This window comes from Pseudomonas sp. NPDC088414 (assembly GCF_044753325.1).
Lineage (GTDB): Bacteria > Pseudomonadota > Gammaproteobacteria > Pseudomonadales > Pseudomonadaceae > Aquipseudomonas.
On record NZ_JBIVMY010000008.1, the window covers coordinates 1 to 56,919 of the forward strand.

Annotated in this window: 49 protein-coding genes and 3 pseudogenes; 16 read left to right on the forward strand and 36 right to left on the reverse strand. The window is 60.9% G+C overall.

Annotated elements, in window-relative coordinates; translation table 11 throughout:
* Positions 1–402: RNA pyrophosphohydrolase (locus ACIP8I_RS10170; protein WP_400760717.1), on the reverse strand; the 402-nt coding region annotated here is incomplete at its 3' end.
* A gap of 143 nt (positions 403–545) precedes the next feature.
* Here ACIP8I_RS10170 and ACIP8I_RS10175 point away from each other — a divergent pair.
* Positions 546–1,202, forward strand: coding sequence for an HAD family hydrolase (locus ACIP8I_RS10175; RefSeq protein ID WP_400760719.1), 657 nt, complete (start codon positions 546–548; stop codon positions 1,200–1,202).
* A 111-nt stretch (positions 1,203–1,313) separates the two neighbouring features.
* Here ACIP8I_RS10175 and ACIP8I_RS10180 read toward each other — a convergent pair whose 3' ends face one another.
* Both ACIP8I_RS10180 and ilvA read right to left on the reverse strand, forming a co-directional pair.
* The gene (locus tag ACIP8I_RS10180; protein WP_400760721.1) at positions 1,314–1,739 is read right to left on the reverse strand and encodes a DUF2269 domain-containing protein; all 426 of its coding nucleotides are present in this window, start codon (positions 1,737–1,739) and stop codon (positions 1,314–1,316) included.
* A 39-nt stretch (positions 1,740–1,778) separates the two neighbouring features.
* The gene (gene ilvA, locus ACIP8I_RS10185) at positions 1,779–3,293 is read right to left on the reverse strand and encodes a threonine ammonia-lyase, biosynthetic (protein WP_400760723.1); all 1,515 of its coding nucleotides are present in this window, start codon (positions 3,291–3,293) and stop codon (positions 1,779–1,781) included.
* 301 nt (positions 3,294–3,594) lie between these two features.
* On the opposite strand from ilvA, the gene rpiA reads away from it, so the two are divergent.
* Positions 3,595–4,269: a ribose-5-phosphate isomerase RpiA gene (rpiA, locus tag ACIP8I_RS10190; protein ID WP_007965573.1), complete on the forward strand. Its 675-nt coding sequence runs from the start codon at positions 3,595–3,597 to the stop codon at positions 4,267–4,269.
* Positions 4,270–4,415: 146 nt separating this feature from the next.
* On the opposite strand, the gene ACIP8I_RS10195 is transcribed toward rpiA, so the two are convergent.
* The 4 genes and pseudogenes from ACIP8I_RS10195 to ACIP8I_RS10210 form a co-directional block, all read right to left on the reverse strand.
* The gene (locus ACIP8I_RS10195; protein WP_400760725.1) at positions 4,416–5,333 is read right to left on the reverse strand and encodes an SdiA-regulated domain-containing protein; all 918 of its coding nucleotides are present in this window, start codon (positions 5,331–5,333) and stop codon (positions 4,416–4,418) included.
* Positions 5,334–5,530: 197 nt separating this feature from the next.
* Entirely contained in the window at positions 5,531–6,454 is a 924-nt protein-coding gene (locus tag ACIP8I_RS10200; protein WP_400760727.1) for an SdiA-regulated domain-containing protein, read from the reverse strand.
* 300 nt (positions 6,455–6,754) lie between these two features.
* Entirely contained in the window at positions 6,755–7,420 is a 666-nt protein-coding gene (locus tag ACIP8I_RS10205) for a fumarylacetoacetate hydrolase family protein (RefSeq protein ID WP_027610530.1), read from the reverse strand.
* Between the two features lie 39 nt (positions 7,421–7,459).
* Positions 7,460–8,853, reverse strand: a pseudogene (locus tag ACIP8I_RS10210) (FAD-binding oxidoreductase).
* A gap of 206 nt (positions 8,854–9,059) precedes the next feature.
* Between ACIP8I_RS10210 and serA the strand changes: the two are divergent.
* Positions 9,060–10,289: a phosphoglycerate dehydrogenase gene (gene serA, locus ACIP8I_RS10215; RefSeq protein WP_003229219.1), complete on the forward strand. Its 1,230-nt coding sequence runs from the start codon at positions 9,060–9,062 to the stop codon at positions 10,287–10,289.
* Positions 10,290–10,351: 62 nt separating this feature from the next.
* Here the strand turns inward: serA and ACIP8I_RS10220 are convergent, their stop codons facing one another.
* Positions 10,352–10,777 carry a DUF4399 domain-containing protein gene (locus tag ACIP8I_RS10220; protein WP_204894086.1) on the reverse strand — a complete coding sequence of 142 codons (426 nt, stop codon included), beginning with the start codon at positions 10,775–10,777 and terminating at the stop codon, positions 10,352–10,354.
* Positions 10,778–10,912: 135 nt separating this feature from the next.
* Here ACIP8I_RS10220 and ACIP8I_RS10225 point away from each other — a divergent pair, with 135 nt between their 5' ends.
* Entirely contained in the window at positions 10,913–11,479 is a 567-nt protein-coding gene (locus tag ACIP8I_RS10225) for a transporter substrate-binding domain-containing protein (RefSeq protein WP_400760731.1), read from the forward strand.
* Positions 11,480–11,598: 119 nt separating this feature from the next.
* On the opposite strand, the gene ACIP8I_RS10230 is transcribed toward ACIP8I_RS10225, so the two are convergent.
* A complete protein-coding gene (locus ACIP8I_RS10230) occupies positions 11,599–12,084 on the reverse strand; it encodes a DUF523 domain-containing protein (protein WP_400760733.1) in 486 nt (161 codons plus the stop codon).
* 1 nt (position 12,085) lies between these two features.
* The gene (locus tag ACIP8I_RS10235) at positions 12,086–12,718 is read right to left on the reverse strand and encodes a 2OG-Fe(II) oxygenase (RefSeq protein WP_400760735.1); all 633 of its coding nucleotides are present in this window, start codon (positions 12,716–12,718) and stop codon (positions 12,086–12,088) included.
* A gap of 108 nt (positions 12,719–12,826) precedes the next feature.
* Between ACIP8I_RS10235 and ACIP8I_RS10240 the strand changes: the two genes are divergently transcribed.
* Positions 12,827–13,579: a DUF2059 domain-containing protein gene (locus ACIP8I_RS10240; RefSeq protein ID WP_097088904.1), complete on the forward strand. Its 753-nt coding sequence runs from the start codon at positions 12,827–12,829 to the stop codon at positions 13,577–13,579.
* Between the two features lie 103 nt (positions 13,580–13,682).
* Here the strand turns inward: ACIP8I_RS10240 and ACIP8I_RS10245 are convergent, their stop codons facing one another.
* The gene (locus ACIP8I_RS10245; protein WP_400760737.1) at positions 13,683–14,630 is read right to left on the reverse strand and encodes an alpha/beta hydrolase; all 948 of its coding nucleotides are present in this window, start codon (positions 14,628–14,630) and stop codon (positions 13,683–13,685) included.
* 99 nt (positions 14,631–14,729) lie between these two features.
* On the opposite strand from ACIP8I_RS10245, the gene ACIP8I_RS10250 reads away from it, so the two are divergent.
* The gene (locus ACIP8I_RS10250) at positions 14,730–15,308 is read left to right on the forward strand and encodes a DUF6436 domain-containing protein (RefSeq protein ID WP_135296792.1); all 579 of its coding nucleotides are present in this window, start codon (positions 14,730–14,732) and stop codon (positions 15,306–15,308) included.
* A 102-nt stretch (positions 15,309–15,410) separates the two neighbouring features.
* Positions 15,411–17,822 (forward strand): penicillin acylase family protein, encoded by a 2,412-nt coding sequence (locus ACIP8I_RS10255; protein WP_400760740.1) that lies wholly within the window; start codon positions 15,411–15,413, stop codon positions 17,820–17,822.
* Between the two features lie 140 nt (positions 17,823–17,962).
* Here the strand turns inward: ACIP8I_RS10255 and ACIP8I_RS10260 are convergent, their stop codons facing one another.
* Positions 17,963–18,928, reverse strand: coding sequence for a GlxA family transcriptional regulator (locus ACIP8I_RS10260; protein ID WP_400760743.1), 966 nt, complete (start codon positions 18,926–18,928; stop codon positions 17,963–17,965).
* Positions 18,929–19,232: 304 nt separating this feature from the next.
* On the opposite strand from ACIP8I_RS10260, the gene ACIP8I_RS10265 reads away from it, so the two are divergent.
* Positions 19,233–19,874 carry an HD domain-containing protein gene (locus ACIP8I_RS10265; RefSeq protein ID WP_400760746.1) on the forward strand — a complete coding sequence of 214 codons (642 nt, stop codon included), beginning with the start codon at positions 19,233–19,235 and terminating at the stop codon, positions 19,872–19,874.
* A 92-nt stretch (positions 19,875–19,966) separates the two neighbouring features.
* On the opposite strand, the gene ACIP8I_RS10270 is transcribed toward ACIP8I_RS10265, so the two are convergent.
* The 8 genes and pseudogenes from ACIP8I_RS10270 to ACIP8I_RS10305 all read right to left on the reverse strand — a co-directional run bounded on the left by ACIP8I_RS10270 (position 19,967) and on the right by ACIP8I_RS10305 (position 28,777).
* Positions 19,967–20,857: an ABC transporter permease subunit gene (locus ACIP8I_RS10270; protein ID WP_007968003.1), complete on the reverse strand. Its 891-nt coding sequence runs from the start codon at positions 20,855–20,857 to the stop codon at positions 19,967–19,969.
* Positions 20,854–21,735, reverse strand: coding sequence for an ABC transporter permease subunit (locus ACIP8I_RS10275; RefSeq protein WP_171061891.1), 882 nt, complete (start codon positions 21,733–21,735; stop codon positions 20,854–20,856). The genes ACIP8I_RS10270 and ACIP8I_RS10275 overlap by 4 nt, the downstream gene beginning before the upstream one ends.
* Before the next feature lie 35 nt (positions 21,736–21,770).
* Positions 21,771–22,912, reverse strand: a pseudogene (locus ACIP8I_RS10280) (ABC transporter ATP-binding protein).
* A gap of 67 nt (positions 22,913–22,979) precedes the next feature.
* The gene (locus tag ACIP8I_RS10285; protein ID WP_400760749.1) at positions 22,980–24,077 is read right to left on the reverse strand and encodes a polyamine ABC transporter substrate-binding protein; all 1,098 of its coding nucleotides are present in this window, start codon (positions 24,075–24,077) and stop codon (positions 22,980–22,982) included.
* Between the two features lie 187 nt (positions 24,078–24,264).
* Positions 24,265–25,374 carry a polyamine ABC transporter substrate-binding protein gene (locus ACIP8I_RS10290; protein WP_007967997.1) on the reverse strand — a complete coding sequence of 370 codons (1,110 nt, stop codon included), beginning with the start codon at positions 25,372–25,374 and terminating at the stop codon, positions 24,265–24,267.
* 171 nt (positions 25,375–25,545) lie between these two features.
* Positions 25,546–26,910, reverse strand: coding sequence for an aspartate aminotransferase family protein (locus ACIP8I_RS10295; RefSeq protein ID WP_166495276.1), 1,365 nt, complete (start codon positions 26,908–26,910; stop codon positions 25,546–25,548).
* A gap of 56 nt (positions 26,911–26,966) precedes the next feature.
* Positions 26,967–28,325, reverse strand: a complete 1,359-nt coding sequence (locus tag ACIP8I_RS10300) for a glutamine synthetase family protein (RefSeq protein ID WP_400760753.1) — start codon at positions 28,323–28,325, stop codon at positions 26,967–26,969.
* 95 nt (positions 28,326–28,420) lie between these two features.
* A complete protein-coding gene (locus tag ACIP8I_RS10305) occupies positions 28,421–28,777 on the reverse strand; it encodes a glutamine amidotransferase (RefSeq protein WP_400760755.1) in 357 nt (118 codons plus the stop codon).
* A 278-nt stretch (positions 28,778–29,055) separates the two neighbouring features.
* Here ACIP8I_RS10305 and ACIP8I_RS10310 point away from each other — a divergent pair.
* Together ACIP8I_RS10310 and ACIP8I_RS10315 are read left to right on the forward strand one after the other, a co-directional pair.
* Positions 29,056–30,425, forward strand: a pseudogene (locus ACIP8I_RS10310) (glutamine synthetase family protein).
* Positions 30,426–30,684: 259 nt separating this feature from the next.
* Positions 30,685–31,323 (forward strand): TetR/AcrR family transcriptional regulator, encoded by a 639-nt coding sequence (locus ACIP8I_RS10315; protein WP_400760758.1) that lies wholly within the window; start codon positions 30,685–30,687, stop codon positions 31,321–31,323.
* 183 nt (positions 31,324–31,506) lie between these two features.
* Here ACIP8I_RS10315 and ACIP8I_RS10320 read toward each other — a convergent pair whose 3' ends face one another.
* The 8 genes from ACIP8I_RS10320 to ACIP8I_RS10355 form a co-directional block, all read right to left on the reverse strand.
* Entirely contained in the window at positions 31,507–31,722 is a 216-nt protein-coding gene (locus ACIP8I_RS10320; RefSeq protein WP_007967989.1) for a molybdopterin-binding protein, read from the reverse strand.
* Between the two features lie 32 nt (positions 31,723–31,754).
* Complete coding sequence (gene ssuB / locus ACIP8I_RS10325) at positions 31,755–32,561, reverse strand: aliphatic sulfonates ABC transporter ATP-binding protein (RefSeq protein ID WP_400760761.1); 807 nt, start codon at positions 32,559–32,561, stop codon at positions 31,755–31,757.
* Positions 32,558–33,340 (reverse strand): aliphatic sulfonate ABC transporter permease SsuC, encoded by a 783-nt coding sequence (ssuC, locus tag ACIP8I_RS10330; protein WP_027610511.1) that lies wholly within the window; start codon positions 33,338–33,340, stop codon positions 32,558–32,560. Before ssuC ends, ssuB begins: the two co-directional genes overlap by 4 nt.
* Before the next feature lie 8 nt (positions 33,341–33,348).
* On the reverse strand, positions 33,349–34,497 hold the full coding sequence (ssuD, locus tag ACIP8I_RS10335; protein WP_003229262.1) for an FMNH2-dependent alkanesulfonate monooxygenase: 1,149 nt from the start codon (positions 34,495–34,497) through the stop codon (positions 33,349–33,351).
* Between the two features lie 25 nt (positions 34,498–34,522).
* Positions 34,523–35,503 carry a sulfonate ABC transporter substrate-binding protein gene (locus tag ACIP8I_RS10340; protein ID WP_400760766.1) on the reverse strand — a complete coding sequence of 327 codons (981 nt, stop codon included), beginning with the start codon at positions 35,501–35,503 and terminating at the stop codon, positions 34,523–34,525.
* Between the two features lie 90 nt (positions 35,504–35,593).
* Positions 35,594–36,187, reverse strand: a complete 594-nt coding sequence (gene ssuE, locus ACIP8I_RS10345) for an NADPH-dependent FMN reductase (protein ID WP_108590094.1) — start codon at positions 36,185–36,187, stop codon at positions 35,594–35,596.
* 281 nt (positions 36,188–36,468) lie between these two features.
* Positions 36,469–37,107, reverse strand: a complete 639-nt coding sequence (locus ACIP8I_RS10350) for a peroxiredoxin (protein ID WP_202369124.1) — start codon at positions 37,105–37,107, stop codon at positions 36,469–36,471.
* 295 nt (positions 37,108–37,402) lie between these two features.
* A complete protein-coding gene (locus tag ACIP8I_RS10355) occupies positions 37,403–38,728 on the reverse strand; it encodes an OprD family porin (protein ID WP_367086127.1) in 1,326 nt (441 codons plus the stop codon).
* A 364-nt stretch (positions 38,729–39,092) separates the two neighbouring features.
* On the opposite strand from ACIP8I_RS10355, the gene tauA reads away from it, so the two are divergent.
* Positions 39,093–40,088 carry a taurine ABC transporter substrate-binding protein gene (gene tauA, locus ACIP8I_RS10360; RefSeq protein WP_400760770.1) on the forward strand — a complete coding sequence of 332 codons (996 nt, stop codon included), beginning with the start codon at positions 39,093–39,095 and terminating at the stop codon, positions 40,086–40,088.
* A 124-nt stretch (positions 40,089–40,212) separates the two neighbouring features.
* On the opposite strand, the gene argA is transcribed toward tauA, so the two are convergent.
* Positions 40,213–41,511: an amino-acid N-acetyltransferase gene (gene argA / locus ACIP8I_RS10365; protein ID WP_400760772.1), complete on the reverse strand. Its 1,299-nt coding sequence runs from the start codon at positions 41,509–41,511 to the stop codon at positions 40,213–40,215.
* A 267-nt stretch (positions 41,512–41,778) separates the two neighbouring features.
* Positions 41,779–42,933: an acetylornithine deacetylase gene (gene argE / locus ACIP8I_RS10370; RefSeq protein WP_400760774.1), complete on the reverse strand. Its 1,155-nt coding sequence runs from the start codon at positions 42,931–42,933 to the stop codon at positions 41,779–41,781.
* Between the two features lie 156 nt (positions 42,934–43,089).
* Between argE and ACIP8I_RS10375 the strand changes: the two genes are divergently transcribed.
* Positions 43,090–44,460, forward strand: a complete 1,371-nt coding sequence (locus tag ACIP8I_RS10375) for an inorganic triphosphatase (protein ID WP_027610504.1) — start codon at positions 43,090–43,092, stop codon at positions 44,458–44,460.
* A gap of 141 nt (positions 44,461–44,601) precedes the next feature.
* On the opposite strand, the gene ACIP8I_RS10380 is transcribed toward ACIP8I_RS10375, so the two are convergent.
* Positions 44,602–45,066: an Lrp/AsnC family transcriptional regulator gene (locus ACIP8I_RS10380; RefSeq protein ID WP_027610503.1), complete on the reverse strand. Its 465-nt coding sequence runs from the start codon at positions 45,064–45,066 to the stop codon at positions 44,602–44,604.
* A gap of 126 nt (positions 45,067–45,192) precedes the next feature.
* Here ACIP8I_RS10380 and ACIP8I_RS10385 point away from each other — a divergent pair, with 126 nt between their 5' ends.
* From ACIP8I_RS10385 to ACIP8I_RS10395, 3 genes are all read left to right on the forward strand, one after another.
* Positions 45,193–45,531 carry a hypothetical protein gene (locus ACIP8I_RS10385; protein ID WP_367086131.1) on the forward strand — a complete coding sequence of 113 codons (339 nt, stop codon included), beginning with the start codon at positions 45,193–45,195 and terminating at the stop codon, positions 45,529–45,531.
* A 90-nt stretch (positions 45,532–45,621) separates the two neighbouring features.
* Positions 45,622–47,406 (forward strand): GspE/PulE family protein, encoded by a 1,785-nt coding sequence (locus ACIP8I_RS10390; RefSeq protein WP_400760777.1) that lies wholly within the window; start codon positions 45,622–45,624, stop codon positions 47,404–47,406.
* Positions 47,407–47,473: 67 nt separating this feature from the next.
* On the forward strand, positions 47,474–47,794 hold the full coding sequence (locus ACIP8I_RS10395; RefSeq protein ID WP_169843014.1) for a DUF2388 domain-containing protein: 321 nt from the start codon (positions 47,474–47,476) through the stop codon (positions 47,792–47,794).
* Positions 47,795–47,982: 188 nt separating this feature from the next.
* Here ACIP8I_RS10395 and gcvP read toward each other — a convergent pair whose 3' ends face one another.
* Positions 47,983–50,856 (reverse strand): aminomethyl-transferring glycine dehydrogenase, encoded by a 2,874-nt coding sequence (gcvP, locus tag ACIP8I_RS10400; RefSeq protein WP_400760778.1) that lies wholly within the window; start codon positions 50,854–50,856, stop codon positions 47,983–47,985.
* Positions 50,857–51,012: 156 nt separating this feature from the next.
* Here gcvP and ACIP8I_RS10405 point away from each other — a divergent pair, with 156 nt between their 5' ends.
* Positions 51,013–52,155, forward strand: a complete 1,143-nt coding sequence (locus ACIP8I_RS10405; protein WP_400760781.1) for a DegT/DnrJ/EryC1/StrS family aminotransferase — start codon at positions 51,013–51,015, stop codon at positions 52,153–52,155.
* A 56-nt stretch (positions 52,156–52,211) separates the two neighbouring features.
* Here ACIP8I_RS10405 and gcvH read toward each other — a convergent pair whose 3' ends face one another.
* The 4 genes from gcvH to ACIP8I_RS10425 form a co-directional block, all read right to left on the reverse strand.
* Complete coding sequence (gene gcvH / locus ACIP8I_RS10410; RefSeq protein ID WP_027610498.1) at positions 52,212–52,595, reverse strand: glycine cleavage system protein GcvH; 384 nt, start codon at positions 52,593–52,595, stop codon at positions 52,212–52,214.
* Between the two features lie 49 nt (positions 52,596–52,644).
* On the reverse strand, positions 52,645–53,727 hold the full coding sequence (gcvT, locus tag ACIP8I_RS10415) for a glycine cleavage system aminomethyltransferase GcvT (RefSeq protein ID WP_285373064.1): 1,083 nt from the start codon (positions 53,725–53,727) through the stop codon (positions 52,645–52,647).
* Positions 53,728–53,883: 156 nt separating this feature from the next.
* Positions 53,884–55,500: an ABC transporter permease gene (locus ACIP8I_RS10420; protein WP_400760785.1), complete on the reverse strand. Its 1,617-nt coding sequence runs from the start codon at positions 55,498–55,500 to the stop codon at positions 53,884–53,886.
* Positions 55,501–55,701: 201 nt separating this feature from the next.
* Positions 55,702–56,706, reverse strand: coding sequence for an extracellular solute-binding protein (locus ACIP8I_RS10425; protein WP_400760788.1), 1,005 nt, complete (start codon positions 56,704–56,706; stop codon positions 55,702–55,704).
* Positions 56,707–56,919 lie beyond the last annotated feature (213 nt).

Here is a 56,919-nt window from a genome sequence, read left to right on the forward strand (position 1 = left end):
TCCCATCGGATACCAATATCTGACCCTGCGCCTGGCTTCGAAGTCCGGTTTACCGGTCAAATCCATCCGCACCCGCTGCTCGTTGGAGATCAGGCGCAGGAGAAACCATTTCTGTTTCTGGCCGATGCACAGCGGTTGGCTGTGGGTACGCACCAGACGTTGCGGCAAACGATAGCGCAACCAGCCCCGGGTACAGGCCAGTATTTCAACATCTTCACGTTCCAGGCCAACTTCTTCGTTCAGCTCGCGGTACAAGGCGTCTTCCGGCGTCTCCTCGGGGTTGATTCCCCCTTGCGGAAACTGCCAGGCATCTTGATTGATACGGCGAGCCCATAGCACCTGGCCGGCGTCATTCGTCAGAATGATCCCGACATTGGGGCGGAAACCATCGGGGTCGATCACGGCAACAACCTCGCAAACGCATGTCGCCGCATTGTTCCACAAAGCTTGATAAGGCGGCAACGAAGGTTCCTACCTTATGTGCACTCTTGTGAAAAGACCGTATTCTTGTCGCCTTTTTACTGACTTTTCAGCGGGTAACTGCAATGCGCCTGGCTCTATTCGATTTGGACAACACCCTTCTGGGCGGCGACAGCGATCACGCCTGGGGCGACTATCTGTGCGAACGCGGCTTCCTCGATCCGGTGGCGTACAAGACGCGCAACGACGAGTTCTATCAGGATTACATGGCCGGCCAGCTGGATAACGCCGCGTACCTGAACTTCTGCCTGGAAATCCTCGGTCGCACCGACATGGCCGTGCTCGATCAATGGCACAACGACTATATGCGCGACTGCATCGAACCGATCGTGCTGCCCAAGGCGCTGGAACTGCTGAAAAAGCATCGCGACGCCGGCGACAAACTGGTGATCATCACCGCCACCAACCGCTTCGTCACTGCACCGATTGCCGTACGCCTGGGCGTCGAAACCCTGATCGCCACCGAGTGCGAGATGGTCGATGGCCGCTACACCGGGCGCAGCACCGACATTCCGTGCTTCCGTGAGGGCAAGGTGACCCGCCTCAATCGCTGGCTGGAGGAAACCGGGTATTCGCTGGATGACAGCTATTTCTATAGCGATTCGATGAATGATCTGCCGCTGCTGGAGCAGGTGGCGAACCCGGTGGCGGTGGATCCGGATCCGAATCTGCGGGCCGAGGCCGAGAAGCGTGGCTGGCCGGTGATTTCGTTGCGTGACTGATATCGCTATCGCGAGCAGGCTCACTCCTACAGTGGAGCGCATTCCAAATTTGGAACTCGGTCAACTGTAGGAGTGAGCCTGCTCGCGATGGGGTCGACGCGATCTCAAGCCCTAAACAGGCTTGGCGCCCATCAACCCGGCAATCGCGATAAAGCAGACAAAGCTGAATAACGCCAAGGCAAACGTGAACTTGCCAACGCCACCCGGCGCCTTGCGCAACCGATTCAACCGCACCAGCAACCAGAACCACGCCAGCGCGGCCACGGTGTACAGCACGCTTGAGGCCAGCAGCCAGGTCTGCCCCAGCGGCCAGCCGACCCGATGCACCATGCCCCAGCCGGTAAACGGCATGCTCAGCAAAGCCAGGCCCATCAACAACCAGATGAACACCCGTGGCCGTTGCAAGGTGCGACTACCGGCCGTTGCATCACCTTTGCGGCGCGCCAGAAAAACCCAGATCCCCAGCCCCAGCGCACTGGCCAGCAACACCACCGTTGCCACCACGTGCGCCATCTTCAGGGCAGTTAACGTTTCCATTGTTCGATTTCCTTAGGGCCTGCCCATCAGCGTAGCCGCTCAGCCAAGAAACAGCTTATAGGCCGCGTTGTCGCTTTCGTCCCAGTACGGGTAGCCGATCTCCGCCAGCGCCGCCGGTACCAGATGACGCTCGTCATGCGGAACTTGCAGACCTGCGACGACACGGCCATCCGCCGCACCATGGTTGCGGTAATGGAACATCGAGATGTTCCAGCGTCCGCCGAGCTTGTTGAGAAAGTTGAACAGCGCGCCCGGGCGCTCCGGGAATTCGAAGCGCAGCACCACTTCATCGACCACCTGCGCCGCGCGCCCGCCGACCATGTGGCGGATGTGCAGCTTGGCCAGCTCGTTGTCGGTCAGATCGATGACCGGAAAGCCCTGCTCGGCCAGACTCGCCAACAGTGCGCTGCGCGGGTCGTTTTCCGGGTGCGTCTGCACGCCGACGAAGATGTGCGCTTCGCTGCCGGTGTTGTAGCGGTAGTTGAATTCGGTGATCTGGCGCTTGCCGATCGCTTCGCAGAAGGCCTTGAAGCTGCCGGCCTGCTCCGGAATGGTCACGGCGATGATCGCTTCACGGCCCTCGCCCAGCTCGGCGCGCTCGGCGACGTGGCGCAGACGGTCGAAGTTGACGTTGGCCCCGGAGTCGATGGCGACGAAGGTCTGGCCACTGACGCCGCGCAACTCGACGTACTTCTTGATCCCGGCCACGCCCAAGGCGCCGGCAGGTTCGGTGATCGAGCGGGTATCGTCGTAGATATCCTTGATTGCCGCACAGATTTCGTCGGTGCTGACGGTGATCACCTCGTCGACGTAATCCTTGCAGATGTCGAAGGTGTGCTGACCGATCTGAGCCACCGCCACGCCGTCGGCGAAGATACCCACGGTCGGCAGCACCACGCGCTCACCGGCGGCCATGGCCGCTTGCAGGCAGTTGGAGTCGTCCGGCTCGACGCCGATGACCTTGATGTCCGGCCGCAGGTATTTCACGTACGCCGCGATGCCGGCAATCAGACCGCCGCCACCGACCGGAACGAAGATCGCGTCCAGCGGTTGCGGGTGCTGGCGCAGAATTTCCATCGCCACGGTGCCCTGCCCGGCAATGGTGTGCGGATCGTCGTACGGGTGGATGTAGACGTAGCCCTTTTCATCGACCAGTTTCAGCGAGTAGGCCAGTGCTTCCGGGAACGAATCACCGTGCAACACCACTTTGCCGCCGCGCGAACGCACGCCTTCGACCTTGATCTCCGGAGTAGTCTTGGGCATCACGATGGTCGCTTTCACGCCCAGCACTTTCGCCGCCAGCGCCAGACCCTGCGCATGGTTGCCCGCCGACGCGGTGACCACGCCACGGGCGCGTTCTTCGTCAGTCAGCTGGGTCAACTTGTTGTAGGCGCCGCGAATCTTGAACGAGAACACCGGCTGCAAGTCTTCACGCTTGAGCCAGATGTCATTGCCCAGCCGCTCGGAGAGCTGACGAGCGTTCTGCAGCGGGGTTTCTACGGCAACGTCATAAACGCGCGAGGTGAGGATCTTTTTGACGTACTGTTCGAGCATCGGAAAGCATCACTGGCGATTGGGCGGGACCGACGAGTCTAACCCGGCTTTTGGGCGCACGACCACACTGAACAGGGGGTTTTAGGGTGTGGAGACCTATTGTGGCGAGGGAGCTTGCTCCCGCTCGGCTGCGCAGCAGTCGTAAATCAGAACATACGATTTGTCTGAAAGAATGCAAAAGGACCGCTTCGCGCTCCAGCGGGAGCAAGCTCCCTCGCCACAGGGGTGTTTCCCCCTTCACCACCTCGGCGCCTATAATGCCGGCCTTTCCGTTCTCCCCTTGCCCGCTTCCGGAGCCCGCATGACCCAGGATCAACTCAAACAGGCAGTGGCTCAGGCCGCCGTCGACTTCATCCTTCCGAAACTCGACGACAAGAGCATCGTCGGGGTCGGCACCGGCTCCACTGCCAACTGCTTCATCGATGCGCTGGCCCAGCACAAGGGCGCGTTCGATGGCGCGGTTGCCAGCTCCGAAGCCACTGCCGCGCGCCTCAAGGGCCACGGCATTCCGGTGTATGAACTGAACACCGTCAGCGACCTGGAGTTCTACGTCGACGGCGCCGATGAAAGCGACGAACACCTGAACCTGATCAAGGGCGGCGGCGCGGCCCTGACCCGCGAGAAGATCGTCGCGGCCGTGGCCAAGACCTTCATCTGCATCGCCGACGCCAGCAAACTGGTGCCGGTGCTGGGCGAATTCCCGCTGCCAGTGGAAGTGATTCCGATGGCCCGCAGCCATGTCGCCCGCCAACTGGTGAAACTGGGCGGCGACCCGGTGTACCGCGAAGGCGTGCTGACCGACAACGGCAACATCATCCTCGACGTGCACAACCTGCAGATCACCAACCCGGTGGAGCTGGAAGCGCAGATCAATGCGATCGTTGGTGTGGTCACCAACGGCCTGTTCGCGGCGCGTCCGGCGGATCTGTTGCTGCTGGGCACCAGCGAAGGTGTGAAAACCCTCAAAGCTGAATAATTCAGGCTGTCCACATTTTTATGGGCAGATGAAAAAACCTGTGGGAGCTGGCTTGCCAGCGATGGCGGCCTGTCAGTCAACATTGATGTTGAAAGTGATGGCCCCATCGCTGGCAAGCCAGCTCCCACAGTGTTTTGGGGTGTTGGTTAGTTCTGCGCAGGTTTCTTGAAGACGTAAAACAGATTCGGCTCACTCACCAGATACAACGTCCCGTCATCATCCATCGCAATGCCTTCGGCCTGCGGCACGCTCTTGCGCAAGCCCTGCCGGCCCTTGTTCAGCGACAGCGTGCTCAACGGCCGCCCGTCCACATCCAGTTCCAGAATCAGCCCCGACTCGTCGGACAGCGCCAGCAAATGGCCGCTGCGCTCGTCGTATTGCAGGCTCGACAGATCGCGCACGAACATCCCGGCATCGCGCTTGGGGTTGTTGATCACGTGTACCGCGTAGGATTTTTCCGGATTGAAGTGCGGGAAACCGTGCACTTCATAAATCAGCATCGGGTCACGCTCCTTGGCGACGAACAGGCGTTTGCCCACCGAGTCATAGGCCAGACCTTCGAAACCCTTGTTGCCACTCATGTGCACGCCGAGGGTCATTTGTTCGGCGTCTGCTGCATCGAGGAACGTGGTGTCCCGCTCCAGATGCACCTTGATCAGGCGTTGCTCGCGCTCGTCGGTGATCACGTAAGTGTCGGCGCTGATGAACTCAACCGCTTCCGCATCACCAAAGCCAATCAGCGCGATGCGCCGCAGGATCTTGCCCTCCAGCGACAACTCGACCAGTTCGGCATTCTTGTTGGTCAAGGTGAACAGGCTTTTGCGCACCGGATCGAAGGTCAACGCCGAGACATCGTCGTTCAGCCCGTCGATGACCCGGGCTTCCACCTCGACCCGGTATTGATCCAGACCAATGGCCTGGCTGTTCAACGGTTGCCACAGGCTGTGCAGATTGAACCAGGCGCGCTCGAACAGGCGCAGGTATTGGCCGATCGCGACCAATGCGATCAGGACAATCACCGACAGGATGACGATCAGGGGTTTGGGACGGGCAAGTCGAAGCATTCAGGCAGGCTCGGGATCAAAACAGGCGGATGAAATATCACGCCTGTCTGAACTGAAGCTTAATGGCCACTTGCCCTTTCCCACAACAGAACCGTGCAGGAGCTGCCGCAGGCTGCGATCTTTTGATCTTGATCTTGAAAAACAAAAGCAAAAGATCGCAGCCTGCGGCAGCTCCTACAGGGGAGAGATTCGGGCTGCTACTTTTGTTTTTCGAAGCGGTAGAACAGATTCGGCTCGCTGACCATGTACAGCGTACCGGCGTCGTCCATGGTCACGCCTTCGGCGCGAGGGATGGTGCTCTTCAGGCCATTGAAGCCGCCGAGCAGGGTCATGAAGCTGACCTGCTCGCCCTTCTCGTCCAGCTCCAGCAGCAGATGCGAGTCGGCGGACAGCACCAAGGTGTGGCCGGTACGCGGGTCGATGGCCAGCGCCGAGAGGTTGCGGATATCCAGTTCATCATTGGCAAGCTTCTGCTTGTCGCCCTTGAGGATCTGGCTACCGTCGCTTTTCCAGGTGAACAGCGCAGGCGGACGCTCTTCGCCCAGCAGCAACTGCTGATTGCGCGGATCCCAGGTGATTGCTTCGAACGCCTTGTTCTGGTTTTTCGACGGGCCGAGGTCGTATTTCGGGAAATCGGCGATATTCAGTTCGCGAGTGCTGGCATCGACCTTGACGATGGTCAGCAGGTGCTCGCGCTCATCGACGATCGCCATCAGGCCGTTTTCCATCACTGTCACGCCTTCCGGGTTGGTCCAGCCCACCAGCGGCATCTTGCGCAGCACATCACCTTGCAGAGTCAGCTCGACCAGGAACGGATTCTTGCCCATCACCGAAAACAGGGTTTTGGTCTGCGGGTTGTAGGACAGATCCGAAGCCTCGTCCTTTTCCATGCCCGGCAGCAGTTTGCCGTCGATGACCGCCCGATAGTCCGGCAGCCAGATGCTTGCCTTCTGCTCAGCCTGAGTCTCGAGACGCTCGCGCAGCCACAGCAGACCACGGTCGTCCCAATGCATGATATGCGCCACGCCATAAGCGACAGCGAGCACCAGCAACAGCCAGACATACCAGCGCAGGGCGGAACGTGAGCGACGAGGAGGATTGAGCTGAGTGTGAGCTGACATCAGGGACGCATTCCGAAAATTCAGGCTATGGGTAATAGCACAAAGAGGCCGGCTCAGACGCCAGAATGAGAGGAATTATCCGGACAGAATGTGAAAAAAACGGCAAATGGCGGGATTGTCGTGCGGCTTTGCGAGCCGCGACACAGAGCCAATGCAGGAGCGGGCACTTGTGGCGAGGGAGCTTGCTCCCGCTGGGGCGCGAAGCGACCCTGCTTTTCACTTCAAAAAGCAGGGGCCTGCTGCGCAGTCCAGCGGGAGCAAGCTCCCTCGCCACAGTTGCCGTGTATCGGATGCGTTCGGTCAGCGCACGCTGCTGCTGAAGCTGCTCGCGCCAACCAGTTCCAGCACGATGTCGTCGCCGACATTCAGCGGGCCGACGCCCACTGGCGTGCCGGTAAGGATCACGTCGCCGGCCTGCAGCGAGAAGCAGCCGGCCATGTGCTGGATCATAGGCACGATCGGGTTGAGCATCGCGCTGCTGTTGCCGTCCTGACGCACTTCACCGTTGATGGTCAGGCGAATGCCGATGTCGGTCAGGTCAGGGAAAGTGCTGCCGACCACGAACGGCGCGATCACCGCGGCGCCGTCGAACGACTTGGCGATTTCCCATGGCAGGCCCTTGGACTTGAGTTCGGCCTGCTTGTCGCGCAGGGTCAGGTCCAGCGCCGGGGCGAAACCGGAGATCGCATCCAGCACTTCTTCGCGGCTCGGTTTGGTCGACAGTGGCTTGCCGATCAACACGGCGATTTCCGCTTCGTAGTGCACCGAACCGCGCTCGGTCGGAATGCTGAAACCGCCTTCCAGCGGCACCACGCAACTGCCTGGCTTGATGAACAGCAACGGCTCGGTAGGCACCGGGTTGTCCAGTTCCTTGGCGTGTTCGGCGTAATTACGGCCTATGCACACCACTTTCCCGATCGGGAAGTGGATGCGCGTGCCGTCGACATACTGGTGCTGATAGCTCATTTACCGACTCCTGCCTTCATTGATTCAGGGGATTGCCAATCAAACCGCGAAGATCTTGCCCGGGTTCATGATGCCGTTGGGGTCGAACACCGCTTTGACCGCTTTCATGTACTCGATTTCGACCGGCGAACGGCTGTACGTCAAGTAGTCGCGCTTGGTCATGCCCACGCCGTGCTCGGCGGAGATCGAACCGTTGTACCTCTCGACGGTTTCGAACACCCATTTGTTGACGGTCGCGCACTTGGCGAAGAACTCGTCCTTGCTCAGGTTATCCGGCTTGAGGATGTTCAGGTGCAGGTTGCCGTCGCCGATGTGGCCGAACCAGACGATTTCAAAATCCGGATAGTGTTTGCCGACGATCGCGTCGATTTCCTGCAGAAATGCCGGGACTTTCGACACAGTGACCGAGATGTCGTTCTTGTACGGTGTCCAGTGCGAGATGGTTTCGGAGATGTACTCGCGCAGCTTCCACAGGTTCTGCAGCTGGGTTTCGCTCTGGCTCATCACACCGTCCAGCACCCAGCCCTGCTCGACGCAGTGTTCGAAGGTTTCCAACGCCGTGTTGGCCACTTCCTCGCTGGTCGCTTCGAATTCCAGCAGCGCATAAAACGGGCACTCGGTCTCGAACGGCGCCGGCACATCGCCACGGCCCAGCACTTTGGCCAGCGCCTTGTCGGAGAAGAATTCGAACGCGGTCAGGTCGAGTTTGCCCTGGAACGCATGCAGCACCGGCATGATCGAGTCGAAGTCGGCGGTGCCGAGGACCATCGCGGTGAGGTTTTTCGGCGCACGATCCAGGCGCATGGTCGCTTCGACCACGAAACCGAGGGTGCCTTCGGCGCCGATGAACAACTGGCGCAGGTCGTAACCGGTGGCGTTCTTGATCAGGTCTTTGTTCAGCTCCAGCACATCGCCCTTGCCGGTGACCACTTTCAGGCCAGCGACCCAGTTACGGGTCATGCCGTAGCGAATCACCTTGATCCCGCCGGCATTGGTGCCGATATTGCCGCCAATCTGGCTCGAACCAGCGGAGGCGAAGTCAACCGGGTAATACAAGCCGTTCTCTTCGGCGATGTTCTGCAGGTGCTCGGTGACCACGCCGGCTGACACACGGCGGTGCGGTCAGTGAGGTTCACGTCGAGAATCTGGTTCATGTAGTCGAACGACACCACCACTTCGCCATTCGCGGCGACGGCGGCGGCGGACAGCCCGGTGCGCCCGCCCGACGGCACCAGCGCCACCTTGTGGGCATTGGCCCAGCGGACGATCGCCTGCACCTGTTCGATGGTCTTGGGAAACACGATGGCGCAGGGCGCGGGCGCGAAGTGCTTGGTCCAATCCTTGCCGTATGCATTCAGGGAGTCGGCGTCGGTCAGGACCTTGCCAGGCTCGACCAGGGTCTTCAGTTCATCAATCAGGGCAGGATTGGTCATCGACAGAACTCTCGAACAATTCATGGTCATCCTGAGAACGCTTCACGTCGCAGGAATGAGTGATTAGCGGGGCGGCTATGCTAGCATACCGACCCCGCAGGCCAGTGCCCAAGGCCGGTTCTGCGGTAACGGCTTTCCTGCCGTTTGGGTCAGCTCCAGGCTGCTCCCCTCCCTGCCATTTTTCTCCGGGATACAGGTTTACGCAGATGAGCAAGACTTCTCTCGATAAGAGCAAGATCAAGTTCCTTCTTCTCGAAGGCGTCCACCAATCGGCTGTCGACGTCCTCAAGGCGGCGGGCTACACCAGCATCGAATACCTTACAGGCTCCTTGCCGGAAGCCGAGCTCAAGGAAAAGATCGCTGACGCTCACTTCATCGGCATTCGTTCGCGCACCCAACTGACCGAAGAGATCTTCGATCACGCGAAGAAGCTGGTCGCGGTCGGCTGTTTCTGCATCGGCACCAACCAGGTTGACCTGAGTGCTGCCCGCGAGCGCGGCATCGCCGTGTTCAACGCGCCGTACTCCAACACCCGCTCCGTCGCGGAACTGGTGCTGGCCGAAGCGATCCTGCTGCTGCGCGGCATCCCTGAGAAAAACGCTTCCTGCCACCGTGGCGGCTGGATCAAATCCGCAGCCAACTCCTTCGAGATCCGTGGCAAGAAACTCGGCATCGTCGGCTACGGCTCGATCGGTACGCAGCTGTCGGTTCTGGCGGAAGGTCTGGGCATGCAGGTGTTCTTCTACGACACCGTGACCAAGCTGCCGCTGGGCAACGCCACGCAGGTCGGCAACCTGCACGAGCTGCTGGGCATGTCCGACATCGTCACCCTGCACGTACCGGAAACCGCTGCGACCCAGTGGATGATCGGCGAGAAGGAAATCCGCGCCATCAAGAAGGGCGGCATCCTGATCAACGCCGCGCGCGGCACCGTGGTCGAGCTGGACGCCCTGGCGGACGCGATCAAGGACAAGCACCTGATCGGCGCGGCCATCGACGTGTTCCCGGTGGAGCCACGCTCCAACGACGAAGAGTTCGAAAGCCCGCTGCGTGGCCTGGACAACGTGATCCTGACCCCGCACATCGGTGGCTCGACTGCCGAAGCGCAGGCCAACATCGGTCTGGAAGTGGCGGAAAAACTGGTCAAGTACAGCGACAACGGTACCTCCGTTTCGTCGGTGAACTTCCCGGAAGTGGCCCTGCCGGCTCACCCTGGCAAGCACCGTCTGCTGCACATCCACGAGAACATTCCGGGTGTGATGAGCGAGATCAACAAGGTCTTCGCCGAAAACGGTATCAACATCTCCGGTCAGTTCCTGCAGACCAACGAGAAAGTCGGTTACGTGGTGATCGACGTCGACGCCGAATACTCGGAGCTGGCGCAAGAGAAGCTGCAACACGTCAACGGTACTATCCGTAGCCGCGTGTTGTTCTGATCCGACGCTGAGCGACAAAAAAAGGGAGCCTTCGGGCTCCCTTTTTCATGCAACGCCGAAATTTATTTGACGTTGACGGTGATTTTCTTCGAGACGATCGGCGGATCGAACGCCATGTGGCCGCTGTCGCCCAGCTCCAGCTGCAAGGTGTGCTTGCCCGGGGCCAGTTTGATCGTGGCCTCGGTCTGCGCCTTGCCGAAGTGCATGTGGTTGGCGTCGGTCGGCACGACGGAACCGGCCGGAACGATTTCCTTGGCATCGATCAGCAGGTGATGGTGACCGGTGTTCTTGGTGACATCACCGGCCGGTGCCAACGCGATGTCCTTGACCCCGAACTTGACCTTGAACTCCTGAGAAACCGTGGCCCCGTCCTCGGGAGAAACGATGAACACTTCGGCACCTTTGGGCGCCGGGGTCGCTGCACTGGCCAGCACTGAAACACCCATCAACAGGCCAGCCAAGGCTGCTCGTGACATAAACGTTTTCATTCTCTTCTCCAGTTTTTCCGTAAAATCCGCGCGGTCATGACAACTTCATGACCATTCGTTGTCGAAGGCACTCGACAACCATAGCAAAGCGAGCCTGACTCAGAGCATCGCAATAATGATTTCAAAGGAGTGACCATGCGCTTTCTGCCTGGCCTGATCTGCCTGCTACCCCTTCTGAGCCCTCTGGCTCACGCCGAACTGATTGATGACGTCAACGACCGTGGCGAGTTGCGCATAGCCCTTGAGGCTAATACACCGCCCTTCAATTTCAAGGATGGCGACACACTCACGGGGTTCGAGGTCGAGCTTGGGCAACTGCTGGCCAACGAGCTGGATGTGCGCGCCGACTTCATCGTCACCGACGAAGCCGACCTGCTCCAGGGCGTTGAAAGCGGCAAGTACGACGTTGCGCTCAACCACATAGCACTGACACCTGAACTCAAGGATCGTTTCGACGTCAGCGAGTCTTACGGCAAGGTCGATTCGCAGTTGTGGGCAAAGAAGGATGAGCAGCCACGGCCGATGGTGCTGGTGCAGGCACTGACCGAGGAGAAACCGAAGGCGACCCCGGTGGAGCTGGCGATCCCGTTTCAGAAGGGCAACCCGGCGTTTCACGCCAGCCTGGAAGGTGCTTTGCAGCGGATCAAGGCGGATGGGCGATTGGCGGCGTTGTCCGCGAAGTGGTTCACCGAACCTAAATGAACACACAAACCCTGTAGGAGTGAGCCTGCTCGCGATAGCGGTCTGTCAGTCATTCACTCATGTGCTGATAGACCGCTATCGCGAGCAGGCTCACTCCTACAGGGGGTCAACGGTGGTTTTTAGTCGAGTTGGGTCAGGGCCATTGCGGCCTGCAGTAGTTCGAGTTCACTGAAGACTTGCACCCCATGGCGTTTGAGCAACGCCGCCGTTACGCCTTCTCCCGAGACCTTCACGCCACTGAACGTCCCGTCATAAGTCAGCAAATTCCCGCAGGAAGGACTGTTGGCCTTGAGCACCGCGACGTGGATGCCGTGTTTCTGCACCAGCGCCAGCGCCTGCCGCGCGCCGTCGAGAAACTGCGCGCTGACGTCCTCGCCTTCGGTGGTGATCACCGCCGCCTTGCCATCGAGCACTTCGGCGCCCTGCCCGCCGGGGATTTCCGCCGCAGCACGTGGAGTCGGCAGGCCACCGGCGACTTCCGGACACAACGGCACCACACGCCCTTCGGCGATCCACCGCTCAAGCAGATCGAACGGCCCGCTGGCCCCGCCGTCGTAACGCACGCGGTGGCCCAACAGGCAGCGGCTGACCAGAATCTTCTGCATATCAGAACGGCTCGTTGCCACGGCGGCGGAACCAGCCGGTCAACGACAGGCGTTCGCGGTGCGCCGGCAGCACTTCATGGGGCACTTCGCCGGAGAGGAACACCACCAGACAGCCGCCAGTCGGTTGCACGTCATGCACCCGGTCTTCGTCCAGATACATGCGCAACTGACCGCCGTCTTCCGGCAGCCACGCGTCATTGAGGTAGACCACCGCCGAGACCATGCGCCGGTCGTCGTCGCGAAAACGATCAACGTGCTTGCGATAGAAAGCGCCCGGCGGATACAGGGCGAAATGGCACTCGAAATCCTCGAGGCCGAGGAACAGCCCACGATTGAGCGCCTCGCGCAGGCTGTCCATCAGGTGCAGATAACGGTCGCTGGCCTCGGCCTGGCCCGGGTCGATCCACTGGATGTGGTCGCCACGAATGCCCTCGCGAATCTCCGAAAACGGCCCACGACCCACCGCCGCCGGCGCCAGTTCACCCTCGGCTTCACGTTTGCGGCACTCAGCCGCCAGCTCACGGGTCAAACCCGCGGGCAGGAAAATGTTCTGCTGCGACCAGCCATGCTCGGCCAGGTCGTCGACGATGCGTAACAGCAGCGGGTGTTCAGAGGATATTTGCATGGCGCGCATAGTATGCCTGCGGCAAGAAATCCGACAGAGCCACACGGCGGCTTGATACGAATTCTCGACAAGTACCGGCACCGCACGGAGAATAGTCCGCTGCTGACAGGAGTCCCTATGCGCCGTTTGCTTTTTTCACTGTTGATGTTCTGCGTTTTGCCCGCCTGGGCGGACGGCCACGATCAGTTGTACAAGATCGCCGGCTGGCCAGATCAACGTGCGCATTTCAATGATGCCCTGAGTGCCGCGCAGCAGCGCTACCAGAACAACCTGCCACCGGCGGTGTTTCAAGCCCTGGTCAACAACAGCAACCAGCGCTTCGCCCCGCAGGCCATGGATCAGCGTGCCGAAGCGCAACTGCGTCAGCACCTTGCCGATCCACAACCGGCGCTGACTTTCTTCCAGTCACCGCTGGGCAAGAAAATCGTCGCCGCTGAATTGCTTGCCACCCGTCGCGATCAACTGGCGAAGAACGCCAAGGGCCTGCCGAAGATGCAGGCCAGCGACAGCCGCCTGCTGATCATCGGCCATCTGGCCCAGGCGCTGCCCGCCCGCGAGGCCGGTGCCGAGGTCAGCCTGGCGATTGCCGGCGTGGCGGCGGACAGTTTGAGTTCGATGATTCCCGGCCTGCTCGGCGGCGGTCAGGCGCAAGGCATGTTGAACGGCCAGCGCCAGCGCCTGATGGAGCAGATCGGCGCCGATTTGAACAACACGCTGCTCTACGTTTATCGCGATCTGTCGGATGACGAACTGGAGCAGTTCGCGACCTTTGCCGAGTCCAGCGAGGGCAAGGCGTATTACCAGGCGGCGCTGGCAGCGATCCGGGCGGGTTTGGCGGTGGGGCAAAGCTCTTCGAACCTTGGCCAGTAAGCTTTATCGCCTTTCAGACCGCCATCGCGAGCAGGCTCACTCCTACAGGAGACCGCGATCAATTGTAAGAGTGAGCCTGCTCGCGATAAGGCCCTCGAAGACGCTAGAGATTCCGCCCCCTGATCCGCTTGTTCAGAAACTCGAAATATTCCTCGCGCATCTCCAGAGTCTCGTTCGCCAGATGATGCCGCGCCTCCGGCAGCAGCAGAATCTGTGGCCGGTCGAACTTCCATTTCATCACTTGCAGGTTGTGCTGCCAGTCCACGGTCATGTCTGCCTGCCCCTGAATGATCAGCGGCCGTCGCGGACTTTTTTTCGCGTGTTCGACGCGGATGATCCAGCGCGACAGCGCACCGACCCACGCGGTCGGCAAGCGTTTGGGCTGTAACGGGTCGGTCTGCAGAAACGGCAGGAAATCCGGGTCGTTGGAGTTCTCGCTGAAACGCCGGGTGACGCCTCGCACGAAAGGCCTCAGCAGGTAATAACTGAGCTGCGACCAGCCCCAGGCGCGCGGACGTACCAGTGGCGCCAGCAGAATCAGATGCCCCTGCGCCGGACTGTGCTCGCCATGGTTGAGCACATGGTCGACGACAATCGCGCCGCCAGTGCTTTGCCCGCACAGGTGCCAGGGCTGCGGCAGCGCAATCGAACTGGCTTCAGCGAACAACGCCTGCAAGGTGTCCTGATATTCGGAGAAGTCGCGAATGCTCGCCCGCGCTCCGCTCGACAGGCCATGCCCCGGCAAGTCGCAGGCGATGACGGCAAAATCCTGATCCAGCGCCCACTCGATCACATGCCGGTACAAACCGGTGTGATCGTAAAAACCGTGCAGCAGAAACAGCGTGCCCTTGACCTTCTCCGGCCACCAGCAATGGCTGACCAGCTCGTAACCATCGACTTCGAAACGGCCCATGCCGCGCCAGACATCACGCTCCGGGAAGTCGGTTTTATAAAACCGCTGATACGCCTTGGCCTCGTCCGACAACGGCTGCCACTGGGCCAAAGGCTTGAGGCTGGCGCGTAAATGATCGGCATCGAAAGTGTCAGGCATGCGGGTATTCCAAAGCGGTAAACAGACTTTATCGGCCTGCGATATTCATCTGTTGCGACAAGCATGGCAAGCTAGCCCACCTTCGAGGACCCAAAAACCATGCGCTCGCCCTACCGCACCGCACTGTTTGCCAGCCTGCTCGCGCTTGTGTGTGCCGGGGTGCTGTGGGCGGCGTACGACTGGTTTCAGGGGCGCTATCTGCGTGCATTCAGTCAGCACACGGCGGTGTTTTCCGGGGATCCGTTGCGTCTGCCGGATGAGCTGGCCGGTCCCGGCAAAATCCGCCTCGTGCACTTCTGGGACCCGGCCTGCCCGTGCAACGTCGGCAATCAACAGCACCTGACCGAGATGGTCGAGCAGTACGGCGCGCGCGGTGTGGAATTCTTCGCCGTGCAGCGCGCCGGCTCCCACGGCCAGCTGCCCGCCACCCTGAGCAATCTGAAAACCATCGCGGTATTGCCCGGCTCCGAGCAGATCCCGGCCAGTCCCGCCGTGGCGATCTGGGACCGTAGCGGCAAACTGGCGTACTTCGGGCCGTACAGCGAAGGGCTGACCTGCAATTCCAGCAACAGTTTTATCGAACCGATCCTCAATGCCCTGACCGATGATCGCCCGGTCAACGCCACGCACACCCTGGCGGTCGGTTGTTATTGCCCGTGGCCGGTGGTGGCGCAGTAAGGCATTCCGGACTTTTCGAGGACAGCGATGCACGGCACGGAAGGTCTGTGCTAATTGTTTGCAGCCCGACGGGCGGCAATCCCGCATGCACAAGGAGTCACCATGAAACGCGTCTTCACCGTTCTTGCCTTGCTCATCGTTGTCCTGCTCGCCGGCGTCGGCGGGTACGTCTACAGCAAGCAACCAACGCGTCAGGGCCAGGTGGAGCTGCGCAATCTGCAGGGTTCGGTGACCGTGCGCTATGACGAACGCGGGGTGCCGCATATTCGTGCCGAGAACGAAACCGATCTGTATCGCGCCCTCGGCTACGTGCACGCTCAAGACCGACTGTTCCAGATGGAAGCCATGCGCCGCCTCGCACGCGGCGAGTTGGCTGAAGTGCTCGGGCCGAAGCTGCTCGACACCGACAAACTGTTCCGCAGCCTGCGCATCCGCGAGCGCGCTGCCAGTTATGTCGCCAGCCTCGATAAGCAGTCACCGGCGTGGAAGGCCCTGCAAGCCTATCTGGACGGAATCAACCAATATCAGGACAGCCACGCCGCGCCGATCGAGTTCGACGTGCTGGGCATCCCCAAGCGGCCGTTCACCGCCGAAGACAGCATCAGCGTCGCCGGTTACATGGCCTACAGCTTTGCCGCCGCGTTTCGCACCGAGCCGTTGCTGACCTACGTGCGCGATCAACTCGGCGCCGATTACCTCAACGTCTTCGACCTCGACTGGCAGCCCAAGGGCGTGCTTGCCAAAGGTCACGCCAAAAAGACGCCGGCCCTCGCCGCCAGCGACTGGAAAGACCTCAACGCCCTCGCCCGCCTCAGCGAGCAGGCGCTGATTGAAAACGGCCTGCCGCAATTCGAAGGCAGCAACGCCTGGGTGATCGCCGGCAGCCGCAGCCAGAGCGGCAAACCGCTGCTGGCCGGTGATCCGCACATTCGTTTCTCGGTGCCGTCGGTGTGGTACGAGGCGCAGTTGTCGGCGCCGGGGTTTGAGTTGTACGGCCATCATCAGGCGTTGGTGCCGTTCGCGTTCCTGGGGCACAACCTCGATTTCGGCTGGAGCCTGACCATGTTCCAGAACGACGATCTGGATCTGATCGCCGAGAAGGTCAACCCGGACAATCCGAATCAGGTCTGGTACCACGGCCAGTGGACCGATCTGGTCAGCACCGAGCAGCAGATCGCGGTGAAGGGCCAGGCACCGGTGACGCTGACCCTGCGCCAGTCGCCCCACGGCCCGATCGTCAACGACGCCCTCGGCACCGCTGCCGGGAAAACACCGATCGCCATGTGGTGGGCGTTCCTCGAAACACCGAACCCGATTCTCGAAGGTTTCTACCAGCTCAACCGCGCCGATACCCTGGCCAAGGCCCGCGCCGCGGCGGCCAAGGTGCAGGCGCCGGGGCTGAACATCGTCTACGCCAACGCCAAGGGCGACATCGCCTGGTGGGCCTCGGCGCTGTTGCCCAAGCGCCCGGCCGGGGTCAAGCCGGAGTTCATTCTCGACGGCAGCGGCAATCAGGCGGACAAGGACGGTTATTACCCGTTCAGCGCCAACCCGCAGGAAGAAAATCCGCCGCGCGGCTACATCGTCTCGGCCAACTTCCAGCCGCTGTCACCGACCGGGATGGAGATTCCCGGTTACTACAACCTCGCCGATCGCGGTCAGCAGCTCAATCGCCAGCTCAGCGACAAGAACGTGAAATGGAGCAACGAGGCCAACCAGAAGCTGCAACTGGGCACCACCACCGCCTACGGCCCGCGCACCCTGGCGCCGCTGCTGCCGGTGCTGCGAGAAGTGGTGAGCGATCCGGCGCAGCTGAAACTGGTCGAGCAACTGGCACAGTGGCAAGGCGACTATCCGCTGGATTCGGTCAATGCCACAGTGTTCAACCAGTTCCTCTACGACCTCGCCGATGCGGCGATGCGTGATGAGCTGGGCAACGATTTCTTCGAAACGCTGCTGTCGACCCGGGTGATTGATGCAGCCCTGCCGCGCCTGGCGGCGAACGCGGATTCGCCCTGGTGGGACAACCGCAACACGCCGAACAAGGAAACTCGTGCCGACATCGTCAAAGCGGCGTGGCAAGCGAGCATGACGCACCTGAAACAGAGCCTCGGCGACAATCCGTCCGACTGGCAATGGGGTACGGCGCACACCCTGACCCATGGCCATCCACTGGGACAACAGAAGCCACTGGACCGCATCGTCAACGTCGGGCCGTTCGCCGCACCGGGCAGTCATGAAGTGCCGAACAACCTTTCGGCCAAGCTCGGCCCGGCGCCGTGGCCGGTGACTTACGGGCCTTCGACGCGGCGGCTGATGGACTTCGCCGACCCGGCGCACAGCCTGACCATCAACCCGGTCGGCCAGAGCGGCGTGCCGTTCGACAGCCACTACGACGATCAGGCCGAGGAGTACGTCGAGGGGATGTACGTGCAGGCGCACTTCAGCGAGGAAGAGGTGACGGCCAATACCCGCAGTACGTTGAAGCTGTTGCGGGCAAGGGCTGCCCAATAAATTTGTGCAGGCTGGTCTGGGCCCATCGCTGGCAAGCCAGCTCCCACAGTGTCTCTGGTGTTCTCATGATTTGTGAACGACACAAAACCCTGTGGGAGCTGGCTTGCCAGCGATGGGGTCCTTAAGAACGCAAGAGACCTTCAGAGCAGCCCAGCAAAATTCAGCCGAAACTGCTGCGGCGTCACCCCCAACCGGCGATTGAACACACTGCGCATGTGCTGCGCATCGCGAAACCCGCACTGGTACGCCACGGTCTTCAGCGGCGCCGTGGTGCTTTCCAGCAACACCCGCGCCGCATCCACCCGCGCACTTTCGACGAACTCCGCCGGGGTGACCCTTGCCTCGCGGGCGAACACCCTTGAGAAATTGCGCGCACTCATGTTCGCCGCATTCGCCAGATCGGCAATCGTCAAATCCCCGGTGAGGTTGGCCAGCACATACAACTGCACCATGGCCACCGCCGAGGTCGGCTCCGCATGCGGCGTGAGAAACGGACTGAACTGCGACTGTCCGCCCGAACGCTGGGTGAACACCACCAGCCGCTTGGCCACACTCAGCGCCACCTCGGCGCCGTGATCACGGGCCAACAGGTACAGCGACAGATCAATCCCGGCGGTGACCCCGGCCGAGGTGTAGAGCGCACCGTCCTCGACATACAGGCGATCGGCCTCGACTTGGGTCGATGGACACAACAGTGCCAAGGCTTCGGCATCGTTCCAGTGGGTGGTCACGGTGCGCCCTTCCAGCAACCCCGCCCGCGCCAGCATGAACGCTCCGTTGCAGATCGAACCGAAACGCCACGCACGGGCGCAGGCCTCTCGCAGCCACGTGTCGAATGGCTTGCCGAAATCCATGAACGGCAACTGCGGGCCGCCGGCGACGAGCAACAAGTCATAAGCAGCCGGCGCTTCGCTGAAATGCCGGTGTGCGCTGAGGTTCAGGCCATTGGAGCAAGCCATCGCCCCACGTTCGAGGCCAATCACCTCCAGCCGATAGTGATCCTCAGGCGGCAGAAAACGATTGGCCTCGGCGAACACATCCATCGGCCCGCTGACATCCAGCGCCTGCACGCCGGGAAACACCACGATGGCGACGGTTTTGTTCATAAGCCTCCTGGGGGCTCTTTGTGGCGAGGGGATTCATCCCCGATCGGCTGCGCAGCAGTCGTAGATCCTCACTGCGCGGTTTACCTGATACACCGAAACAGCAGGTTTTGGGACTGCTGCGCAGTCCATCGGGGATGAATCCCCTCACCACGGAGGAGCGCGATAAGCGCTCAAGCCGTGAGTTGGCACGATTTGCAGGTCGATTGGCAAGGATCGCAGCCATGCGTTGATTGTCCGTTTAGTGCCTCGGGGAACAGACTTTGCCCATCAGCGCCACGACGGCGTTTTCGATGAGGATACCTTCATGAGCACGACCATTGCCGGCATCAAGATCCCCGACAGCGCCCTCGCCCGGGCCACCACCGAGTACATTCGCGACATTGAATCCGACCTGCTCTACCACCACTCGCGCCGGGTGTTTCTGTTCGGCGCATTGAGCGGTGAGCGCCGGCAACTGGCCTACAACCCGGAGCTGCTGTACGTCGGCGCGATGTTCCATGACCTCGGGCTGGTCGAAGGCTATCGCAGCGCCGACGAGCGTTTCGAAGTGGATGGCGCCAACGCGGCAGCGGCGTTTCTCAAGCCGTACGGTCTGAGCGATGACGATATCGAGCAGGTGTGGCTGTCGATTGCCCTGCACACCACGCCGGGGGTGCCGAAGCATTTGCGGCCGACCGTGGCGCTGGTCACCGCCGGGGTTGAGATGGACGTGCTGGGCATGGATTACGCGGCGTTCAGCAGCACCCAGCGCGAGGCGGTGGTGCATGCGCATCCACGCGGAGAAGGTTTCAAGGAGTGCATCATCTGCGCGTTTGCCGACGGCTTGCGCTATCGCCCGCAGACCACGTTCGGCAACGTGAAGACCGATGTGCTGAAGGATCAGGAGCCGGGGTTCAAACCGCTGAACTTTGTTGAGGTCATCCGCCAATCTCCCTGGATTTCCTGAGCTCCAAAAGCAAAAGATCGCAGCCTGCGGCAGCTCCTACAGTGGAATGCGATCCCTGTAGGAGCTGCCGCAGGCTGCGATCTTTTTGCCTGTCAGGCCGCTTCCGGCGCAGGCGCGCGGCGCACGTCCGGTTGCTTCCACGAATCGGCGGCGCCTTCTTCGATGGCTTGCTGGATGGCTTTCTTGCGCGCTTCTTCGGCACGGCGGCTGAAGAACCACACCAGGAACGTCACGATCGACACCGCCAGCAGAATCAGACTGGCCACCGCGTTGATCTCAGGCTTCACGCCCAGACGCACCGCCGAGAACACTTCCATCGGCAGCGTGGTCGAGCCCGGTCCGGAAACGAAGCTCGCCAGTACCAGATCGTCCAGCGACAGAGCGAACGACATCATGCCGCCCGCTGCCAGCGACGGCGCGATCATCGGGATGGTGATCAGGAAGAACACCTTCCACGGCCGCGCACCGAGGTCCATCGCCGCTTCTTCGATCGACAGGTCCAGCTCACGCAGACGCGCCGACACCACCACCGCCACATACGCCGCACAGAACGTCGTGTGGGCGATCCAGATGGTGACGATGCCGCGTTCCTGCGGCCAGCCGATCATCTGCGCCATGGCCACGAACAGCAGCAACAGCGACAGACCGGTGATCACTTCCGGCATCACCAACGGCGCGGTGACCAGGCCACCGAACAGCGTGCGGCCCTTGAAGTGGGTGATGCGGGTCAGCACGAAGGCTGCCAGCGTGCCCAGCGCCACGGCAGCAACTGCGGTGTAGCAGGCGATTTCCAGCGAGCGCACCACCGAGCCCATCAGTTGGGTGTTGTCGAGCAGGCCGACGTACCACTTGATCGACCAGCCGCCCCACACCGTCACCAGTTTCGAGGCATTGAACGAGTAGATCACCAGGATCAACATCGGCAGGTAGATGAACAACAGACCCAGAACCAGCATCAGGCTGGAGAAACGGATGCGTTTCATTCTTTGCCCTCCATTTCCTTGGCCTGACTGCGGTTGAACAGGATGATCGGCACAATCAGGATCGCCAGCATCACCACCGCCAGGGCGGACGCCACCGGCCAGTCACGGTTGTTGAAGAACTCTTGCCAGAGCACTTTACCGATCATCAGGGTTTCCGGGCCGCCAAGCAGTTCCGGGATCACGAACTCGCCGACCACCGGGATGAACACCAGCATGCAGCCGGCGATGATCCCGTTCTTGGACAGCGGAATAGTGATTTTCCAAAAGCTGTTGAAGGTGCTCGAACCGAGGTCGGAAGCGGCTTCCAGCAGGCTCTGATCGTGCTTCACCAGGTTGGCGTACAGCGGCAGGATCATGAACGGCAGGTACGAATAAACCACGCCGATGTACACCGCCAGGTTGGTGTTGAGGATCTGCAGCGGCTCGTCGATAAAGCCCATGCTCATCAGGAAACCGTTGAGCAGGCCGTTGTTGCTGAGGATGCCCATCCACGCGTAAACGCGGATCAGGATCGCGGTCCAGGTCGGCATCATGATCAGCAGCACCAGCACCGTCTGCAGCTCTTTGCGCGCACTGGCGATGGCGTAGGCCATCGGGTAGCCGATCAGCAGGCACAGCAGCGTGCTGAAGAACGCCATCTTCAGCGAGCCGAGGTAGGCGGCGATGTACAACTCGTCGTCGCCGAGCATCGCGTAGTTGCCCAGGTTCAGCAGCAGTTGCAGCTTCTGCTCGGCGAAGGTGTAGATCTCGGTGTACGGCGGGATGGCCACGTCGGCTTCAGCGAAGCTGATCTTCAGGACGATGAAGAACGGCAGCATGAAGAACAGGAACAGCCAGATGAACGGAACCCCGATGACCAGTTGCCGGCCATTGGGAATTATTCGGTTGAGCCGTCGTTTGAACTTGCGCATGTTCATGAGCGAAGTACCACGCCGCTGTCGTCTTCCCACCACACGTAAACCTGATCGCCCCAGGTCGGACGCTGGCCGCGACGTTCGGCGTTGGCGACAAACGACTGCACCAGTTTGCCGCTCGGCAATTCGACGTAGAACACCGAGTGCCCGCCGAGGTAGGCGATGTCATGCACCTTGCCGCTCGACCAGTTGTATTCGCAGGTCGGCATTTCGGCGGTGACCAGCAGCTTCTCCGGACGAATCGCGTAGGTCACGGATTTGTCCTGCACCGAGGTGCTGATGCCGTGGCCGACGTAGATCTGCCGGTCGAGGTCCTTACAGGTGATAGTCGCGTGGCCTTCGGCGTCGTCGATCACTTCGCCTTCGAAGATGTTCACGTTGCCGATGAATTCGCAGACCAGACGGCTGGTCGGGGTTTCGTAGATGTCGATCGGGCTGCCGATCTGAGCGATCCAGCCCAGGTGCATGATCGCGATGCGCTCGGCCATGGTCATGGCCTCTTCCTGGTCGTGGGTCACCATCACGCAGGTCACGCCCACACGCTCGATGATTTCCACCAGTTCCAGCTGCATCTGCGAACGCAGTTTCTTGTCCAGTGCGCCCATCGGCTCGTCGAGCAGCAGCAGCTTCGGCCGCTTGGCCAACGAGCGTGCCAGGGCCACACGCTGCCGCTGACCGCCGGACAGTTGATGCGGCTTGCGCTTGGCGTACTGGCTCATCTGCACCAGTTTGAGCATCTCGGCCACGCGCGCATCGATCTCGGCGTTCGGAATCTTGTCCTGCTTGAGGCCGAAGGCAATGTTCTGCGCCACGGTCATGTGCGGGAACAAGGCGTACGACTGGAACATCATGTTGATCGGTCGCTCGTACGGCGGCATGTCGGTGATGTCGACGCCGTCGAGGAAAATGCGCCCCTCCGTGGGCCGTTCGAACCCTGCAGCATCCGCAGCAGCGTGGATTTGCCCGATCCCGAACCGCCGAGCAGGGCGAAGATCTCGCCTTTCTTGATTTCCAGGGACACATCGTCCACGGCAATCGTCTCGTCGAACTTCTTCGTGACCCGGTCGATTTTGACCAGCACCTGCTTAGGTGTCTGGTCGCCCTCGAGGGCTTTCTTATAGGCGCCGGAGGCAACTGCCATTTACGAAACTCCCAGAAAAAAACTGTGCAGTTCGCCCAACGTGGACGAACCCAGGATAGTTTGTGCCTTACTTGCCCGACTTGACCTTGGTCCAGCTACGGGTCATCAAACGCTGAATATTGGGTGGCAACTCGACCGACACGTAGGTCTTGTCGAGGACTGCCTGCGGTGGATAAACCGCTTCGTCGGTGCGGATGGACTGTTCCATCAGCTTGTCCGACCCGGGGTTGGGGTTGGCGTAACCGACGTAATCACTGACCTGGGCGATCACCTCAGGTTTCAGCAAATAGTTGATGAAGGCGTGGGCCTCTTTGACGTTGGACGAGTCCTTCGGAATCGCCAGCATGTCGAACCACAGCGCGCCGCCCTCTTTCGGAATCGAGTAGGCGATGGTCACGCCCTTCTTGGCTTCTTCGGCACGGTGTTTGGCCTGGAAGATATCGCCGGAGAAACCGATGGCCACGCAAATATCGCCGTTGGCCAGATCACCGATGTATTTCGAAGAGTGGAAGTAGGTCACGTACGGGCGCACGGCCAGCAGTTTGTCGGTGGCCTTGGCGTAGTCCTTCGGATTGGTGCTGTTGGCGTTCAGGCCCATGTAGTTGAGCACGGTCGGCATCATTTCATCGGCCGAATCGAGGAACGCTACGCCGCAACTGTGCAGCTTCTTGATGTTCTCCGGTTCGAACAGCACGCTCCAGGAGTCGATCTTGTCGATGCCGAGCACCGCTTTGACTTTCTCGACGTTGTAGCCGATGCCGTTGGTGCCCCACAGGTACGGCACGGCGTACTGGTTGCCCGGGTCGTTCTGCTCCAGACGCTTGAGCAGCACCGGGTCGAGATTCGAGTAGTTCGGCAACTGCGACCTGTCGAGCTTCTGGAACGCGCCCGCCTTGATCTGCTTGCCGAGGAAATGGTTCGACGGCACGACCACGTCGTAACCGGTACGCCCGGCCAGCAGTTTGCCTTCCAGGGTTTCGTTGGAATCGAACACGTCGTACACCGGTTTGATCCCGGTGGCTTTCTCGAAGTCGGCCAGGGTGGTCTCGCCGATGTAATCCGACCAGTTATAAATATGCACCGTACCGGCGGCCTGGGCTCCGACAGCGATCGTCAGGCCGGCAGTGGCCAGCAGGGCGTTGCGCAAAGAAGAAAAAATAGGCAAGTGGAGGTCCTCTAAATTAGTTGGGCCCAAGTTGCCCCGCGTTACATGACAGCCATGGCTGCCCGGCAACCAAACCGGCGCGCAACTTACCCTCGAAAAACCGTTCCTGCAAAACTTCCTGTCATTTAATTGATCCGCTGGCCGCCGTCGCGGCGACGACAGCCAGTGGTTGTTGCTTCAAACCGGCTTATTTACCGGATTTGATCTTGGTCCAGCTGCGGGTCATTTCACGCTGGGTAGCGGCCGGCAGATCGGCGATCGCATACAGCTTGGCCTGCACGTCGGCTGGCGGGTAGATGCCCGGGTCGCTGGTGATATCTTTGTTCACCAGCGGCGTTGCAGCAGCGTTACCGTTCGGGAAACGTACAGCGTTGGTGATGCCGGCCATGACTTCAGGCTTCTGCAGGAAGGTCATGAACTTGTAGGCGCCTTCGACGTTTTCGGCATCTTTAGGGATGGCGACCATGTCGAAGAAGCTGCCAGCGCCTTCCTTCGGAATGGCGTAGCTGACTTTGACCTTGTCACCGGCCTCGGCGGCACGGGACTTGGCCTGCTGCACGTCACCCGAGTAGCCGACCGCTACACAGATGTTGCCGTTGGCCAGGTCCGAGATGTACTTGGATGAGTGGAAGTAGGTGATCGAAGGACGAATCTTGAGGAACAGGTCCTCGGCTTTCTTGATGTCTTCTTTCTTCTGGGTGTCGGTAGGCAGACCCAGGTAGTGCAGCGCGACCGGAAGCATTTCGGTCGGCGAGTCGAGGAAGCTCACGCCGCAGCTCTTGAGCTTGGCGATGTTTTCCGGCTTGAGCAGCACGTCCCACGAGTCGATGGTGTCGACGCCCAGCGCAGCCTTGACCTTCTCCGGGTTGTAACCGATGCCGATCGAACCCCACATGTACGGGAAGGCGTGCTTGTTGCCCGGGTCGCTGACCGACACGGCCTTGAGCAGGTCCTGGTTCAGGTTCTTCCAGTTAGGCAGCTTGGACTGGTCCAGTTCCTGATAAACACCAGCCTTGATCTGCTTGGCCAGGAAGTTGTTCGACGGCACGACCACGTCATAACCGGACTTGCCCGCCAGCAGCTTGGCTTCCAGGGTTTCGTTGCTGTCGAATACGTCGTAGACGACCTTGATCCCGGATTCTTTCTCGAAGTTGGCGATGGTGTCCGGCGCGATGTAGTCGGACCAGTTGTAGACGTGCAGTACCTTGTCATCCGCCTGAACCGCACCCGCCATCATGCCCGCAACGGACAAAGCGAGAAGAGTCTTGCCAGCAAGCTTTTTACCTAATGCCTTCATGCGTCATGCTCCAAATTTTTCTTTTTTGAACCACTTTGTTCAGCGGCCGAACCCGGACAACTGGAACTGCGGCTAGTCTGGCAAGATCGGAGGCGGTCTTTCAAGAAAAGGCCAACCTTTCTGACACCTTCGAGCGAGAGCGCCGCAGCTCCCCCGCTCGAAGCCTAGCACTTAGGCCTGCAACGCACTGAGGGTCAGGTCCAGGCATTTACGTGCCTTGGTCACCAGCTCATCGATCTCTGCCTTGCTGATCACCAGCGGCGGCGCAATGATCATGGTGTCGCCCACGGCGCGCATGATCAGGCCGTTATCGAAGCAGAATTGCCGGCAGATCATGCCCACGCCCCGACCTTCGTAACGCTTGCGAGTGGCCTTGTCCTGCACCAGCTCGATCGCCCCCAGCAAACCGACGCCGCGCACTTCACCCACCAACGGGTGATCGTTGAGTTCGCGCAGACGTTTCTGCAAATACGGTGCCGTTTCGTTGTGCGCGTTCTCGATAATTTTCTCGTCGCGCAGAATCCGGATGTTTTCCAGACCCACCGCCGCCGCCACCGGGTGCCCGGAGTAGGTAAAGCCGTGGTTGAAATCGCCGCCTTCGTTGAGCACCTTCACCACTTCGTCACGGACGATCAGGCCACCCATCGGGATGTAGCCGGAGGTCAGGCCTTTGGCGATGGTCATCATGTCCGGTTTCAGATCGTAGAAATCCGAACCGAACCATTGGCCGGTACGACCGAAACCACAGATCACTTCGTCAGCGACGAACAGGATGTCGTACTTGGCGAGGATTTCCTTGATGCGCGGCCAGTAGGTGTCCGGCGGAATGATCACGCCGCCAGCGCCCTGAATCGGCTCGGCAATAAAGGCGCCGACGTTATCCACGCCGACTTCGAGAATCTTCTCTTCCAGCTGATTAGCCGCCCAGATGCCGAACTCTTCCGGCGACATGTCGCCGCCCTCGGCGAACCAGTACGGCTGCGCGATATGGACGATGCCCGGGATCGGCAAGTCGCCTTGCTCGTGCATATAGGTCATGCCACCCAGGCTCGCGCCGGCCACGGTGGAACCGTGATAGCCGTTCTTGCGGCTGATGATGACTTTCTTGTTCGGCTGGCCCTTGATCGCCCAGTAATGGCGAACCATGCGCAGCATGGTGTCGTTGCCTTCGGAGCCGGAGCCGGTGAAAAACACGTGGTTCATGCCTTCCGGCGCCACGTCAGCAATGGCCTTGGCCAGTTCCAGTGCCGGCGGGTGCGCGGTCTGGAAGAACAGGTTGTAGTAAGGCAGTTCGCGCATCTGCTTCGCGGCGGCGTCAGCCAGCTCATCGCGGCCATAACCGATCGCCACGCACCACAGACCCGCCATGCCATCGAGGATCTTGTTGCCCTCGCTGTCCCACAGGTACACGCCCTTGGCGTTGGTGATGATCCGTGGACCCTTCTCTTTCAGCTGCTTGAAGTCGCTGAACGGGGCCAGGTGGTGATCGCTGCTCAGGGCTTGCCACTCACGGGTTTGCGGGTTGTTGCTGGTCATGCCAATTCTCCTTGTTATCGGTGAAGGCGCGGCTGCTGCCAGCCGCGCCCGGCGTATCAGACGGCGAAGAGCAGGTACTCACGCTCCCAGGAACTGATCACGCGCTTGAAGTTTTCATGCTCGGCCCGCTTGACCGCGACGTAGCCGGTGATGAAGGTCTTGCCCAGGTATTTCTCGATGGTCGCGCTGTTTTCCATACGCTCCAGCGCATCCTCGATGGTCAGCGGCAGGCGCAGGTTGCGGCGTTCATAGCCACGGCCAACGACTGGCGCGCTCGGATTGAGGCCTTCGACCATGCCGATGTAACCGCAGAGCAGGCTAGCGGCAATCGCCAGGTACGGGTTGGCGTCGGCGCCCGGCAGACGGTTTTCCACGCGGCGGTTCTGCGGGCCGGCATCCGGTACGCGCAGGCCCACGGTGCGGTTCTCTTCGCCCCACTCTACGTTCACCGGCGCCGAAGTGTCCGGCAGGAAGCGGCGGAACGAGTTGACGTTGGGGGCGAACAGCGGGAGCAGTTCCGGGATCAGTTTCTGCAGGCCACCGATGTGGTGCAGGAACAGCTGGCTCATGGTCCCGTCTTCATTGGAGAACACGTTTTTGCCGGTCTCGATGTCGATGATGCTCTGGTGCAGGTGCATCGCGCTGCCCGGCTCGCCGGTCATCGGCTTGGCCATGAAGGTTGCGGCCACGTCGTGCTTGAGTGCGGCTTCACGCATGGTGCGCTTGAACACCAGAATCTGGTCGGCCAGCGACAGCGCGTCACCGTGACGGAAGTTGATTTCCATCTGCGCCGTGCCGTCTTCGTGGATCAGCGTGTCGAGGTCCAGCTCCTGCAGTTCGCACCAGTCGTAGACGTCTTCGAACAGCGGGTCGAATTCGTTCGCCGCTTCGATAGAGAACGACTGACGACCGATTTCCGGACGGCCCGAACGACCAATCGGCGGCTGCAACGGATAGTCGGGGTCGTCACTGCGCTTGGTCAGGTAGAACTCCATCTCCGGCGCCACGATAGGCTGCCAGCCCTTGTCGGCATAGAGTTTCAGGACTTTCTTGAGCACGTTGCGCGGCGACAGCTCGATCGGGTTGCCTAGCTTGTCGTAGGTGTCGTGGATCACCTGGGCGGTCGGCTCGATGGCCCATGGCACCAGGTACACGGCGTTCTGGTCGGGGCGGCAGATCATGTCGATGTCGGCCGGGTCGAGCAGTTCGTAATAGATGTCGTCTTCGACATAGTCGCCGGTTACGGTCTGCAACAGAACGCTTTCCGGCAGGCGCATGCCCTTCTCGGCGATGAACTTGTTGGTCGGCGAGATCTTGCCCCGGGTGATACCGGTCAAGTCGCCGATCATGCATTCGACTTCTGTGATCTTGTGGTCTTTCAACCAATCGGTGAGCTGGTCGAGGTTGTTACTCATAAATGCCTCTGGGCTGAGTCTCCTGACATCGTGTCAGGCAAAGTTTGACGCCGTGGCGTCGCGTTAAAGGGGGCTTGCTTGCGCGCAGTGCCGGCTTACGCCTGGCACCGCGCATAGACAATGAAAGAGGAGCTTACCTGCCCTTTACGCTGGCGTTGCATTTCCTGTGCACATTCAATACGTGCAGAATCACGAGCACGGCTGGAGAAGCGGCACAGGTTTTGAGACTCAAAGGGATCTATATTGGAAGGGGACGCCATAAACAGAATGCTTTGTCGTACGTCCAGAATAACGGACGCTGCCGTTGCGGCTGCTGCCGCCTGGAACATCGTCGACAGGACGCGAGCCTTGCTGGCTGCGCTACGGACGGATTTGTCGCCACTGATGTGTTGAGCATGCAGACCGGACTGTTGCGAGCAGTCGGTGATGCCGATTAACGGCAGGCGAGACATGAAGCACCCCGGTATTATTGCTGTTATGGGTTTGATCGGAGCTTAGCCTTGTTCATTTTTTTACACAACACCCCCGTAAAAAATACAACACGGCCTGCTCAAGCCCGCGGGTGCCAAGCGTCCCAAGGACAAAAAACTGCCCCAAAGTGCCCCATAAATGCCCTTGCAGCGCTTTTTTAGGGCAAAAAAGGCCTCGCTTGACTTCGGCATGCCGTTCGGGTTGACTGAAACCAGAAAAGATCAATGATTGATATTTTTAACAACAAAGGTGTTGCATCATGTCGGTACCCCCGCGTGCCGTTCAGCTTAACACGCGTTCCTTAAGGAACATCCTGAGGTTCTGTACGTTGACCTTCTGATTGCGGATATGAATGGTGTGGTGCGCGGCAAGCGCATCGAACGCACCAGCCTCCACAAGGTTTACGAGAAAGGCATCAACCTGCCGGCCTCTCTATTTGCTCTGGATATCAATGGCTCTACGGTGGAAAGCACCGGCCTGGGTCTGGACATCGGCGACGCCGACCGGATCTGCTATCCAATCCCCGATACCCTGTGCAACGAGCCATGGCAGAAGCGCCCGACCGCGCAACTGCTGATGACCATGCACGAACTCGAAGGCGACCCGTTCTTCGCCGATCCGCGCGAAGTGCTCCGTCAAGTTGTTGCAAAGTTTGACGAGCTGGGCTTGACCATCTGCGCAGCCTTTGAGCTGGAGTTCTACCTGATCGACCAGGAAAACGTGAACGGCCGCCCTCAGCCGCCACGCTCACCGATCTCTGGCAAACGCCCGCACTCGACTCAGGTCTACCTGATCGATGACCTCGACGAATACGTCGACTGCCTCCAGGACATTCTGGAAGGCGCCAAAGAGCAAGGCATCCCGGCCGACGCCATCGTCAAGGAAAGTGCCCCGGCGCAGTTCGAAGTGAACCTGCACCACGTCGCCGACCCGATCAAGGCCTGCGACTACGCGGTACTGCTCAAGCGTCTGATCAAGAACATCGCCTACGACCATGAAATGGACACCACCTTCATGGCCAAGCCGTATCCAGGCCAGGCGGGTAACGGTCTGCATGTCCACATCTCGGTGCTCGACAAAGATGGCAAGAACATCTTTGCAAGCGAGGATCCCGAGCAGAACGCCGCGCTGCGTCACGCGATCGGCGGTGTGCTCGAGACCCTGCCGGCGCAGATGGCTTTCCTCTGCCCGAACGTCAACTCGTACCGCCGTTTCGGCGCGCAGTTCTATGTGCCGAACTCGCCGTGCTGGGGCCTGGACAACCGCACCGTGGCGATCCGCGTACCGACCGGCTCTGCCGACGCCGTGCGTATCGAACACCGCGTGGCCGGCGCCGACGCCAACCCGTACCTGCTGATGGCTTCGGTCCTGGCCGGCGTGCATCACGGTCTGGTGAACAAGATCGAACCGGGCGCTCCGGTCGAAGGCAACAGCTACGAGCAGAACGAACAAAGCCTGCCGAACAACTTGCGCGATGCCCTGCGTGAGCTGGACGACAGCGAGGTGATGGCCAAATACATCGATCCGAAATACATTGATATCTTCGTCGCCTGCAAGGAAAGCGAGCTGGAGGAGTTCGAACACTCCATCTCCGACCTTGAGTACAACTGGTATCTGCATACCGTTTAAGCGGGTTGCAGGAATAAAAAGCGCTGCCGGCCATTTCAGCCCGCAGCGCTTTTTTATGGCAGAACACAAACCCCTGTGTTTGGTGTGAATGGCCGCCTGCGGCGGATCGCTGGCAAGCCAGCTCCCACAGGTTCTTCGTCGAACATAAATTCCGAGTACACAAACATTCCTTGTGGGAGCTGGCTTGCCAGCGATGGCGTCCGGGCAGACAACATCGAACCCGGCTCGTACAATGCCCGCTGCCCCGCAGGAGACTTCCATGACGCGTCCCGCCCCCGTCCGCAAACCCCGTGCCCGCAGCCAGGCGCGAATCGATTCGATACTCGACGCCGCGCGCACGCTGCTGGCCGCCGAGGGTGTGGCCAGTCTGTCGATCTACAGCGTCGCCGAACGCGCGCAGATTCCGCCGTCCTCCGTGTATCACTTCTTCGCCAGCGTCCCGGCGCTGCTCGAAGCGCTGACGGCAGATGTGCACGCGGCGTTTCGCGCCTGCCTGCAGGCACCGATCGACCACGAAGCGCTGCAAGACTGGCGCGACCTCTCGCGACTGATCGAGCAACGCATGCTGGAGATCTACGACGAAGACGCCGCCGCCCGCCAGTTGATCCTCGCCCAGCACGGCCTGACCGAAGTGACCCAGGCCGACCGCCAGCACGACATCGAACTGGGCGACCTGATGCACAAGCTGTTCGACCATCACTTCGAATTGCCGCGACTGCCTAGCGATGTCGACGTGTTCGCGCTGGCGATGGAGTTGGGCGACCGCGTATATGCGCGTTCGGTGCAGCAGCACGGGCAGATCACGCCGCGCATGGCCGAGGAAGGGATGCGGGTGTTTGATGCCTATCTCGGGTTGTATCTGCCGCCTTATCTGCCCAAGAGACATCTGGTGAGCTGAATGGCCTCATCGCTGGCAAGCCAGCTCCCACAAGGAGCTTCTGTGTATGCAGATTTGGTGACCGACAGATAACCTGTGGGAGCTGGCTTGCCAGCGATGGCCGCGACACCATCCTCAGCTGATGCAGATAACAAAAAACCCCGAAGGGCTCACGCCTTTCGGGGTTTGTTTTTATCCACAGGCTTACAACTTGGCGATCGACACCTCGGTGGATTTCACGAAGGCGATCACTTCGCTGCCCACCGCCAGTTCCAGCTCCTTGACCGAGCGGGTGGTGATCACTGAAGTGACGATGCCGGAAGCGGTTTGCACGTCGATTTCCGACAGCACGTCGCCGAGAACGATCTCCTTGATCGAGCCTTTGAACTGGTTGCGCACGTTGATGGCTTTGATAGTCATGGCTTTGATTCCTGTCGTTGATAAAGCTTGAGTTATTGCGCCCAACGCAATTGCGTAGGCAGGGGTGAAACAGGTTCCGGCTCCGGCGGCTCGCCGGGCAGGGACAGAACACGGTTGAGCACTTCGGTTTCCAGCGCCGCCAGTCGATGCGATCCACGCACTCGCGGACGAGGCAACTCCACTTGCAGGTCGAGGCCGACTTCGCCGTCCTCGATCAGAATCACCCGATCGGCAATCGCCACCGCTTCGCTGACGTCATGGGTCACCAGCAGCACGGTGAACCCATGCTTCTGCCAGAGGCGTTCGATCAGTTGCTGCATCTCGATCCGGGTCAGCGCATCCAGCGCACCCAGCGGCTCGTCGAGCAACAGCAGGCGCGGTTGATGAATCAGCGCTCGGGCCAACGCCACGCGCTGCTTCTGCCCACCGGACAAGGCGGCCGGCCACTCGTTGGCGCGATCGGCCAGACCGACCGCCTCCAGCGCTTGCAGGGCTTGCGGGCGCCAGTTGCCTTTAAGGCCGAGGCCGACGTTGTCGATGATCTTTTTCCACGGCAGCAGCCGTGCTTCCTGGAACATCAGGCGGGTGTCTTCCCACGCATCGCTCAGCGGGGCGGCACCGGCCAGCAGGTCGCCGCCAGTCGGTTGATCGAGGCCGGCGAGCAAGCGCAGCAAGGTGCTCTTGCCGCAACCGCTGCGCCCGACCACGGCGACGAATTGCCCCGCCGGAATGTGCAGGTCGATGTCGCGCAGCACCTGCCGCGCACCGAAGGTTTTCTGCAGATTGCGCACCACCAGCGGAATTCCGCGCAGCAGGCGTGGAGGTTGTTGAGCGGTCATGCCGCACCTCCCTTGGCCACCTGATAAGCCGGATGCCAGCGCAACCACACACGCTCAAGGCCACGGGCCGCGAGATCAGCGAGTTTGCCGAGCACCGCGTAAAGCAGGATCGCCAGCACCACCACATCGGTCTGCAAAAACTCGCGGGCATTCATCGCCAGATAGCCGATGCCGGAACTGGCGGAAATGGTTTCGGCGACGATCAGCGTCAGCCACATGAAGCCCAGCGCGAAGCGCACACCGACCAGAATCGAAGGCAACGCGCCCGGCAGAATCACCTGCCAGAACAAACTGAAACCGGACAGGCCATAACTGCGCGCCATCTCCACCAACGCCGGATCGACGTTACGGATGCCGTGATAGGTGTTGAGGTAAATCGGGAACAACGTGCCCAACGCCACCAGAAAAATCTTCGCCGACTCGTCGATGCCGAACCACAGGATCACCAGTGGAATCAGCGCCAGGTGCGGCACGTTGCGGATCATCTGCACCGAACTGTCGAGCAGGCGTTCGCCCCACTTCGACAGGCCAGTGATGAAGCCCAGCACCAGACCGATGCTGCCGCCGATGGTGAAGCCCAGCGCCGCGCGCCAGCCGCTGATTGCCAGGTGGGTCCAGATCTCGCCGCTGCGCACCAGACTGACACCGGCCTCGATCACCGCCACCGGTGCCGGCAGGATCCGCGTCGACAACCAGCCGGCCGACACCGACAACTGCCACACCGCCAGCAAAAGCACCGGCAACGCCCAGGGCGCGAGGCTGTGGATAAATTTGTTCATGGCGCGCCTCAGCTCTGCGACGCGGCTTTGGGAAGAATGTCGTTGGCCACCATCTCGCCGAACGGGCTGACGTAACCGGCGCTTTTCGGCAGTTCCGGGCGCTCGATGTCGAGGTGCGGGAACAGCAGTTCAGCGACGCGGTACGACTCTTCGAGGTGTGGATAACCGGAGAAGATGAAGGTGTCGATACCCAGATCCGCGTACTCCTTCACGCGGGCGGCCACGGTTGGACCATCTCCGACCAGCGCGGTACCCGCACCGCCACGCACCAGGCCGACGCCGGCCCACAGGTTGGGGCTGACTTCGAGGTTGTCGCGACTGCCGCCGTGCAATGCGGCCATGCGCTGCTGGCCGACCGAATCGAAGCGCGCCAGCGAGGCCTGCGCACGTTTGATGGTGTCGTCGTCCAGATGCGAGATCAGCCGGTCTGCCGCTTGCCAGGCTTCCGCGTTGGTTTCGCGCACGATCACGTGCAGACGAATGCCGAAGCGCACAGTGCGTCCGAGCTTGGCGGCTTTGGCGCGCACTTGTTCGATCTTCTCCGCCACCGCGGCTGGCGGTTCGCCCCAGGTCAGTACCATCTCGACCTGTTCGGCGGCCAGATCCTGCGCCGCTTCCGAGGAGCCGCCAAAGTACAGCGGCGGACGTGGTTGCTGGATCGGCGGATAGAGCAGCTTGGCGCCCTTCACGCTGATGTGTTCGCCGTCGTAATCGACGGTTTCGCCTTCGAGCACCCGACGCCAGATGCGAGTGAATTCCACCGAGGCTTGATAACGCTCTTCGTGGTTGAGGAACAGACCATCACCGGCCAGCTCTTCCGGGTCACCGCCGGTCACCAGGTTGAACAGCGCACGACCGCCGGACAGACGATCCAGCGTCGCTGCCTGCCGCGCCGCCACCGTCGGGGAAATGATCCCGGGGCGCAGGGCGACAAGAAACTTCAGACGCTGAGTCACCGGGATCAGCGATGCGGCGACCAGCCACGAGTCTTCGCAGGAGCGGCCGGTGGGAATCAGCACGCCGCCAAAGCCCAGGCGATCCGCCGCTTGCGCGACCTGTTGCAGATAACCGTGGTCAACGGCGCGGGCGCCTTCGGCGGTGCCAAGGTAATGGCCGTCGCCGTGGGTAGGCAGGAACCAGAAGATGTTGAGGCTCATGGAGTGGTCTCCTTGGGGATTCGATTTACTGGGTTTGGGTAACCGAGCTTTGGGCCACAGCGGCCGGAGGCGTCCAGATCACATCCTTGATGCTCAACGGCTTGGGAATCAGCTTGAGCTGGTAGAAGGTGTCGGCGATTTTCTGTTGTGCGGCGACAACTTCCGGGGTCAGGAACAGCGCACCGTAGCCCTGGCGTTTCACCGAGGTCAGAGTGATGTCCGCCGGCAGGCCGAGCAGTGGCGCGACCTGTTGGGTCACGTCTTGAGGATTGGCTTTGGACCACTCACCGACAGCGCGCACTTCTTCGACGAGGGTCTTGATCACCTCGGGATTTTTCTGCGCGTAAGGTTTGGTCGCCAGGTAGAACTGGTGGTTGTCGACGATGCCTTTGCCGTCACGCAGGGTGTGCGCTTGCAGCTGTTGCTCGGCAGCGGCCTGGTACGGATCCCAGATCACCCAGGCATCGACGCTGCCACGCTCGAACGCGGCGCGGGCATCGGCCGGCGGCAGGAATACGGTCTGGATGTCGGAGTATTTGAGGCCGGCGTCTTCCAGTGCGCGTACCAGCAGGTAGTGCACGTTGGAGCCTTTGTTCAGGGCGACTTTCTTGCCCTTGAGATCGGCGACCGATTTGATCGGCGAGTCTTTCGGCACGAGGATCGCTTCGCTGTTCGGCGCTGGCGGTTCGTAGGCGACGTAGAGCAGATCAGCGCCCGCCGCTTGGGCAAACACTGGCGGAGTCTCACCGGTCACGCCGAAGTCGATCGAGCCGACGTTCAGGCCCTCGAGCAGTTGCGGGCCGCCGGGGAATTCAGTCCATTGCACGTCCACGCCTTGCGCGGCCAGACGCTTTTCCAGAGTGCCTTTGGCTTTGAGCAGCACCAGCGTGCCGTATTTTTGATAACCGATCCGTAGAGTCTCGGCCTGAGCTTGAGTGATGGCGCCGAAGGACACAGCCGCAGCAAACAGAGCGACCAGACCACGACGCAAAAATACAGTGCGCATAGCGCTCTCCTTTTTTGCTGTTGGGTTGTGGCTGCACCTGCTTGGCCGTTGACGGCTGAGTAAGGTGAGTACTTCAAATTCCGGTGAGGCTTAAATGCTCCAGCGAGCACTCAACAAACGTTCATTCAACAGCCCCGGCTCCAGCGGTTTTGGCCGGCGGGCCATGGCGCTGACAAACTGATCCAGCGCTTCATGCAGACGCTGCTCCAGCGCCGGCGCCAGTTGCGCCGCGGCACTGCCTTCGCCGTAAGCGATCTGGCTGTCCTCGGCGAAAATGCCTTGCAGCATCTCCTGGGCTTTCAATGCCGACAGCACCGGTTTGAGCGCGTAATCGACCACCAACATGTGGGCGATGCTGCCACCCGTGGCCATCGGCAAAACGATCTTGTGGTTCAAGGCGCGTTCGGGCAGCAGATCGAGCACTGTCTTCAGCGCCCCGGAAAACGACGCCTTGTACACCGGCGTGGCGATCAGCAGACCGTCGGCGTTTTCAATCTGCGCCAGCAGGTCAAGCACTTTCGGGCTGTCGAAGCGGGCATGCAGCAGGTCTTCGGCCGGGAAGTCCCGTACCTGGTAACTCACCACTTCCACCCCCTGCTCCTGCAACCAGCGTTGCGAGCGCTCGAGCAACACTCCTGAGCGGGAGCGTTGGCTGGGACTGCCACCGAGTGAGACGACCAGCATTCAGACAATTCCTTGCGCGTTACAGGCGATTCGCGGGTTGCGATCTCGCGTCGATGGAGTGACCTTACCAGCTGATTTATATATCCATAAATCATATTTATTCATTTGGTTATTCGTTTAAGAGATATGCGATCTGCTGTGTTCCGGGCAAAAAAACAGGCCGTTAAAACGGCCTGAAATCCCCTGCTATTGGGATGCATCAAAAGATCGCAGCCTTCGGCAGCTCCTACATGGATCGACTAACTCCTGTAGGAGCTGCCGCAGGCTGCGATCTTTTGATTTTAACGATTCGGCTGCGGCGTCAGGCGCAGGTATGGCTTCACCGCGCGATAGCCTTTCGGGAAGCGCCGCTTGATCTCTTCCTCGTCCTTGAGCGACGGCACGATCACCACCTCTTCGCCATCCTGCCAGTTGGCCGGAGTGGCCACCTTGTAGTTGTCGGTGAGCTGCAGCGAATCGATCACCCGCAAAATCTCGTGGAAGTTGCGCCCGGTGCTCGCCGGGTAGGTGATGGTCAGGCGGATCTTCTTGTTCGGATCGATCACGAACAGCGAGCGCACGGTCAGGGTGTCGTTGGCGTTCGGATGGATCAGGTCATAGAGGTCGGAAACCTTGCGATCGGCGTCGGCCAGGATCGGAAAGTTAACGATGGTGTTCTGGGTTTCGTTGATGTCCTCGATCCACTTGTGGTGCGAGTCCACCGGGTCGACCGACAGTGCGATGGCTTTCACGCCACGCTTGGCGAACTCATCCTTGAGCTTGGCGGTAAAGCCCAGCTCGGTGGTGCACACTGGGGTGAAGTCGGCCGGGTGAGAGAACAGCACGCCCCAACTATCGCCCAGCCACTCGTGGAAACGAATCTTGCCGGCGCTGGAATCCTGTTCGAAGTCGGGGGCGATGTCGCCGAGTCTGAGGCTCATGGTGCTGCTCCTGATGAGTTGTTGGAGAACTCAACTGTAGCTCGGGATTTGCCATCATGAAAAAGAATAAATAACGAGATATCTAGTACTTAAAGGAATATTAAACATCGTTCACTGGACGCTCGCCGGCATCGCGACGAACATCGCCCTCAAGGTTCGAGAAGGCCTTGAGTAGCTGCAAAAGAGGGGAATTCCGGGACAGGCTTACGGGGGTGAGTCTGACCCGGAAATGCAAAAGCCCCGTCCGGCACGGTGCCGGACGGGGCTTTTTTACATCAACCGCTTGAACGCGCTATTACAGCAGCGGGATCGAGTAGCTGACGATCAGGCGGTTTTCGTCCTGGGAACGGGTGTTCGCCAGATCGGTACGCCACATCGCGTTTTTCCAGGCAACGCCGAGGTTTTTCAGCGGGCCTTCCGGAATCACGTAACCGATGGTCAGGTCACGTTCCCACTCGGTTTTTTCGCCCAGCGGGGTGTCGATGTTGTTGCCACGCAGATAGATCAGGTTGGCGGTCAGGCCAGGAACGCCGATCTTGGCGAAATCGTAGCCGTAGCGAGCCTGCCAGGTACGCTCGCCAGCACGGGCGAACTTCTGGATCTGCATGTCGGTGATGGTGCTGTTGGACGAGCCGTCACCCTGGTTCAGCCAAGGGAAGTCGCTGTCGCCTTTGGTGTACTGGTAGCCAGCACCGAAGGTGTGACCTTCAACCGAGTACAGTGCCAGGTAGCTGTACAGATCGTTGTCGACTTTGCCCTTGGTGGTAGTGCCACCGTAGTAACCGCTGGTGTAGTAGGCAGCGGTATCGCCGTTGGCACCGTTGTCACGGCTGCGGTAGTAACGCAGGTCGCTTTTCAGCACGCCCGGGCCGATTGCCCAGTTGTGTACCAGACCCAGGAAGTTCTGCGAGTAGAAGTCCTTCAGCTCGCCGTAGTAGTACGAAGCGGTCAGGTCTTTGTTGATCTTGTAGTCAGCGCCACCGTAGTAGAACTTGTTGCTGAACACGCCTTTGTCGTAGTTCGAACCTGCGTTCGCACCGGCAATCGACATGTTCTCGTTGTTGCTGGAGTTACGACCTTTCACGGCCTCAACCTGACCGGCAGTCAGGGTCAGGTCCTTGAACTCGTTCGAGGTGATCGCTTCGCCCTGGAAGGTTTGCGGCAGCAGACGACCGTCGTTGTACTTGATGACCGGGTTGTTCGGCATCAGGGTACCGACCTTCAGCTCTGTCTGGGAGATCTTGACCTTGCCGGTCACGCCCAGGCTGGCGAAGTCATTCACAGCGCGATTGCCGTCGCTTGGGAACACAGTGCCACCCGACGACGTACCGGCGGCGTTGCCGCTCTTGGCCGGGCTGGAATCCAGACGCACGCCGTACAGGCCGATCGCGTCAACACCGAACTGCACGGTGCCTTGGGTGTAACCCGAGATGAAACGCAGATCGAAGCCTTGGCCCCACTCTTCGTTCTTGTTCGGGCCAGTGCCGTCACGGTTGTCGGTGTTGATGTAGAAGTTGCGCAGGCCCAGAGTGGCCTTGCTGTCTTCGATGAAACCGGCGGCGCCTGCCTGCTGCGCCAAAACCCCTACGGCCACAGCCAGGGCCAAGGTGGACTTGTTCATGTAAAGCTCCTCTCGTTTCTAATTCTTGTGTTCCTGGTCCGGGGTCTGATGCCCTGGATCCTAAGATGCGCGATTAGCGCCAGACCGTGACTGACAAGTCAATCGTAACCTTGTGTGTCTACGACCAAGGTCTAATCGCAGTGATTTGGTCCGTGCAGAGTAAAGATTTCCTGATAAACCCAAAAAGAATTTATTCATTCTTTTTCATATCATTCGGGAATATGGCCACTATCTCGCCATCTTCGCCCGGATACAACGTATCGGCGACTAAGCTCATTCCTAAATGGTATTTGTTAGCCTTTTTTTATATCGATTAGCTTTGGCGCAACCCCAATTCGTCAAACCCTATCGAAAAGGCGACGCCATGATGGCTAAACGCGCACTATCTAGTCAATTTGTTACAGTTTGTGTGTCGGCGCTGGTTTGTTTTTCCGCGCAGGCTGCCAACCTCACCATCGGTTATCAAACCGGGATCGACCCCAGCAAAGTCCCCCAGGCCGACGGCACTTACGAAACAACCATCGGCCAAAAGATCGACTGGCGACGCTTTAATAGTGGCCCGGAAGTTGTGACAGCCATTGCCTCCGGCGATGTGCAGATCGGCAACCTCGGCTCCAGCCCGTTGGCAGCGGCCGCTTCGCGCAATCTGCCGATCGTCGCCTTCATTGTTTCGGCGCAGATCAATGCCGCCGAAGCCTTGGTGGTGCGCAATGGCAGCGGAATCAATACCCCCCAGGATCTGGTCGGCAAGACCATCGCCACGCCCTTCGTTTCCACGTCCCATTACAGCCTGCTCGGCGCACTCAAGCACTGGGGCCTGGACACCTCGAAAGTCAAAGTGGTGAACCTGCAACCGGCGGAAATCGCCGCAGCCTGGAAGCGTGGGGATATCGATGGCGCATTTGTCTGGTCACCTGCACTGGGTGAAATCCGCAAGACCGGCAAGACCCTGACCGATGCTGCACAAGTCGGCCAATGGGGCGCCCCGACGTTCGAAGTCTGGGTCGCACGCAAGGACTACGCCGAGAAGCATCCTGAGGTGGTGGCCAAGTTTGCCAAGGTCACTCTAGACGCGTTTGCCGATTACGCCAGCCATAAAGACAGCTGGACAGCGGACTCGGCGCCAGTGCAGAAAATCGCAAAACTGACGGGTGCCAATGCGGCCGACGTGCCGGAATTGCTCGCAGGTTCCGCGTTCCCTGATGCCAAGGCGCAGCAATCAACTGCACTGCTGGACGGCGGTACGGCGAAGGCGATTGGTGAGACGGCGAAGTTTTTGAAGGAACAAGGCAAGGTCGAGACGGTGCTGCCGGACTACTCGCCGTACGTCAGTGCGAAGTTTGTAACCGAAAACAATTGAATAGGTGGCGAGGGGATTCATCCCCGATGGAATGCGCAGCAGTCCCCTGCTTTTGCTGAAGCGGGGGCCGCTGCGCGGCCCATCGGGAATGAATCCCCTCGCCACAAAAGTCCTTCGGTAATCTTCAGAGGGTCTTTTCGAAGATCTTCGAGTTACGCTGATAGTTGTACAGCGAGGCCCGCGCCGCCGGCAGGCGCTCGACGCTGCTAGGTTCGAACCCGCGCTCGCGGAACCAGTGCGCGGTACGGGTGGTAAGAACGAACAGAGTCTTCAACCCTTGCGCCCGGGCACGGGTCTCGATGCGCTCCAGCAGCTCATCGCCGCGACCACCGTGACGGTACTCCGGATTCACCGCCAGGCACGCCAGTTCACCAGCGTCCGAATCGGCAATCTGGTACAGCGCCGCACAGGCGATGATCATGCCTTCACGCTCGACCACGCTGAACTGTTCGATCTCGCGCTCCAGCACTTCACGCGAACGACGTACCAGAATCCCCTGCTCTTCCAGCGGACTGATCAAATCGAGCAAACCACCGACGTCTTCAATCGCCGCCTCGCGCACCAGCTCGAATTGCTCCTGAGCGACCAGCGTACCGCCACCGTCGCGGGTGAACAGTTCGGTCAGCAGCGCGCCGTCTTCGGCGTAGCTGACGATATGGCTGCGCGCCACGCCGCCACGGCAAGCCTCGGCAGCAGCATCCAGCAGTTCCGCCTGATAGTTGTTGCCCAGACGCGCCAAATGCGCAGGCACCTGTTGCGGACGCAGTTCGCGCACCAGTTTGCCGTTCTCGTCGATCAGACCGAGGTCGGCGCCGAACAGCAGCAGCTTGTCGGCATCGAGGTCGATGGCGGCGCGGGTGGCGACGTCTTCGCAGGCGAGGTTGAAGATTTCCCCGGTCGGCGAGTAGCCCAGCGGCGACAGCAACACGATCGAACGCTCGTCGAGCAGACGATTGATGCCTTTGCGATCGACCCGGCGCACTTCACCGGTGTGGTGATAGTCGACACCTTCAAGCACGCCGATCGGCCGCGCGGTCACCAGGTTGCCGCTGGCCACCCGCAAGCGCGAGCCCTGCATCGGCGACGAGGCCATGTCCATCGACAGCCGCGCTTCGATAGCGATACGCAACTGACCGACCGCGTCGATCACGCACTCCAGGGTCGCCGCATCGGTGATGCGCATGCCGTGGTGGTAGTGCGGGGTCAGGCCGCGCGCAGCGAGGCGGGTTTCAATCTGCGGGCGCGAACCGTGGACCAGCACCAGGCGCACGCCGAGGCTGTGCAACAGCACGAGGTCGTGGACGATGTTGCCGAAGTTCGGATGCTCCACGCCGTCGCCGGGCAGCATGACGACGAAGGTGCAGTCGCGGTGGGCATTGATGTAAGGGGACGCATGACGAAGCCAATTGACGTATTCGGGCATGAACCTGGGCCTGTAATAAATAGCAGCCGAAAAAAGGGCGAAACGGAAAACGCACAGCGGGCTGATGGTTATCGTCGGAACAGGCTTGGCGACACGCGCGCTCTCCTCATGAATACGGGTTGGGGTGCTGGCAATTTACAGCGTTTGGTCTGACAAAACACCGTCCCCCCTGTGGGAGCGGGCTTGCTCGCGAAAGCGGTGAGTCAGTCGACATCGATGTACCTGATACACCGCTTTCGCGAGCAAGCCCGCTCCCACAGGTGGACATCATCGTTTGTCCGGGTTCAGGCAGTAATGTTCAATCAACTGCCGCAATAGCTGCACGGTAGGCTGCAAACGTGACATATCAAGGTATTCGCCGGGCTGGTGTGCACAGGCGATGTCGCCGGGGCCGAGCACGATGGTTTCGCAGCCAAGGCGCTGAAGATAAGGCGCTTCGGTGCCGAACGCTACTGCTTCGGCACTGTGGCCGGTGAGCTTTTCAGCAATGCGCACCAATTCGGCGTCTTCGGCCTGCTCGAATGGCGGCACTTCCGGGAACAACGGCTGGTAGTCGATCTTCACCTGATGACGTTCCGCAACCGGGTTGAGCTTGCGCAGGATTTCCGCACGCAGGACTTGCGGGTCCATGCCCGGCAGTGGGCGCAGGTCGAACTCCAGCGAACACTGGCCGCAGATGCGATTCGGATTATCGCCGCCATGAATACAGCCGAAGTTCATGGTCGGCTGTGGAACGCTGAACTGCGGGTTGTTGAATTCACGCTGCCATAGCAGACGCAAACCGCGCAGCTCGCCAATGGCATCGTGCATCGCTTCGAGGGCGCTGTGGCCCAGGCGCGGATCCGACGAATGGCCGCTCTGCCCGAGGATATCGATGCGCTCCATCATGATGCCCTTGTGCATGCGGATCGGTTTGAGCCCGGTCGGCTCGCCGATCACCGCCGCACGGCCCAGTGGCTTGCCGGCCTCGGCCAGCGCCCGGGCACCGGACATCGAGCTCTCTTCATCACAGGTGGCGAGGATCAGCAGCGGTTGCTTGAACGGCTGGTCGAGCAGCGGCTGCACGGCCTCGATGATCAGCGCGAAAAAACCCTTCATATCGCAACTGCCCAGCCCGACCCAGCGGCCATCGACCTCGGTGAGTTTCAGCGGATCGGTCTGCCACAGCGCATCGTCATAAGGCACGGTATCGCTGTGCCCGGCCAGCACCAGGCCGCCGGGCCCGCTGCCAAAACTGGCGAGCAGGTTGAATTTGCCGGGGCTGACCTGCTGGATATCGCAGCTGAAGCCCAGATCACCCAGCCAACCGGCAAGCAAATCGATCACCGCCCGATTGGACTGATCCAGGCTCGGTTGGGTGCAACTGACCGACGGTGCGGCGATCAGTGCAGCGAACTGGTCTTGCATGGATGGCAAAGGCATCGCTGACTCCAACTCCCGATTTGAAGTCCATCATAGAGCCATCCGGCGCTCGGAATAAACCGCCGCAGGGCGTAGGAAGTTTGAGTCCTGTACACTGCACGGCCTTGGCAGCCACACATTCCCCCGGCTGCACTCCCGATCCTGGATTTTCCGGCCATGCAGAAAGAAACCGAAATCAAACTCCGCGTCAGCCGCGAAACCCTCGCTGCCCTGCGCGAGCACCCGCTCCTGAAAAAACGCAACAAAAATGGCTGGGAACGCCGTGAGTTGATGAACCAGTACTTCGATACCCCCGAGCGCGATCTGGCTCAGGCCAAAGTCGCCCTGCGTCTGCGCAAGGACGGTGACGAAGTGATTCAGACCCTCAAGACCCGCGGCCAGAGCGTGGCCGGTCTGTCCGAGCGTAATGAGTACGACTGGAAATTGCCCAAAGCCAAGCTCGACGTGAAGAAACTCGACGGCGAATGCTGGCCCGAGGCGCTGGCCGAGCTGGACAAGAAAACCCTGAAGCCGATCTTCACCACCGATTTCGTCCGCGAGCGCGCGGAAATCGCCTGGGGCCGCGGCAAGGCCAAAGTGGTGATCGAAGCCGCGCTGGACCTCGGTCACGTGGTGGTCGGCAAACAGAAAGAAGAAATCTGCGAGCTGGAACTGGAACTGCGCGAAGGTGAGCCTGCCGCGTTGCTGGAACTGGCCGCCGAACTGGCCGAAACCCTGGCCCTGATGCCGTGCGACATCAGCAAGGCCGAACGCGGCTACCGTCTGTACGACGCCAACAGCTACTCGCTGAGCCTGCCCGCGCCGCAACTGACCCCGGAAACCCAACTCGACGACGCCTTCGCCGCATTGGCCTGGCACTTGCTCGGCAGCAGCCAGCGTCTGGCCGAACAATATCGCTTCAACGGCCACTGGCGCCTGCTGCAGGACTGGGTCGAGAACCTCGCGGAAATGCGCGCCCTGCTCAGCAGCCTCGGCCAAGCCGCACCGCGTCCGGCGACTCACGACCTGCGCGTGGCGCTGGACGCATTGCTCGAAGACTGGCGCCCACTGGTTCAGGTCGGCATCGAAGACGAAGACGTACGCAAGGCGGCGCCGGAGCAATTCCTCGAAGAGCTGGAAGACCCGCGCTGGGGCCTGTTCTCGCTGACGGTTTCGCGCTGGCTGCTGGCCCGCACCTGGGCCGCCGAGCGCAACACCCGCGGCAATCGTCAGGGCGCCGCGCAACTGCACAGCTGGCTGCCGCGCATGCTCGGCGAAGAAGCCACGTCCCTGCAATTGCAGCGCTATCAGCAGCAGCCGGAAGATCTGGCCGAACAACTGCCGCGCATCGAACGCATCCAGGTCTGGCTGCACCACGCGCGTAACGTGCTGGAGATCGCGGAAATGGATCGCCTGTACGGCGAGCTGAACAAACTGGCGCAACTGGCCAACGAACCGACGATCACTGACGAACTGCTCGATGCACGCAAGCAGCAGGCGATTGCGGTTTATCAGAATCGTGCGTGGAAAATGCTGCTGCGTATGTGATGCTCAGCAACACCTGAAACCTGTGGCGAGGGAGCTTGCTCCCGCTGGAGGCCGAAGGACTCCCAATTCTGCAATTGCAGATTCTGGGGGCGCTTCGCAGCCCAGCGGGAGCAAGCTCCCTCGCCACAGAGGCCATCCGTGCTAGACCGGGAGGCTGGTGGTGGACTTGATCTCCGACAACGCCACAATCGAATTCACTTCCTGGATCCCCGGCACCAGCGACAGCTTCTCGAAAAAGAATCGCTCATACGCCTCGATGTCCGCCGCGACAATCCGCAACAGAAAATCCACCGCGCCCATCAACACATAACACTCCAGCACTTCCGGAAAACCGCGAATCGCCTCGGTGAATTCGGTGAAGTTCGAACGCCCGTGGGCGTTGAGTTTGATCTCGGCGAAGATCTGCGTGTTCAGGCCGATCTTCTTGCGATCAAGCAAGGTCACTTGCCCGCGAATGATCCCCTCCTCCTTCATCCGCTGAATCCGCCGCCAGCACGGCGATTGCGAAAGGCCCACTTGCTCGGCGATCTGCGCGCTGGACAGTGACGCGTCCTCTTGCAGCAAGGCGAGAATCCGCCGGTCGTAGCTGTCCAGTTCGCTATGCATAATCAATCCTCAAAATGATCATTTTGCGAATCGTTCTAGTCGAGCAATCCGCGAATCCGCTCATCTTAGACAAGAAATGCCCGACACCGAATGTAAAAATTCCTCCACTGACTCTGGAGACCGGACATGCCTCACCTCGAAGCCGTGAATACCCCTGCGCCCCGCGCCGATGTGTGGAACGTCAACAACGCGCACTGCTGCGCACGTTATCAGCTGCTTGCCGAGGCCGAGCCGGATCTGCTGGTGCGGGTGCTGAACCTGTTTGCGCTGCAATTTCTGACGCCGCAACAGGTCCACGTCGAGCGGCTCGACGATCTGCTGTCGATCGATATCACCATCGACGGACTGAGCTGGCATCGCGCCCAGGTGATTGCGGAAAAACTTCGTAACCTGATCAGCGTCTGCTCGGTGAACCTGCAAGACGCCGACACGGCGTGGTCTGCGCCGGCCCAGGCGTCCGGCTGACAAATCCGGCAACGGCTTTGTCGGGTAGTGGCCCAACGGTCGGCGGGGCCACGACTATCCTTTGCGCACAGTCGTTCAAAAGGAGCCCGCATGTCCGTTCAACTCGCCACTCAGGACCGCTGGCTGGATCTCAACGATGTGTTGCGTGAGCTGGTCGCCCAAGGCTTTATCAGCCAGGATTCGGCGGAGCAGGCGCTCAACGCCCGGCGGCGCCACGCGACCCACGGCCAGCAGCATCCACTGGAATTCATCGCCAGCCAGCAACTGGATGATCTCAGCCGACCGGGCAAACATCTGGATCTGGAAAGCCTGACCCTGTGGCTGGCGCAGCAGGCCGGCCAGCCGTACATGCGCATCGACCCGTTGAAGATCAACGTTGCGGCGATCACCCCGCTGATGTCCTACGCCTTTGCCCAACGGCACAAGATTCTTGCGGTAGCGGTCGACCGCGATGCGGTGGTGGTCGCCAGCGCCCAGCCCTACGTCACCGGTTGGGAGGCCGACCTGACCCATGTGCTGAAGCTGCCGATCAAACGGGTGGTCGCCAACCCGGTGGACATCCAGCGCTTCAGCGTCGAGTTCTTCCGCCTCGCCAAATCGGTGAGCGGCGCCAGCACTGCCGACGCGCAGAGCGGCAACCTCGGCAACTTCGAACAACTTCTCAACCTCGGCGCCAGCGATCAGGAGCCGGATGCCAACGACGCGCACATCGTCAACATCGTCGACTGGCTGTTTCAGTACGCCTTCCAGCAGCGCGCCAGCGATATCCACATCGAACCGCGCCGCGAACAGGGCACCGTGCGCTTTCGCATCGACGGCGTGCTGCACAACGTCTATCAATTCCCGCCGCAGGTAACCATGGCGATCGTCAGCCGCCTGAAAAGTCTCGGGCGGATGAACGTCGCCGAGAAGCGCAAACCCCAGGACGGCCGGGTCAAGACCAAAACCCCGGACGGCGGCGAGGTGGAGCTGCGGCTCTCAACGCTGCCCACCGCATTTGGCGAAAAAATGGTCATGCGGATTTTCGACCCGGAAGTGCTGCTCAAGGACTTCGACCAGCTTGGCTTTTCCGCCGACGACCTGCGCCGCTGGCAGGACATGACCCGCCAGCCCAACGGCATCATTCTGGTCACCGGGCCGACCGGTTCAGGCAAGACCACCACGCTGTACACCACGCTGAAGAAACTGGCGACGCCGGAGATCAACCTCTGCACCATCGAAGACCCGATCGAAATGGTCGAGCCGGCCTTCAACCAGATGCAGGTGCAGCACAACATCGATCTGAGCTTCGCCGCCGGCGTGCGTGCGCTGATGCGGCAAGACCCGGACATCATCATGATCGGCGAGATCCGCGACCTGGAAACCGCGGAAATGGCGATTCAGGCTGCACTCACCGGCCATCTGGTACTGTCGACCCTGCACACCAACGATGCCCCCAGCGCGATCAGTCGGCTATTGGAACTTGGCGTGCCGCACTATCTGATCAAAGCCACGGTGCTCGGGGTCATGGCCCAGCGTCTGGTGCGCACACTGTGCCCGCACTGCAAGGCGCCGCTGACGCTGGAAGAGGAAGACTGGCAAACCCTGACCCGCCCGTGGCAAGCGCCACTGCCCAGCAATGCGCAACGGGCCATCGGTTGTCTGGAGTGCCGCGACACCGGTTATCGCGGACGCGCCGGGGTCTACGAAATCATGCAGTTGAGTGACAGCCTCAAGGCGTTCATCACCCCGGACGCCGATCTCACCGCCATCCGCCGGCAAGCCTTCAAGGAGGGCATGCGCAGCCTGCGCCTGTCGGGTGCGCAAAAAGTTGCGGCGGGGCTGACCACCGTCGAAGAAGTGCTGCGGGTAACGCCGCAAAGCGAGCAGAAATAGGCGACTACGGAACCGGATCGGGGAAAACGCTATCCAACGCCGTAGTTAACCCCCCAGGAGTCACTCAATCATGCGTCTCAAACTTGCTGTCGCCACCCTTGCCCTGCTGTCCCTGCCCGTTGGTTCAGCGATGGCCGACAGCTTTTGGCGTAACGTCATTTCGTCCGGCGCCACCACCGGTTCGACCTACCTGACCTTCAAGGACCACAAGCTGATCGTTGCCGCGCAGGACGATGCCGGCAGCTTCGTCGCCAGCGATGGCGGCATCCGTGGGCCGTACCTGGAAGCAGCGATGCAGAAAGTCCGCGCCGACAACCCGGGCCTGCAGGCCACGGACATGGAATTGGCGAATGCGATTCTGGCGAAGAACGCAGTGGCATCCGAGTAATATTGCCGCCAACAAAAATGCCGCTCGATTGAGCGGCATTTTTTTGCCCGACTTTCTCTGTTCACTCCATAACCTCTGTAGGAGTGAGCCTGCTCGCGATGGCTGTACTCCAGACACTGCATTCGGCGACTGATGCACCGTTATCGCGAGCAGGCTCACTCCTACAATGAATCGGGGGTACAAGGAGATCAGCGGTAATCGTCCACCGGGACGCAGGCACAAAACAGATTGCGATCCCCATAGACGTTGTCCACCCGATTCACCGCCGGCCAATACTTGTGTGCCTTGGTGTGCGCATCCGGGGTGATGCCCTGCTCGATGCTGTAAGGCCGCTCCCAGACTCCGGTGACATCCGCCAGGGTATGCGGCGCACGCTTGAGCGGGTTGTCGCCCGCCGGCCAGTTGCCGTTCTGCACTTCGATGATTTCCGCGCGGATGCTCAGCATGGCGCCGATAAAGCGGTCGAGCTCGGCCTTGGATTCGCTCTCGGTCGGCTCGACCATCAACGTCCCTGGCACCGGGAAGGACATGGTCGGCGCATGAAAACCGTAATCCATCAGGCGCTTGGCGACATCCTCCTCGCTGATCCCGGTCTGCGCCTTCAACGGCCGCAGATCGAGAATGCATTCGTGGGCCACCCGCCCGTTACGCCCGGTGTACAGCACCGGGAATGCGCCGGATAAATGCTGCGCCAGATAATTCGCCGCGAGGATCGCCACTTCGCTGGCATCCGCCAGTTGCGGCCCCATCATCGCGATGTACATCCAGCTGATCGGCAAAATGCTCGCACTGCCCCACGGCGCCGCACTGACCGCGCCGTTCTGCGGCAACGGGCCGGCAATCGGCACCACGGGATGATTGGCGACGAACGGCGCCAGGTGCGCGCGAATACCGATCGGCCCCATGCCCGGCCCGCCACCGCCATGGGGGATGCAGAAAGTCTTGTGCAGGTTCATGTGCGACACGTCGGCGCCGATGTCCGCCGGCCGCGCCAGCCCGACCTGCGCATTGAGGTTGGCGCCGTCCATGTACACCTGCCCGCCGTGCTGGTGGATAACTTCGCAGATTTCGCTGATGCCCTCCTCGTACACACCATGGGTCGATGGATAGGTCGCCATCAGGCACGACAACTTGTCCCCCGCCTCGGCCGCCTTGGTTTTCAGATCGTCCAGATCGACGTTGCCGGCCTCGTCGCACTCGACGATCACTACGCGCATTCCGGCCATTTGCGCCGAGGCCGGGTTGGTGCCGTGGGCCGAGGACGGAATCAGGCAAATGTCCCGCCCGCCCTGCTGTCGGCTCTCGTGATATTTGCGAATCGCCAGCAGCCCGGCGTACTCGCCCTGAGCGCCGGAGTTGGGCTGCATGCAGATCGCATCGAACCCGGTAATCGCACACAACCAGCGCTCCAGTTCTTCGATCATCAAGGTGTAACCGACTGCCTGCTCCCGAGGCGCGAAAGGGTGCAGATTGGCGAACTGCGGCCAGGTGATGGGGATCATCTCGCTGGTGGCATTGAGTTTCATGGTGCAGGAGCCCAGCGGGATCATCGACTGGTTGAGCGCCAGGTCCTTGTTCTCCAGTTGCTTGAGGTAGCGCAGCATCTCGGTTTCGCTGTGATGCGCATTGAACACCGGGTGGCGCAGGTACGGCGTTTTGCGCTGGAGGGTGTCGGGGATGCCTGAAACCAGCGTTTCTGCATCGAGTTGTTCGACGTTCAAACCATGATCGGCACCGAGCAGCACATCGAAGAGCTTCGCCACCGTGCTTTCATCGCATGTCTCGTCGAGGCTCAGTCCCACTCGGCCACGGCCGAGAATCCGCAGGTTGATCTGCGCAGCCTTGGCGCTGTCGATGATCGCGCTCTGCGCGCCGCCAACCTCCAGCGTGAGGGTGTCGAAAAACTGCCCGTTAACCCGCTGGAGACCATGGCGTTCGAGACCCGCCGCCAGAATGCAGGTCAGCCGATGCACCCGCTGTGCTATCCGTTTCAAGCCTTGCGGCCCGTGATACACCGCATAGCAACTGGCGATGTTGGCCAGCAGCACCTGCGCGGTGCAGATGTTCGAATTGGCCTTCTCCCGGCGAATATGTTGCTCACGGGTTTGCAGGGCCATGCGCAACGCCACATTGCCACGAGCGTCTTTTGACACACCGATGATCCGCCCGGGAATCGCCCGTTTGTATTCCTCACGGCTGGCGAAAAACGCCGCGTGCGGGCCACCGTAGCCCATCGGTACGCCAAAGCGCTGGGACGAACCGAACACCACGTCCGCACCCAGTTCACCCGGCGGCGTCAGCAGCAACAGGCTCAGCAGATCCGCCGCCACACAGGCCAGCGCCTGCTGCGCGTGCAGTTGATCGATCACCGGACGCAGGTCGCGGATCTCGCCGTGCGTGTCGGGATACTGCAGCAACGCGCCGAATACCTGATGCTGGTTGAGGTTATCCACAGCGTCGATGATCACCTCGAAACCGAAGCCTTCGGCACGGGTCTGCACCACGGAAATGGTCTGCGGATGACAGTTCTCATCGACGAAGAACAGATTGCTCTTTGACTTCGCCACGCGTTTAGCCAGCGCCATGGCTTCAGCGGCAGCGGTGGCTTCGTCGAGCAACGAAGCATTGGCCAGTTCAAGCCCGGTGAGGTCGATGGTCAGTTGCTGGAAATTCAGCAGCGCTTCGAGACGGCCCTGGGCGATCTCCGGTTGATACGGGGTGTACGCGGTGTACCAGCCGGGATTTTCCAGCACGTTGCGCAGGATGACGGTCGGCGTCAGCGTGCCGTGGTAGCCCATGCCGATCAGGCTAGTCCACACCTGATTCTGCTCGGCATAACCGCGAAGTTTGGCCAGCGCCGCCTGCTCATCGAGGGCCGGCGGCAAGTCCAGCGCCCGATTCAGGCGAATGCCCGGCGGCACCGTCTGCTCGATCAGTTCGACCCGGCTGCCGAGGCCCAGGCTGTCGAGCATCGCCTGCTGTTCGGCGGCGTCGGGACCCAAATGGCGGCGCAGGAAGGCTTCGGGGTCGCGTAACTGGCTCAAGGATGGCAACTGGGACATGACGGGCTCTCTCTTGGCTGGCGCTCGGCGTCAATGCAACACGGTCAAACCAGCATAGCAGCCGATCCCGACGCGCACGGCTTGGCGGCAGAGGGGGTTCCGGGGCATGCTGTAGCGCCTGCATCAGGCGTCCAACCTTCGGATGATCCAATCCTCATGAACCAACTGCCGTTCCTGCCGTTTTCCAAACCTGTCATTGATGAAGCCACGATTGCCGCCGTCGGCGATGTGCTGCGTTCCGGCTGGATCACCAGCGGGCCGAAGGTCCAGGCCTTTGAAGCACAGTTGTCGGAATACTTCGGCGGACGCCCGGTGCGCACCTTCAACTCCGGCACCTGCACCATGGAAATCGCCTTGCGCATCGCCGGCATCGGCCCGGGTGACGAAGTGATCACCACGCCGATTTCCTGGGTCGCCACCGCCAACGTGATCCTCGAAGTCGGCGCCACACCAGTGTTTGCCGACATCGATCCGGTGACCCGCAACATCGATCTGGACCAGTTGGAAGCGGCCATCACCCCGCGCACCAAAGCGGTGATTCCGGTGTACCTCGCCGGCCTGCCGGTGGACATGGAACGCTTGTACGCCATCGCCCGCAAACACAACTTGCGCATTGTCGAAGACGCCGCTCAGGCCCTGGGTTCGAGCTGGAACGGCCAGCGCATCGGCGCCACCGGCGATTTCGTGTCGTTCAGCTTTCAGGCGAACAAGAACGTCACCTGCTCCGAGGGCGGCTGCCTGGTGCTGAACACCCCGGAAGAGGCGCGGCTGGCGGAGAAGTACCGCCTGCAGGGCGTGACCCGCAACGGCTTTGATGGTCTGGACGTCGATGTGCTCGGTGGCAAGTTCAACATGACCGACATCGCCGCCACCATCGGCCTCGGCCAGTTCGCCCATATCGAGGCGCTGACCGCCCATCGTCAGGAACTGGCCCGGCACTACTTCAAATGTTTTGGCGATGACTTTGAAGCGACTTATGGCGCCCAACTGCCACCGGCGGACTTCACCCAGAGCAACTGGCACCTGTTCCAACTGGTCCTGCCGGAGCGCAAGGACGGCTTGCCGGCCCGCGCCACGTTCATGGAGCAGATGCAGGCCAAAGGCATCGGCATCGGCTATCACTACCCGCCGATCCACTTGCTGAGCCTGTACCGCGAGCGCGGGTTCAAGGAAGGCATGTTGCCAGTTTCCGAGCGCGTTGGGCGCTTGATCGTGTCATTGCCGATGTTCACCAGCATGACCAGGGACGACGTCGAGCGTTCGGTGGCGGCAGTGAAAGCGGTATTGCGCGACGCCTGATCGACGCCTACAAAAAAGCCCCGAGAGATCGGGGCTTTTGCAGTATTACAGTCTGCTTATTCGCCGATGGCAGCCTTGTAGGCAGCAGCGTCCAGCAGCTTGTCCAGCTCGGCCTTGTCGCTTGGCTTGAGCTTGAAGATCCATGCGGCGTACGGATCGTTGTTAAGCTCTTCCGGCGAGTCAGCCAGCGTTTCGTTGACCGCGATCACTTCACCGCCGATCGGGGAGTAGATGTCGGACGCGGCCTTCACCGACTCGACAACACCGGCAGCCTCACCGGCAGCAAACACCTTGCCGACTTCGGCCAGTTCAACGAACACCACATCGCCCAGCGCTTCCTGCGCGTGATCGCTGATGCCCACGGTAACGGTGCCGTCGGCTTCCAGGCGTGCCCACTCATGACTTTCGGCAAAACGCAGTTCAGCGGGGATATTGCTCATGCTCGGTGTCCTCAAGAAAATTGTCAGCGGTCAGGCCCGCCGGAAAAGGTCAGATCAAGGTTTTACCATGGCGCACGAAGGTCGGTTTGACCACTCGTACCGGATACCACTTGCCACGGATTTCCACTTCGGCGCGGTCGGCGGTAGCCATCGGTACACGCGCCAGGGCAATCGATTTGCTTAGCGTAGGAGAGAAACTACCACTGGTGATCTCTCCTTCGCCAACATCGGCGATACGAACCACTTGATGGGCGCGCAAAACACCGCGCTCCTCAAGCACCAGACCCACCAGTTTGTGCGCAACGCCGGCGACTTTTTCCGCTTCCAGCGCCGAGCGACCGATGAACTGCCGCGAAGCCGGTTCCCAAGCGATGCTCCAGGCCATATTGGACGCCAGCGGCGAGACATCCTGATGAATGTCCTGGCCGTAGAGGTTCATCCCGGCTTCGACCCGCAACGTGTCGCGGGCGCCGAGGCCGATTGGCGAAATGCCGGCACCCACCAGATCGTTGAAAAACCCCGGCGCCTGCTCGGCCGGCAAGGCGATTTCCAGGCCGTCTTCACCGGTATAACCGGTGCGGGCGATGAACCAGTCGCCATCGACTTCGGCTTCGAACGGTTTGAGGTGCTGGATCAGTGCGGCGCGGGACTGGGTCACCAGTTCGGCAATCTTCTGCCGGGCCTGCGGGCCTTGAATGGCGAGCATCGCCAGATCCTGACGCTCGTGCAGATGCACGTCGTAACCGGCGACCTGCGCCTGCATCCACGCCAGATCCTGGTCGCGAGTGGAGGCGTTGAACACCAGACGATAACGGTCTTCGAGGCGATAGACGATCATGTCGTCGACGATGCCGCCACGTTCGTTGAGCATCGTGCTGTAGAGCGCGCGGCCGGGGCGATGCAGGCGTTCGACGTCATTGGCCAGCAAATGCTGCAGCCAGGCCTTGGCCTGGGGGCCATCAACGTCGATAACGGTCATATGGGAAACATCGAACACCCCGCAATCGCGGCGCACCTCGTGGTGTTCCTCGACCTGCGAGCCGTAATGCAGTGGCATGTCCCAACCGCCAAAATCGACCATCTTCGCGCCGAGGGCGAGATGCAGGTCATACAGAGGCGTACGCTGTCCCATGGGTTTCTCCTTCCGGGCGTGGCGAAGGTGCGGACAGCCGCTGTACGGGGTGAAAGCCTCGAAATAGAAGGCTTTCAGCCGATTTCAGCGAACGGGTCTGTCAGACGAACCGCACCGAATGCCGCGCATTGTAGCCGCATGATTCAGGACTGACGACTAAGTGTTTCGGTGCGCCGAGCGGCGGATCAGGCCGATGACCGGTAACAGGCCGACCAACACCAGGGTCAGCGCCGGCAGCGATGCCCGCGCCCATTCCCCTTCACTGGTCATTTCGAAGATCCGCACCGCCAGCGTGTCCCAGCCAAACGGGCGCATCAGCAGGGTCGCGGGCATTTCCTTGAGCACATCGACGAACACCAGCAACGCCGCGCTCAGTGTGCCGGGCAGCAACAGCGGCAGATACACTTTGAAAAACAGTCGCGGCCCACTGACACCCAGACTACGTGCCGCTTCGGGCAATGAAGGCCGTATACGCGCCAGACTGTTTTCCAGTGGTCCGTAGGCCACCGCGATAAAGCGCACCAGATAGGCCATCAGCAACGCCGCCAGACTGCCCAGCAGCAATGGTTTGCCGGCGCCGCCGAGCCAGCCCGACAGCGGAATCACCAGTTCGCGGTCGAGATAACTGAACGCCAGCATGATCGACACCGCCAGCACCGAACCCGGCAGCGCATAACCAAGATTGGCCAGACTGACCCCGGAACGGATTGCCCGGGTCGGCGCCAGACGTCGGGCAAACGCCAGCAGCAGCGCGACGCTGACGGTGATCAACGCCGCCATGCCGCCCAGATACAGGGTGTGCAGGATCAGCCCGGCATAACGCTCATCGAGATCGAAGCGCCCGCGCTGCCAGAACCATACGAGCAGTTGCAGCAACGGAATCACGAACGCGCAGGCAAACACCAACGTGCACCAGCCGGTCGCCGCGAACGCCTTTAGCCCGCGCAGCTGATACAACGCCTTGACCCTGGGGCGCTCGTTGCTCGCCCGGTTGGCGCCACGTGCGCGCCGCTCGCCATAGAGCACCAGCATCACCACCAGCAGCAACAGGCTCGCCAGTTGCGCGGCGCTCGGCAGGCTGAAGAAGCCGTACCAGGTCTTGTAGATGGCGGTGGTGAAGGTGTCGAAATTGAACACCGACACCGCGCCGAAATCCGCCAGCGTCTCCATCAGCGCCAGCGCCACACCGGCGCCAATCGCCGGACGCGCCATCGGCAACGCCACCCGCCAGAACGCCTGCCATGGCGATTGCCCGAGTACCCGCGCCGCCTCCATCAAGCCTTTGCCCTGCGCGAGAAACGCGGTGCGCGCCAGCAGGTAGACATAGGGATAAAACACCAGCACCAGCACTACAATCACCCCGCCGGTGGAGCGCACGCGCGGCAGGCGCAGGCCGCTGCCGAACCACTCACGCAGCAGGGTCTGCACCGGGCCGGAAAAGTCCAGCAGACCGACGAAGACAAACGCCAGCACGTAGGCCGGGATGGCGAACGGCAGCATCAGCGCCCAGTCGAGCCAGCGTCGTCCGGGAAACTCGCAGAGGCTGGTGAGCCACGCCAGACTGACACCGAGCAGCGTCACACCGACGCCAACGCCGAGCACCAGCGTCAGGGTGTTGCCGAGCAGGCGCGGCATCTGGGTTTCCCACAGGTGCGACCAGATCTGCTGATCGATGGTCTGCCACGACAGCAGCAGGACACTCAGGGGCAACAGCACCAGCGCGGCAATGGCGAGGACGATGGGATACCAGCGGCGTTGGGCGGGGTGGGCCAAGGGGGTTCTCTGCAAAAGGGCCAACGCCCATTCGACGTCGACCACATGTTGTGGCGAGGGAGCTTGCTCCCGCTCGGCTGCGAAGCAGCCGCAGGAAGTTAACAGTTCAATTCACGCCAGACGCAAGGGCGCCAGGGGGCCGCTTCGCGACCCAGCGGGAGCAAGCTCCCTCGCCACAGAGGGCTCGCCGTGGTGGCCGGCTCAGTTCCAACCCGCCCGATCCATCATGCGGATCGCTTCCGCCTGACGCTTGCCCGCCACTTCCACCGGCAAGGTATCAGCGACGAACTTGCCCCACGCCGCCACTTCTTCCGAAGGTGCCACTGCCGGGTTGGCCGGAAATTCCTGATTGACGTCGGCGAAGATCTTCTGCGCCTCAGGCGTGGTCATCCACTCGACCAGCGCCTTGGCGGCTTCCGGGTGCGGTGCATGTTTGGTCAGACCGATACCCGACAGGTTCACATGTACGCCGCGATCGGCCTGATTCGGCCAGAAGAGTTTCACCGGCAGGTCCGGTTTCTGCTTGTGCAGGCGCCCGTAGTAGTAGGTGTTGACGATGCCGACATCGCATTGCCCGGCGTTGATCGCTTCCAGCACCGCAACGTCGTCGGAGAACACATCGGTGGACAGGTTGTTGACCCAGCCCTTGAGGATCTTCTCGGTCTTCTCGGCGCCGTGCACTTCGATCATGGTCGCGGTCAGCGACTGGTTGTAGACCTTCTTCGCCGTGCGCAGGCACAGGCGCCCTTCCCAGTTCTTGTCGGCCAGCGCTTCGTAGGTGGTCAGTTCGCCCGGCTTAACGCGCTCGGTGGAATAGGCGATGGTTCTCGCGCGCAGGCTCAGGCCGGTCCAGGCGTGGCTGGAGGAGCGGTATTGTGCGGGAATATTCGTATCGATAGTTTTCGAGGTGAACGGCTGCAGAATGCCCATCTGCTCGGCCTGCCAGAGGTTGCCGGCATCGACGGTCAGCAGCAGATCAGCGGTGGCGTTTTCGCCTTCGGCCTTGATCCGCTGCATCAGCGGCGCTTCCTTGTCGGTGATGAACTTGATCTTCACCCCGGTTTTTGCGGTGTAGGCGTCGAATACCGGTTTGATCAGCTCATCGATACGCGAGGAGTAGACCACCACCTCGTCGGCGGCCTGGGCGGTGGTGCTGCCGATCAGGGTCAGGGCCAGTGCGGCCAGAAGACGCTTGGGTGCCAACATGGGAGTGGTCTCTCGGTCGGAAAATGTGGGCCAAATGATAAGGACTCACATTTACCACCTCAATCGAACTCTTTTCCAAGGAGTTACCAGATGTTGCATGACCTGCAAATTGCTGGTCTCTGTGGCGAGGGAGCTTGCTCCCGCTGGAGGCCGAAGGACTCCCAATGTTGCCAAAATGGCTTTTGGGGCCGCTTCGCAGCCCAGCGGGAGCAA

Excerpts from the sequence above, each read along its gene's own strand:
- ACIP8I_RS10390 (WP_400760777.1), top strand. The coding sequence starts at position 45,622 with ATGTCCGTTCAACTCGCCACTCAGGACCGCTGGCTGGATCTCAACGAT.
- ACIP8I_RS10235 (WP_400760735.1), bottom strand. The coding sequence starts at position 12,718 with ATGCGCGCCATGCAAATATCCTCTGAACACCCGCTGCTGTTACGCATC.
- ACIP8I_RS10340 (WP_400760766.1), bottom strand. The coding sequence starts at position 35,503 with ATGCGCACTGTATTTTTGCGTCGTGGTCTGGTCGCTCTGTTTGCTGCG.
- ACIP8I_RS10230 (WP_400760733.1), bottom strand. The coding sequence starts at position 12,084 with ATGCAGAAGATTCTGGTCAGCCGCTGCCTGTTGGGCCACCGCGTGCGT.
- ACIP8I_RS10380 (WP_027610503.1), bottom strand. The coding sequence starts at position 45,066 with ATGCATAGCGAACTGGACAGCTACGACCGGCGGATTCTCGCCTTGCTG.
- ACIP8I_RS10375 (WP_027610504.1), top strand. The coding sequence starts at position 43,090 with ATGCAGAAAGAAACCGAAATCAAACTCCGCGTCAGCCGCGAAACCCTC.
- ACIP8I_RS10425 (WP_400760788.1), bottom strand. The coding sequence starts at position 56,706 with ATGTTGGCACCCAAGCGTCTTCTGGCCGCACTGGCCCTGACCCTGATC.
- gcvT (WP_285373064.1), bottom strand. The coding sequence starts at position 53,727 with ATGGGACAGCGTACGCCTCTGTATGACCTGCATCTCGCCCTCGGCGCG.
- gcvP (WP_400760778.1), bottom strand. The coding sequence starts at position 50,856 with ATGTCCCAGTTGCCATCCTTGAGCCAGTTACGCGACCCCGAAGCCTTC.
- ilvA (WP_400760723.1), bottom strand. The coding sequence starts at position 3,293 with ATGCTCGAACAGTACGTCAAAAAGATCCTCACCTCGCGCGTTTATGAC.
- ssuC (WP_027610511.1), bottom strand. The coding sequence starts at position 33,340 with ATGAACAAATTTATCCACAGCCTCGCGCCCTGGGCGTTGCCGGTGCTT.
- ACIP8I_RS10220 (WP_204894086.1), bottom strand. The coding sequence starts at position 10,777 with ATGAAAACGTTTATGTCACGAGCAGCCTTGGCTGGCCTGTTGATGGGT.
- ACIP8I_RS10180 (WP_400760721.1), bottom strand. The coding sequence starts at position 1,739 with ATGGAAACGTTAACTGCCCTGAAGATGGCGCACGTGGTGGCAACGGTG.
- tauA (WP_400760770.1), top strand. The coding sequence starts at position 39,093 with ATGATGGCTAAACGCGCACTATCTAGTCAATTTGTTACAGTTTGTGTG.
- argA (WP_400760772.1), bottom strand. The coding sequence starts at position 41,511 with ATGCCCGAATACGTCAATTGGCTTCGTCATGCGTCCCCTTACATCAAT.
- ACIP8I_RS10245 (WP_400760737.1), bottom strand. The coding sequence starts at position 14,630 with ATGCCTGACACTTTCGATGCCGATCATTTACGCGCCAGCCTCAAGCCT.
- ACIP8I_RS10315 (WP_400760758.1), top strand. The coding sequence starts at position 30,685 with ATGACGCGTCCCGCCCCCGTCCGCAAACCCCGTGCCCGCAGCCAGGCG.
- ACIP8I_RS10300 (WP_400760753.1), bottom strand. The coding sequence starts at position 28,325 with ATGAGTAACAACCTCGACCAGCTCACCGATTGGTTGAAAGACCACAAG.
- rpiA (WP_007965573.1), top strand. The coding sequence starts at position 3,595 with ATGACCCAGGATCAACTCAAACAGGCAGTGGCTCAGGCCGCCGTCGAC.
- ACIP8I_RS10195 (WP_400760725.1), bottom strand. The coding sequence starts at position 5,333 with ATGCTTCGACTTGCCCGTCCCAAACCCCTGATCGTCATCCTGTCGGTG.
- ACIP8I_RS10305 (WP_400760755.1), bottom strand. The coding sequence starts at position 28,777 with ATGTCTCGCCTGCCGTTAATCGGCATCACCGACTGCTCGCAACAGTCC.
- ACIP8I_RS10205 (WP_027610530.1), bottom strand. The coding sequence starts at position 7,420 with ATGAGCTATCAGCACCAGTATGTCGACGGCACGCGCATCCACTTCCCG.
- ssuB (WP_400760761.1), bottom strand. The coding sequence starts at position 32,561 with ATGACCGCTCAACAACCTCCACGCCTGCTGCGCGGAATTCCGCTGGTG.
- ACIP8I_RS10295 (WP_166495276.1), bottom strand. The coding sequence starts at position 26,910 with ATGACCAGCAACAACCCGCAAACCCGTGAGTGGCAAGCCCTGAGCAGC.
- ssuD (WP_003229262.1), bottom strand. The coding sequence starts at position 34,497 with ATGAGCCTCAACATCTTCTGGTTCCTGCCTACCCACGGCGACGGCCAT.
- serA (WP_003229219.1), top strand. The coding sequence starts at position 9,060 with ATGAGCAAGACTTCTCTCGATAAGAGCAAGATCAAGTTCCTTCTTCTC.
- argE (WP_400760774.1), bottom strand. The coding sequence starts at position 42,933 with ATGCCTTTGCCATCCATGCAAGACCAGTTCGCTGCACTGATCGCCGCA.
- ACIP8I_RS10225 (WP_400760731.1), top strand. The coding sequence starts at position 10,913 with ATGCGCTTTCTGCCTGGCCTGATCTGCCTGCTACCCCTTCTGAGCCCT.
- ACIP8I_RS10200 (WP_400760727.1), bottom strand. The coding sequence starts at position 6,454 with ATGTCAGCTCACACTCAGCTCAATCCTCCTCGTCGCTCACGTTCCGCC.
- ACIP8I_RS10250 (WP_135296792.1), top strand. The coding sequence starts at position 14,730 with ATGCGCTCGCCCTACCGCACCGCACTGTTTGCCAGCCTGCTCGCGCTT.
- ssuE (WP_108590094.1), bottom strand. The coding sequence starts at position 36,187 with ATGCTGGTCGTCTCACTCGGTGGCAGTCCCAGCCAACGCTCCCGCTCA.
- ACIP8I_RS10405 (WP_400760781.1), top strand. The coding sequence starts at position 51,013 with ATGAACCAACTGCCGTTCCTGCCGTTTTCCAAACCTGTCATTGATGAA.
- ACIP8I_RS10290 (WP_007967997.1), bottom strand. The coding sequence starts at position 25,374 with ATGAAGGCATTAGGTAAAAAGCTTGCTGGCAAGACTCTTCTCGCTTTG.
- ACIP8I_RS10385 (WP_367086131.1), top strand. The coding sequence starts at position 45,193 with ATGCCTCACCTCGAAGCCGTGAATACCCCTGCGCCCCGCGCCGATGTG.
- ACIP8I_RS10265 (WP_400760746.1), top strand. The coding sequence starts at position 19,233 with ATGAGCACGACCATTGCCGGCATCAAGATCCCCGACAGCGCCCTCGCC.
- ACIP8I_RS10240 (WP_097088904.1), top strand. The coding sequence starts at position 12,827 with ATGCGCCGTTTGCTTTTTTCACTGTTGATGTTCTGCGTTTTGCCCGCC.
- ACIP8I_RS10175 (WP_400760719.1), top strand. The coding sequence starts at position 546 with ATGCGCCTGGCTCTATTCGATTTGGACAACACCCTTCTGGGCGGCGAC.
- ACIP8I_RS10270 (WP_007968003.1), bottom strand. The coding sequence starts at position 20,857 with ATGAAACGCATCCGTTTCTCCAGCCTGATGCTGGTTCTGGGTCTGTTG.
- ACIP8I_RS10255 (WP_400760740.1), top strand. The coding sequence starts at position 15,411 with ATGAAACGCGTCTTCACCGTTCTTGCCTTGCTCATCGTTGTCCTGCTC.
- ACIP8I_RS10350 (WP_202369124.1), bottom strand. The coding sequence starts at position 37,107 with ATGAGCCTCAGACTCGGCGACATCGCCCCCGACTTCGAACAGGATTCC.
- ACIP8I_RS10355 (WP_367086127.1), bottom strand. The coding sequence starts at position 38,728 with ATGAACAAGTCCACCTTGGCCCTGGCTGTGGCCGTAGGGGTTTTGGCG.
- ACIP8I_RS10260 (WP_400760743.1), bottom strand. The coding sequence starts at position 18,928 with ATGAACAAAACCGTCGCCATCGTGGTGTTTCCCGGCGTGCAGGCGCTG.
- ACIP8I_RS10320 (WP_007967989.1), bottom strand. The coding sequence starts at position 31,722 with ATGACTATCAAAGCCATCAACGTGCGCAACCAGTTCAAAGGCTCGATC.
- gcvH (WP_027610498.1), bottom strand. The coding sequence starts at position 52,595 with ATGAGCAATATCCCCGCTGAACTGCGTTTTGCCGAAAGTCATGAGTGG.